52 protein-coding genes and 2 pseudogenes (2 of these 54 cut by a window edge) are annotated in these 56,922 nt (G+C 71.5%); 40 read left to right on the top strand and 14 right to left on the bottom strand.

The features are described 5' to 3' along the window. On the top strand, positions 1-197 hold the 3' end of the coding sequence (gene ndk / locus ACFHWY_RS16740) for a nucleoside-diphosphate kinase (protein ID WP_416581113.1). It extends 229 nt beyond the left edge of the window; 197 of the gene's 426 nt are visible here — the last part of the coding sequence; its start codon lies off the left edge, out of view; its stop codon occupies positions 195-197. Positions 198-200: 3 nt separating this feature from the next. Here ndk and sigJ read toward each other — a convergent pair whose 3' ends face one another. Both sigJ and ACFHWY_RS16730 read right to left on the bottom strand, forming a co-directional pair. Next, on the bottom strand, positions 201-1,079 hold the full coding sequence (gene sigJ / locus ACFHWY_RS16735) for an RNA polymerase sigma factor SigJ (RefSeq protein WP_416581112.1): 879 nt from the start codon (positions 1,077-1,079) through the stop codon (positions 201-203). Next, a complete protein-coding gene (locus ACFHWY_RS16730) occupies positions 1,076-1,507 on the bottom strand; it encodes a carboxymuconolactone decarboxylase family protein (RefSeq protein ID WP_416581126.1) in 432 nt (143 codons plus the stop codon). Before ACFHWY_RS16730 ends, sigJ begins: the two co-directional genes overlap by 4 nt. Positions 1,508-1,695: 188 nt before the next feature. Here ACFHWY_RS16730 and ACFHWY_RS16725 point away from each other — a divergent pair, with 188 nt between their 5' ends. The 3 genes from ACFHWY_RS16725 to ACFHWY_RS16715 all read left to right on the top strand — a co-directional run bounded on the left by ACFHWY_RS16725 (position 1,696) and on the right by ACFHWY_RS16715 (position 7,634). After that, positions 1,696-3,246 (top strand): alkaline phosphatase D family protein, encoded by a 1,551-nt coding sequence (locus tag ACFHWY_RS16725; protein WP_416581111.1) that lies wholly within the window; start codon positions 1,696-1,698, stop codon positions 3,244-3,246. A gap of 355 nt (positions 3,247-3,601) precedes the next feature. Then, entirely contained in the window at positions 3,602-6,775 is a 3,174-nt protein-coding gene (gene ileS / locus ACFHWY_RS16720; protein WP_416581110.1) for an isoleucine--tRNA ligase, read from the top strand. 160 nt (positions 6,776-6,935) lie between these two features. Beyond that, the gene (locus ACFHWY_RS16715) at positions 6,936-7,634 is read left to right on the top strand and encodes a lysophospholipid acyltransferase family protein (protein WP_416581109.1); all 699 of its coding nucleotides are present in this window, start codon (positions 6,936-6,938) and stop codon (positions 7,632-7,634) included. 29 nt (positions 7,635-7,663) lie between these two features. Here the strand turns inward: ACFHWY_RS16715 and ACFHWY_RS16710 are convergent, their stop codons facing one another. Next, a complete protein-coding gene (locus ACFHWY_RS16710) occupies positions 7,664-8,911 on the bottom strand; it encodes a hypothetical protein (RefSeq protein ID WP_416581108.1) in 1,248 nt (415 codons plus the stop codon). Between the two features lie 194 nt (positions 8,912-9,105). Here ACFHWY_RS16710 and ACFHWY_RS16705 point away from each other — a divergent pair, with 194 nt between their 5' ends. From ACFHWY_RS16705 to obgE, 6 genes are all read left to right on the top strand, one after another. Then, positions 9,106-11,091, top strand: coding sequence for a TIGR03960 family B12-binding radical SAM protein (locus ACFHWY_RS16705; protein ID WP_416581107.1), 1,986 nt, complete (start codon positions 9,106-9,108; stop codon positions 11,089-11,091). Between the two features lie 84 nt (positions 11,092-11,175). Then, a complete protein-coding gene (locus ACFHWY_RS16700; RefSeq protein ID WP_416581106.1) occupies positions 11,176-11,910 on the top strand; it encodes a TIGR03936 family radical SAM-associated protein in 735 nt (244 codons plus the stop codon). Between the two features lie 132 nt (positions 11,911-12,042). Next, a complete protein-coding gene (locus ACFHWY_RS16695; protein ID WP_416581105.1) occupies positions 12,043-15,117 on the top strand; it encodes an Rne/Rng family ribonuclease in 3,075 nt (1,024 codons plus the stop codon). Between the two features lie 410 nt (positions 15,118-15,527). After that, positions 15,528-15,842: a 50S ribosomal protein L21 gene (rplU, locus tag ACFHWY_RS16690; RefSeq protein WP_092382026.1), complete on the top strand. Its 315-nt coding sequence runs from the start codon at positions 15,528-15,530 to the stop codon at positions 15,840-15,842. A gap of 11 nt (positions 15,843-15,853) precedes the next feature. Then, positions 15,854-16,108, top strand: a complete 255-nt coding sequence (gene rpmA, locus ACFHWY_RS16685) for a 50S ribosomal protein L27 (protein ID WP_092382025.1) — start codon at positions 15,854-15,856, stop codon at positions 16,106-16,108. Positions 16,109-16,200: 92 nt separating this feature from the next. Further along, a complete protein-coding gene (gene obgE, locus ACFHWY_RS16680; protein ID WP_416581104.1) occupies positions 16,201-17,652 on the top strand; it encodes a GTPase ObgE in 1,452 nt (483 codons plus the stop codon). Positions 17,653-17,728: 76 nt separating this feature from the next. Here the strand turns inward: obgE and ACFHWY_RS16675 are convergent, their stop codons facing one another. After that, on the bottom strand, positions 17,729-18,976 hold the full coding sequence (locus tag ACFHWY_RS16675) for a cytochrome P450 (protein ID WP_416581103.1): 1,248 nt from the start codon (positions 18,974-18,976) through the stop codon (positions 17,729-17,731). Between the two features lie 258 nt (positions 18,977-19,234). On the opposite strand from ACFHWY_RS16675, the gene ACFHWY_RS16670 reads away from it, so the two are divergent. Further along, the gene (locus tag ACFHWY_RS16670) at positions 19,235-19,618 is read left to right on the top strand and encodes a hypothetical protein (RefSeq protein ID WP_416581102.1); all 384 of its coding nucleotides are present in this window, start codon (positions 19,235-19,237) and stop codon (positions 19,616-19,618) included. Between the two features lie 9 nt (positions 19,619-19,627). Here the strand turns inward: ACFHWY_RS16670 and ACFHWY_RS16665 are convergent, their stop codons facing one another. After that, the gene (locus ACFHWY_RS16665; protein WP_092382019.1) at positions 19,628-19,846 is read right to left on the bottom strand and encodes a DUF397 domain-containing protein; all 219 of its coding nucleotides are present in this window, start codon (positions 19,844-19,846) and stop codon (positions 19,628-19,630) included. A 69-nt stretch (positions 19,847-19,915) separates the two neighbouring features. On the opposite strand from ACFHWY_RS16665, the gene pepN reads away from it, so the two are divergent. The 9 genes from pepN (at position 19,916) to ACFHWY_RS16620 (ending at position 30,525) form a co-directional block, all read left to right on the top strand. Beyond that, a complete protein-coding gene (pepN, locus tag ACFHWY_RS16660; protein WP_416581101.1) occupies positions 19,916-22,429 on the top strand; it encodes an aminopeptidase N in 2,514 nt (837 codons plus the stop codon). Between the two features lie 69 nt (positions 22,430-22,498). After that, complete coding sequence (gene nadD / locus ACFHWY_RS16655) at positions 22,499-23,095, top strand: nicotinate-nucleotide adenylyltransferase (RefSeq protein ID WP_416581100.1); 597 nt, start codon at positions 22,499-22,501, stop codon at positions 23,093-23,095. A 110-nt stretch (positions 23,096-23,205) separates the two neighbouring features. Continuing rightward, on the top strand, positions 23,206-23,610 hold the full coding sequence (gene rsfS / locus ACFHWY_RS16650) for a ribosome silencing factor (protein ID WP_416581099.1): 405 nt from the start codon (positions 23,206-23,208) through the stop codon (positions 23,608-23,610). Continuing rightward, positions 23,607-24,272 (top strand): histidine phosphatase family protein, encoded by a 666-nt coding sequence (locus tag ACFHWY_RS16645; protein WP_416581098.1) that lies wholly within the window; start codon positions 23,607-23,609, stop codon positions 24,270-24,272. Before rsfS ends, ACFHWY_RS16645 begins: the two co-directional genes overlap by 4 nt. A gap of 48 nt (positions 24,273-24,320) precedes the next feature. Further along, positions 24,321-25,172: a DegV family protein gene (locus tag ACFHWY_RS16640; RefSeq protein WP_416581097.1), complete on the top strand. Its 852-nt coding sequence runs from the start codon at positions 24,321-24,323 to the stop codon at positions 25,170-25,172. Positions 25,173-25,457: 285 nt separating this feature from the next. Continuing rightward, entirely contained in the window at positions 25,458-26,429 is a 972-nt protein-coding gene (locus ACFHWY_RS16635; RefSeq protein WP_416581096.1) for a helix-hairpin-helix domain-containing protein, read from the top strand. Next, entirely contained in the window at positions 26,429-28,891 is a 2,463-nt protein-coding gene (locus ACFHWY_RS16630) for a ComEC/Rec2 family competence protein (protein ID WP_416581095.1), read from the top strand. Before ACFHWY_RS16635 ends, ACFHWY_RS16630 begins: the two co-directional genes overlap by 1 nt. 129 nt (positions 28,892-29,020) lie before the next feature. Beyond that, positions 29,021-29,998, top strand: a complete 978-nt coding sequence (gene holA / locus ACFHWY_RS16625) for a DNA polymerase III subunit delta (protein WP_416581094.1) — start codon at positions 29,021-29,023, stop codon at positions 29,996-29,998. Further along, complete coding sequence (locus tag ACFHWY_RS16620; protein WP_416581093.1) at positions 29,995-30,525, top strand: hypothetical protein; 531 nt, start codon at positions 29,995-29,997, stop codon at positions 30,523-30,525. Before holA ends, ACFHWY_RS16620 begins: the two co-directional genes overlap by 4 nt. Before the next feature lie 150 nt (positions 30,526-30,675). Here the strand turns inward: ACFHWY_RS16620 and rpsT are convergent, their stop codons facing one another. Both rpsT and ACFHWY_RS16610 read right to left on the bottom strand, forming a co-directional pair. Continuing rightward, the gene (rpsT, locus tag ACFHWY_RS16615; RefSeq protein ID WP_416581092.1) at positions 30,676-30,942 is read right to left on the bottom strand and encodes a 30S ribosomal protein S20; all 267 of its coding nucleotides are present in this window, start codon (positions 30,940-30,942) and stop codon (positions 30,676-30,678) included. Between the two features lie 182 nt (positions 30,943-31,124). Beyond that, entirely contained in the window at positions 31,125-32,111 is a 987-nt protein-coding gene (locus ACFHWY_RS16610; protein ID WP_416581091.1) for a phosphotransferase family protein, read from the bottom strand. An 88-nt stretch (positions 32,112-32,199) separates the two neighbouring features. On the opposite strand from ACFHWY_RS16610, the pseudogene ACFHWY_RS16605 reads away from it, so the two are divergent. From ACFHWY_RS16605 to ACFHWY_RS16590, 4 genes and pseudogenes are all read left to right on the top strand, one after another. Beyond that, a pseudogene (locus ACFHWY_RS16605) lies at positions 32,200-32,732 on the top strand (DUF4240 domain-containing protein). Positions 32,733-32,837: 105 nt separating this feature from the next. Continuing rightward, positions 32,838-34,715, top strand: coding sequence for a translation elongation factor 4 (gene lepA / locus ACFHWY_RS16600; protein WP_416581090.1), 1,878 nt, complete (start codon positions 32,838-32,840; stop codon positions 34,713-34,715). A 67-nt stretch (positions 34,716-34,782) separates the two neighbouring features. Continuing rightward, positions 34,783-34,941 (top strand): annotated as a pseudogene (locus ACFHWY_RS16595) (GlsB/YeaQ/YmgE family stress response membrane protein); the annotation flags it as partial. A 246-nt stretch (positions 34,942-35,187) separates the two neighbouring features. Further along, entirely contained in the window at positions 35,188-35,472 is a 285-nt protein-coding gene (locus ACFHWY_RS16590) for a GlsB/YeaQ/YmgE family stress response membrane protein (protein ID WP_416581089.1), read from the top strand. Positions 35,473-35,637: 165 nt separating this feature from the next. Here ACFHWY_RS16590 and ACFHWY_RS16585 read toward each other — a convergent pair whose 3' ends face one another. The 3 genes from ACFHWY_RS16585 to ACFHWY_RS16575 form a co-directional block, all read right to left on the bottom strand. Then, positions 35,638-36,543 carry a phytanoyl-CoA dioxygenase family protein gene (locus ACFHWY_RS16585; RefSeq protein WP_416581088.1) on the bottom strand — a complete coding sequence of 302 codons (906 nt, stop codon included), beginning with the start codon at positions 36,541-36,543 and terminating at the stop codon, positions 35,638-35,640. A 217-nt stretch (positions 36,544-36,760) separates the two neighbouring features. Continuing rightward, positions 36,761-37,624, bottom strand: a complete 864-nt coding sequence (locus ACFHWY_RS16580) for a hypothetical protein (protein ID WP_416581087.1) — start codon at positions 37,622-37,624, stop codon at positions 36,761-36,763. 117 nt (positions 37,625-37,741) lie between these two features. Beyond that, a complete protein-coding gene (locus tag ACFHWY_RS16575) occupies positions 37,742-38,530 on the bottom strand; it encodes an enoyl-CoA hydratase-related protein (protein ID WP_416581086.1) in 789 nt (262 codons plus the stop codon). 20 nt (positions 38,531-38,550) lie between these two features. On the opposite strand from ACFHWY_RS16575, the gene hemW reads away from it, so the two are divergent. After that, on the top strand, positions 38,551-39,774 hold the full coding sequence (gene hemW, locus ACFHWY_RS16570; RefSeq protein WP_416581085.1) for a radical SAM family heme chaperone HemW: 1,224 nt from the start codon (positions 38,551-38,553) through the stop codon (positions 39,772-39,774). A 32-nt stretch (positions 39,775-39,806) separates the two neighbouring features. Here hemW and ACFHWY_RS16565 read toward each other — a convergent pair whose 3' ends face one another. Beyond that, the gene (locus ACFHWY_RS16565; RefSeq protein WP_416581084.1) at positions 39,807-40,457 is read right to left on the bottom strand and encodes a DUF4870 domain-containing protein; all 651 of its coding nucleotides are present in this window, start codon (positions 40,455-40,457) and stop codon (positions 39,807-39,809) included. Positions 40,458-40,670: 213 nt separating this feature from the next. On the opposite strand from ACFHWY_RS16565, the gene hrcA reads away from it, so the two are divergent. The 3 genes from hrcA (at position 40,671) to ACFHWY_RS16550 (ending at position 43,645) form a co-directional block, all read left to right on the top strand. After that, positions 40,671-41,693, top strand: a complete 1,023-nt coding sequence (hrcA, locus tag ACFHWY_RS16560) for a heat-inducible transcriptional repressor HrcA (RefSeq protein ID WP_416581125.1) — start codon at positions 40,671-40,673, stop codon at positions 41,691-41,693. 73 nt (positions 41,694-41,766) lie between these two features. Continuing rightward, positions 41,767-42,909 (top strand): molecular chaperone DnaJ, encoded by a 1,143-nt coding sequence (gene dnaJ, locus ACFHWY_RS16555; protein WP_416581083.1) that lies wholly within the window; start codon positions 41,767-41,769, stop codon positions 42,907-42,909. A 1-nt stretch (position 42,910) separates the two neighbouring features. Beyond that, positions 42,911-43,645 (top strand): 16S rRNA (uracil(1498)-N(3))-methyltransferase, encoded by a 735-nt coding sequence (locus ACFHWY_RS16550; RefSeq protein ID WP_416581082.1) that lies wholly within the window; start codon positions 42,911-42,913, stop codon positions 43,643-43,645. A gap of 177 nt (positions 43,646-43,822) precedes the next feature. Here ACFHWY_RS16550 and ACFHWY_RS16545 read toward each other — a convergent pair whose 3' ends face one another. Then, entirely contained in the window at positions 43,823-44,584 is a 762-nt protein-coding gene (locus tag ACFHWY_RS16545) for an SDR family NAD(P)-dependent oxidoreductase (RefSeq protein ID WP_416581081.1), read from the bottom strand. 93 nt (positions 44,585-44,677) lie between these two features. Between ACFHWY_RS16545 and ACFHWY_RS16540 the strand changes: the two genes are divergently transcribed. The 8 genes from ACFHWY_RS16540 to ACFHWY_RS16505 all read left to right on the top strand — a co-directional run bounded on the left by ACFHWY_RS16540 (position 44,678) and on the right by ACFHWY_RS16505 (position 51,992). Continuing rightward, complete coding sequence (locus tag ACFHWY_RS16540) at positions 44,678-45,037, top strand: histidine triad nucleotide-binding protein (protein ID WP_416581080.1); 360 nt, start codon at positions 44,678-44,680, stop codon at positions 45,035-45,037. A gap of 80 nt (positions 45,038-45,117) precedes the next feature. Then, a complete protein-coding gene (locus tag ACFHWY_RS16535; protein ID WP_416581124.1) occupies positions 45,118-46,458 on the top strand; it encodes a serine hydrolase domain-containing protein in 1,341 nt (446 codons plus the stop codon). Between the two features lie 184 nt (positions 46,459-46,642). Further along, complete coding sequence (locus tag ACFHWY_RS16530; protein ID WP_416581079.1) at positions 46,643-47,701, top strand: PhoH family protein; 1,059 nt, start codon at positions 46,643-46,645, stop codon at positions 47,699-47,701. 15 nt (positions 47,702-47,716) lie between these two features. Then, on the top strand, positions 47,717-48,190 hold the full coding sequence (ybeY, locus tag ACFHWY_RS16525; protein WP_416581078.1) for an rRNA maturation RNase YbeY: 474 nt from the start codon (positions 47,717-47,719) through the stop codon (positions 48,188-48,190). Next, positions 48,166-49,572: a hemolysin family protein gene (locus tag ACFHWY_RS16520; protein WP_416581123.1), complete on the top strand. Its 1,407-nt coding sequence runs from the start codon at positions 48,166-48,168 to the stop codon at positions 49,570-49,572. Before ybeY ends, ACFHWY_RS16520 begins: the two co-directional genes overlap by 25 nt. Next, on the top strand, positions 49,565-49,942 hold the full coding sequence (locus ACFHWY_RS16515) for a cytidine deaminase (RefSeq protein ID WP_416581077.1): 378 nt from the start codon (positions 49,565-49,567) through the stop codon (positions 49,940-49,942). The genes ACFHWY_RS16520 and ACFHWY_RS16515 overlap by 8 nt, the downstream gene beginning before the upstream one ends. Further along, complete coding sequence (gene era, locus ACFHWY_RS16510) at positions 49,939-50,835, top strand: GTPase Era (protein ID WP_416581076.1); 897 nt, start codon at positions 49,939-49,941, stop codon at positions 50,833-50,835. Before ACFHWY_RS16515 ends, era begins: the two co-directional genes overlap by 4 nt. An 80-nt stretch (positions 50,836-50,915) precedes the next feature. Further along, positions 50,916-51,992, top strand: a complete 1,077-nt coding sequence (locus tag ACFHWY_RS16505; protein ID WP_416581075.1) for an acyltransferase family protein — start codon at positions 50,916-50,918, stop codon at positions 51,990-51,992. Here ACFHWY_RS16505 and ACFHWY_RS16500 read toward each other — a convergent pair. Then, positions 51,979-52,875, bottom strand: a complete 897-nt coding sequence (locus ACFHWY_RS16500) for a DUF4097 family beta strand repeat-containing protein (protein ID WP_416581074.1) — start codon at positions 52,873-52,875, stop codon at positions 51,979-51,981. The genes ACFHWY_RS16505 and ACFHWY_RS16500 overlap by 14 nt on opposite strands. A gap of 124 nt (positions 52,876-52,999) precedes the next feature. Between ACFHWY_RS16500 and recO the strand changes: the two genes are divergently transcribed. The 3 genes from recO to ACFHWY_RS16485 all read left to right on the top strand — a co-directional run bounded on the left by recO (position 53,000) and on the right by ACFHWY_RS16485 (position 54,969). Next, the gene (gene recO, locus ACFHWY_RS16495; RefSeq protein ID WP_416581073.1) at positions 53,000-53,884 is read left to right on the top strand and encodes a DNA repair protein RecO; all 885 of its coding nucleotides are present in this window, start codon (positions 53,000-53,002) and stop codon (positions 53,882-53,884) included. A gap of 41 nt (positions 53,885-53,925) precedes the next feature. After that, positions 53,926-54,702, top strand: coding sequence for an isoprenyl transferase (locus ACFHWY_RS16490; RefSeq protein WP_416581122.1), 777 nt, complete (start codon positions 53,926-53,928; stop codon positions 54,700-54,702). Positions 54,703-54,783: 81 nt separating this feature from the next. Continuing rightward, entirely contained in the window at positions 54,784-54,969 is a 186-nt protein-coding gene (locus tag ACFHWY_RS16485; protein ID WP_416581072.1) for a hypothetical protein, read from the top strand. Positions 54,970-55,053: 84 nt separating this feature from the next. Here ACFHWY_RS16485 and gndA read toward each other — a convergent pair whose 3' ends face one another. Beyond that, positions 55,054-56,499 (bottom strand): NADP-dependent phosphogluconate dehydrogenase, encoded by a 1,446-nt coding sequence (gene gndA, locus ACFHWY_RS16480; protein ID WP_416581071.1) that lies wholly within the window; start codon positions 56,497-56,499, stop codon positions 55,054-55,056. A gap of 383 nt (positions 56,500-56,882) precedes the next feature. Here gndA and ACFHWY_RS16475 point away from each other — a divergent pair, with 383 nt between their 5' ends. Beyond that, positions 56,883-56,922: the 5' portion of a hypothetical protein gene (locus ACFHWY_RS16475; RefSeq protein ID WP_416581070.1), read on the top strand. Its footprint extends 188 nt past the window's final position; only the first 40 of its 228 coding nucleotides appear in the window; its start codon is at positions 56,883-56,885; its stop codon lies off the right edge, out of view.

Here is a 56,922-nt window from a genome sequence, read left to right as displayed (position 1 = left end):
TCGCCCTCGTGCTCTCCGGCGACCAGGCCATCGAGGTGGTGCGCGGCCTGATCGGGGCCACCGACGGGCGCCGGGCCGCCGCCGGCACCATCCGGGGTGATCACTCCCTGTCCAACCGGGAGAACCTGGTGCACGCCTCCGACTCGACCGACAGCGCAAATCGCGAGCTGGGGCTCTGGTTTCCCGGGCTGAGCTGACCCTCAGGTCGCCCAGCACAGCTTGTCCGGGTTGACCACCAGGTAGATGTCGGTGATCCGACCGGCCGAGATGCCGAGCGTGACCGCGTACGCGAACCCGTTGACGGCGAGCACGACGGCCGCCGGCTGACCGTTGAGCTCCGTGCGGTGCACGGACAGTGGCCAGCCCTTGTTCCGGATGCCCAGCAGGAACCGGGCGACCCGGTCGGCGCCGGTCACCGGGTTGCGGGCGGCCCGCACCCGCCCGCCGCCGTCGCTCCAGGCGGTCGCGTCCGCGGCGACAAGTTTGGTCAGCGCGGCCAGGTCGCCCTCGGTGGCGGCGGCGATGAACGCCTCCAGCAGCCGTTCCTGCTCTGCCCGGTCGGCGGTGAACCGGCGCTGGTCGCGGCCGATCCGGTCGGCCGCCCGGTGGTGCAGTTGCCGGCAGTCCGCCGCGGACCGGTCCAGCAACTGCGCGATCTCGGCGTACGGCAGCTCGAAGGCGGTGTGCAGCACGTACACCGCGCGTTCCGGCGGGGTGAGCCGCTCCAACAGGTGCAGCAGCGCGGTGCAGAGCGAGTCGCGTAGCTCGGCGCGTTCCAATGGTCCGAACGGTGACGGCACGGTCGGCACCGGCTCCGGCAGCCACGGACCGACGTACGACTCCCGGGTGGCCCGCCGCGCCCTCAGCCGGTCCATCGACAGGTGGGTGACCACCCGGGACAGGTAGCGGCGCGGCTCGGTGACCTCGGAACGGTCGACCCGTACCCAGCGCAGATACGCCTCCTGGAGAACGTCCTCGGCGTCGTACCGGCTGCCCAGCAGCCGGTAGGCCAGTCCGAGCAGCATCGGCCGATGCGCCTCCAGCGCACCGGCCGCCTCTGCCGCGTCGACCGCGCTCACACGTCCGTCGGCAACTCGTTGCGGAAGGTCACCGCGATCCGGTTCCACACGTTGATTGTGGCGATCGCCAGGACCAGATCGGCGAGGGCCCGCTCCGACCAGACCTTCGCGGCGGCGTCCCAGACCTCGTCGGGCACCCCGTGCTCGCCGAGCCGGGTGACCGCGTCGGTCAGCGCCAGGGCGGTCCGCTCCCGCTCGTCGAAGAACGGCGCCTCCCGCCAAGCCGCGACCGCGAACAGCCGCCGGCTGGACTCGCCCGAGTCCAGCGCGTTCCGGCTGTGCATGTCGACGCAGTACGCGCAACCGTGCAGCATCGACGCGCGCAGCTTCACCAGCTCCAGCACGGGGCGATCCACGTTTGCCCGGACGTACTTCTCCAGGCCCATCACGGCACTGAACGCTTGCGGGGCCACCTCGGCCACGTTGATCCGCTGCACGACAACCTCCTGGTAGATCGGTGTGACACCGACACGACGGGTCAGACTCGCCGCCGCGTGACAGCTCGGGCCTGTGACGCCGGTCATGTGTCGTTCCGGTGGCGGTCACCCGGCTCGCCGGCACTGGTCACATCGGCCCGGTAGACCGAAGTGGTCAATCCGCTCATCCAGGAGGAACGATGGCCGAGATCGATCGACGTACTCTGCTGCGGGCCGGTGCGGTGGTCGCCGCCGGTGTCGCCGGCGGCGTGTTGCCGGGCGGGCCCGGGGCGTTCGCCGCACCGGCCTGGCGGCCCGGCGGACGGCCGGTGCTCACCCATGGCGTGCAGAGCGGTGCCGCCGTGGCGGACTCCGCGGTGGTCTGGACCCGCGCGGACCGCCCGGGTCGGATGTTGCTGGAGGTGAGCCGCCGGCCCGACCTGCGGGGTGCCCGCACGGTACGCGGACCGGTGCTCCACCCCGGCTCGGACTTCACCGGCAAGGTGCGGCTGCGCGGGCTACCCGGCGCCGAGCGACTGCACTACCGGGTACGGGTGGAGAGCCTGGACCGGCCTGGCCTGACCAGTGCGCCGCTGACCGGCTCGCTGACCACCGCACCTGCCACGCGAGGCCGCCGCGACGTGCGGTTCGTCTGGACCGGTGACATCGCCGGGCAGGGTTGGGGCATCGCGCCCGACTTCGGCGGCATGTCGATCTTCCGGGCGATGCGGCAGCGGCGGCCCGACTTCTTTCTGTGCAGCGGCGACACCGTGTACGCCGACAATCCGCTCAACGAGACGGTCGCGCTGCCCGACGGGCGGCTCTGGCGCAACCTGGTCGTCCCGGAGAAGCTCAAGGTCGCCGAGACGCTGGCCGAGTTCCGCGGGCAGTTCGCGTACAACCTGCTCGACGAGCATCTGCGGGCGTTCGTGGCCGAGGTGCCGCAGGTCAACCAGTGGGACGACCACGAGGTGACCAACAACTGGTACCCGGGTGAGGTGTTGACCGACACCCGCTACACCGAGCGGCGGGTCGACGTGCTCGCCGGGCGGGCCCGGCAGGCGTTCGACGAGTGGCTGCCCACCCCGCCGCGCGGGCCGCGGTACCGCCGGTTGGCGTACGGGCCGCTACTGGACCTGTTCGTGCTGGACATGCGGACGTACAAGGACCTCAACGACGGCAACACCTACGCCGATCCGAGCCGGGGGCTGCTCGGCGCGGCGCAGCGGGCCTGGCTGATCCGGGAGCTGACCCGTTCCCGAGCCACCTGGAAGGTGATCGCCGTCGACCTGCCCCTGGGGCTGGTGGTGCCGGACGGCGCGACCGCCCAGGAGGGCGTGGCGCAGGGCGACCCGGGCGCGCCGGCCGGGCGGGAACTGGAGTTCGCACAGGTGCTCGGGGCGGCCCATCGGGCCGGGGTGACCGGGCTCGTCTTCCTCACGGCGGACGTGCACTACACCGCCGCGCACCACTACGACCCGGCGCGGGCGGCAGTCGCCGACTTCACCCCGTTCTGGGAGTTCGTCTCCGGCCCGGCGCACGCGGGCGCGTTCGGCCCGAACGCCCTGGACGGCACCTTCGGCCCGCAGGCGGTCTTCGTGTACGCCCCACCCCGCGCCAACACCAGCCCGGCCGAGGGCTTCCAACACTTCGGCGAGGTCAACATCGACGCCGACACGCAGGCCCTGACCGTCCACCTCCGGAACCGCGACGGCCACTCCCTCTGGACCACCATCCTGCCCGCCCCCTGACGGCCGCCCACCCCAAGCCGTTGATCAGGAAGTTCTCGTCGGAACGGGTGCGTTCTCCGACGCAAACTTCTTGATCACGCTGGGGGCGGAGGAGTGCGGGTGGGGTGGGTATGATTGGTTTCGAACGGCGATGATCCGGCTATCACCGGTGAGCCTCCGGAAGAACGGCCGGGTGACCGGCCCAGTAGAACCGGGCGGGTCCGGCCCGTCACAGCCGGCCAACGAGCGGGCGGTCGATCCTGGCCGTCAAGCGGGGTGGTACCGCGGGTCCGACCCGAGGCGCCGGTGACGGCGTACGGAGCGGGCTCGTCCTCGCAGACCCACGATCAGTGAGCTGCTGAGGAGATCGACCCCGATGGCCTATCCGTTGCACCACCAGACCGCCGCCGGTGTGCCGGCGAGCCCGGACCTGCCCGCGGTGGAGCGCCAGGTCCTGGAGCACTGGACGGCCGACAAGACCTTCGAGGCCAGCGTCGACAGCCGTGCGGCCGGTGCGGACGGCGCCAACGAGTACGTCTTCTACGACGGTCCGCCGTTCGCCAACGGGCTGCCGCACTACGGCCACCTGTTCACCGGGTATGTGAAGGACGTGGTGCCGCGCTACCAGAGCATGCGCGGTCGTCGGGTGGAGCGGCGCTTCGGCTGGGACTGCCACGGCCTGCCCGCCGAGGTGGTGGCCGAGAAGCAGCTCGGCATCACCAGCAAGGCGGAGATCCTCGACCTGGGCGTGGCCCGGTTCAACGAGGCGTGCCGCGCATCGGTGTTGGAGTTCACCCAGGACTGGGAGCGGTACGTCACCCGGCAGGCCCGCTGGGTCGACTTCGCCAACGACTACAAGACCCTCGACCTGGACTACATGGAAAGCGTCATGTGGGCCTTCAAGACCCTGCACGACAAGGGCCTGGTCTACGAGGGCTTCCGGGTGCTGGCCTACTGCTGGCGGTGCGAGACGCCGCTGTCGAACACCGAGACCCGGATGGACGACGTCTACCGCGACCGGCACGACCCAACCCTGACCGCCTGGTTCCAGCTCACCCCTGACGATTCCGCGCCGGAGCTGGTGCGTGGACCGGTCCGGCTCGGGGTCTGGACCACCACGCCGTGGACCCTGCCGTCGAACCTCGCGCTCGCCGTCGGCCCGGACATCGAGTACGCGGTGCTGGCGCGTGACGGCGTCAGACACCTGGTGGGCGCGGCCCGGCTCGGCGCGTACGCCAAGGAGCTGGAGGGGTACGAGCAGGTGGGCACGGTGCACGGCGGCGACCTGGTCGGGCGCCGGTACACGCCGCTGTACGACTTCCTCCTCGAGCACGCCGGTGACAACGCCTACCAGGTGCTCGGCGCGGAGTTCGTGACCACCGAGGACGGCACCGGGATCGTCCACCTGGCCCCGGCCTTCGGCGAGGACGACCAGAACGTCTGCAACGCCGCCGGCATCCCGACCGTCGTCACCGTGGACGACCACACCCGGTTCACCGGCCTGGTCCCGCCGTACCAGGGCGAGCAGGTCTTCGACGTCAACAAGCCGGTGATCCGGGAGTTGAAGGACCGGGGAGTGGTGCTCAAGCAGGACACCTACACCCACTCGTACCCGCACTGCTGGCGCTGCGACACCCCGCTGGTCTACAAGGCCGTGTCGTCGTGGTTCGTGGCGGTGACGAAGTTCAAGGACCGGATGGTCGAGCTGAACCAGCAGATCAACTGGACGCCGGGACACATCAAGGACGGCTCGTTCGGCAAGTGGCTGGCCAACGCCCGGGACTGGTCGATCAGCCGGAACCGGTTCTGGGGCTCGCCCATCCCGGTGTGGCGCTCCGACGACCCGAACCACCCCCGGATCGACGTGTACGGGTCGCTCGCGGAAATTGAGCGGGACTTCGGGGTACGCCTGACCGACCTGCACCGGCCGGCGGTGGACGAGCTGGTCCGGCCCAACCCGGACGACCCGGCCGGACGGTCGATGATGCGCCGGGTGCCGGAGGTGCTGGACTGCTGGTTCGAGTCCGGCTCGATGCCGTTCGCCCAGGTGCACTACCCGTTCGAGAACGCCGACTGGTTCGAGAACCACTACCCGGGCGACTTCATTGTCGAGTACATCGGCCAGACCCGCGGCTGGTTCTACACCATGCACGTGCTGGCCACCGCACTGTTCGACCGGCCGGCGTTCCGCAACTGCCTGAGCCACGGCATCCTGCTCGGCTCCGACGGTCGCAAGATGTCCAAGAGCCTGCGCAACTACCCGGACGTGTACCACGTCTTCGACTCGTACGGCTCGGACGCGATGCGCTGGATGCTGATGTCCTCACCGGTGCTGCGGGGCGGAGACATGCCGGTCATGGAGTCGAGCGTGCGGGACGCCGTCCGGCAGGTGCTGTTGCCGCTGTGGAACGTCTGGTACTTCTTCTCGCTGTACGCCAACGCCGACGGGTACCAGGCCAAGCGGAGGACGGCCGCCGAGCCGGCCGCCGACGGCGGCGCCGCCGGCAACCTGCTCGACCGGTACGTGCTGGCGAAAACCAACGAGCTGGTGTCGACGGTCGGCGCACAAATGGACGCGTACGACATCTCCGGTGCCTGCGCCACCGTCCGCTCCTACCTGGACGCGCTGACCAACTGGTACGTGCGCCGCTCGCGGGACCGGTTCTGGGCCGGGGACGCCGGGGCGTTCGACACCCTGTGGACGGTGCTGGAGACGCTCTGCCGGGTGGTGGCGCCGCTGGCGCCGCTGACCGCCGAGGAGATCTGGCGCGGGCTGACCGGCGAGCGGTCGGTGCACCTGACCGACTGGCCGCAGGCGGAGGAGTTCCCGGCCGACCACGAGCTGGTCGCCGCGATGGACGCCGTTCGGGCGGTCGCCTCGGCGGCGCTGTCACTGCGCAAGGCCAAGGGACTGCGGGTACGGCTGCCGCTGTCGAGGCTGACCGTGGCCACACCGGTGGCCGGGCAACTGCGTCCGTTCGCCGACCTGGTGGCCGACGAGGTCAACGTCAAGCAGGTGGTGTTCACCGGCGAGGTGTCGGCGTACTGCCAGCAGGTGCTCAATGTGGTGCCCCGGGCGCTCGGGCCCCGGATCGGCAAGCAGGTGCAGCAGGTGATCAAGGCGGTCAAGGCGGGGGAGTGGGAGCTGCGCGACGGCGCCCCGGTCGCCGCCGGGATCACCCTCGCCGAGGGTGAGTACGAGCTGCGTCTGATCGTGGCCGATGCCGACCACTCGGCGTCGCTGCCCGGCGGCGAGGGGGTGGTGGTGCTGGACACCACGGTCACCCCCGAGCTGGCCGCGGAGGGGTTGGCCCGCGACGTCGTCCGGGTGGTTCAGCAGGCCCGTCGGGCTGCTGACCTGGACGTCTCCGATCGCATCGTGGTGTCGGTGTCGGCCTCCGAGGAGGTCCGGGCCGCGGTGTCCGGGTACACCGACTTCGTCCGCCGGGAGGTGCTGGCCGACAGCGTCGACTTCGCCGAAGGGCTCGACGGCTTCGCCGGCGAGGTCGGCGAGGGAGAGCCGGTCACGGTCACGGTCCGCCGACTCTGAGAGGTAAGGAGGGGCCCTTCTCAACGCCTGAGGTGGTGAAGGGGCCCTTCACAACTGCGGTCATCCAGCCAGCGGACGCGCCCCACCTCACGCGGACCGCCGTGCGGCGGTCCGCTACCGTGACACCGCCTCTTCCCTCACTCGATCCGCCGGAGGACCAGTGCCGCTGCTCTACACCATCGGCAAGCTCACCGTGGGGCCCACGATGCGGCTGGCGTTCCGGCCGACTGTGGAGGGGCTGGAGCACATACCGGCTAGCGGTGGAGCGATCTTCGCCGGCAACCATCTGTCGGTCGCCGACGAGCTGTTTCTCGGCACGGTGGTGCCCCGGCACCTGGCGTTCTGGGCGAAGTCCGAGTACTTTACCGGCACCAGCATCAAGGGGCGGTTCTCCAAGTTCGTACTCACCGGCCTTGGTGCGATCCCGGTGGAGCGGGCCGGTGGTCGCGCCGCGCTCGCCGCGTTCGACGCCGCCATTCCCGCGCTCAGGGGCGGCGACCTGGTGGTCGTCTACCCGGAGGGCACCCGCTCGCCGGACGGGCGGCTGTACCGGGGGCGTACCGGCGCGGTCCGGCTGGCCATCGCGGCCGGCGTGCCGATCATCCCGGTCGGCATGATCGGCACCGACAGGGTGCAGCCGATCGGCGCCCGGTTGCCGCGTCCCTTCAACGGGAAGATCACCATCAGGTTCGGCAAGCCGCTCGACTTCACCGGCCGGTCGGACGATCGGCTGTCGTTGCGGAAGCTGACCGACGAGATGATGGGCGAGATCCAGAAGCTCACCGGCCAGGAGTACGTCTCCCGCTACGCTCCGCCGCGCGCCCACCCGCCGGTCGCCGGAGAGCCCGACGCCGGCTGAGTCAGCTCCGGGCGGGGAGACTGTGCTGCTCAACCGCCCGTGGTGAGGATCTGCTCCCGGAGGATGCCGAGCAGCCGGGCGCTGTCGTCGACCGAGAGTCCGGTGAAGACGGCGCTGGTGAGACTGCCGTGGTCGACCGATATGCAGACCACCACCCCGATGCCGTCGGCGTGACCGACTGCGCAGCGCTCGTGCCGGCCCCGGACACCGGTCTCGACGACCTTCGTCTCGACCAGGGCGTACTGGTCGGTGAGGCGTTGCATCTCGGCGTCGGCGTCCGCTGCGGGCGTGAAGCGGAATCCTGTACCGCCGACGACGGTCACCCGCTTGCCGTTGCTGGCGGTGTAGATCCCGGCGAAGGTGTCTTCGGCGAGCAGGTGTGCCTGGCGCATCTGGTTTTCCAGTTGCCGGGCGTTCTGTGTGCTGCGTGGATCCTCATGCAGGCGCAGGTCGGCGACGTGTTCCGGCAACGCGGCGTTCGCCGGGTACTGGCTGGCCATCGGCATTCCGTAGTAGGCCGGACAGCCGCAGCAGCAGACCAGGGTGAGCAGCAGCAGCCAGGGCCAGCGGCGGCGCCGGCGCTTGGCGGCCGGGGCGTTGCCCGCCGGCGCTTGCCAGCCGGGCGGCGGTGCGACGGGCCCGCTCTTCTTCTGCCCGAGACCGCGACTCGACGGCGGGGTCGTCGGCCCGGCCGGGTTCGGTGGCGGTGCGGGGTGCGCCTGCGGCGGATGAGCCGGCGGCGCCGGCGACACCGGGGTGGGCCACGGCGTCGGTGTCGGGTACCGGCCCGGCGGTTGCTGGTACGGGGCCGGGGAGACCTGGGGCGCCGGGGAGACCGGCGGCGCAGTTGGTCCGGCGTACGGCCGGGTGGCGGGCGGGACCGGGTAGGACAGCGTCGGTGGCAGGGCCGGAAAATCCGCCGAGGGCAACTCCCACCCGCTGGTGTCGACGCCCGCCCACGGGTCGACGGGGGTCTGGTGTTCCGGTTCCGGTGGTGGTGTCACGGGCGGCGGGGTGGGCTCGGCCGACTCGCCCCAACCGTGTCGGCGCGGCGGTGCCGGTGGGACAGCGGCCGAACCGCTCCAGCGTGGTGGCGCTGCCTGCGGTGCCGCTGGCTCGGGCAGTTCGCGGGTACCGCCGGGGCCCGTGCCGGGTCCGACGGCCGGTGATTCCGGGGCGGGCTCCTGGCCCTGGTTGACCGCCGGCTCACCGTCCCGGTGTGAATCCGGAAGGCTCCCGTCGACCGGCCGGTCTGCTCCCGGCTGCGGCTCCGGCATCGCGGCAATCTCCTCTCACGCCGACCCGAGGCTAGTACCGCTGTGCCACCGCCGACGAATCCGGCTGGCCCGCTCACCGTTCGGAGCCTCGTACGTCGTGGCGGTCGGAAACACCGCAGCAGGTACCGACGAACATCCCGTGCCGGACCGGTGTGGCGTGATGGACGCCGGGCGGGAGCGTACCCTTGGCCATCATGAGCGTCCCGTCCACCACACCGCGTCCCGTCGCGGCCAACTCCGTGTGGCCCCAGCTGGAGCCGTTGCTGCCCCAGGTGACCAAACCCATCCAGTACGTCGGTGGCGAGTTGGGCGCGGTGGTCAAGGAGTGGGACTCCGCGACCGTGCGTTGGGCGCTGATGTACCCGGACGCGTACGAGGTCGGCCTGCCCAACCAGGGCGTCCAGATCCTCTACGAGGTGCTCAACGAGCTGCCTGACGTGCTGGCCGAGCGGACGTACGCGGTCTGGCCTGACCTGGAGGCGCTGATGCGCGCCCAGGGCGTGCCGCAGTTCACCGTCGAGGCCCACCGCCCGGTCCGCGACTTCGATCTTCTCGGCATCTCGTTCGCCACCGAGTTGGGCTACACCAACCTGCTCACCGCGATCGACCTGGCCGGGGTACCGCTGCTGGCGGCCGACCGCACCGACGCCGACCCGGTGATCGTGGCCGGCGGGCACGCCGCGTTCAATCCGGAGCCGATCGCCGACTTCGTCGACGCCGCCGTGCTCGGCGACGGCGAGGAGGCGGTTCTGGAGATCACCACGATCGTCCGGCAGTGGAAGGCCGAGGGGCGCCCCGGCGGCCGCGACGAGCTGTTGCTGCGGTTGGCTCGCACCGAGAGCGTCTACGTGCCGCGCTTCTACGACGTGGACTACCTGCCCGATGGTCGCATCCAGCGGGTCGTGCCGAACCGGGCGGACGTGCCGTTCCGGGTGCACAAGCGCACGACGATGGACCTGGACGCCTGGCCGTACCCGAAGAAGCCGCTGGTGCCGCTGGCCGAGACGGTGCACGAGCGGTACGCGGTGGAGATCTTCCGAGGCTGTACGCGGGGCTGCCGGTTCTGCCAGGCGGGGATGATCACCCGGCCGGTACGCGAGCGCTCCATCACCACGGTGGGGCAGATGGTGCAGCAGGGGCTGGAGTTCTCCGGGTTCCACGAGGTGGGCCTGCTGTCGCTGTCGTCGGCCGATCACTCCGAGATCGGTGACATGTGCTCCGGCCTCGCCGAGCAGTACCAGGGCACCAACGTGTCGCTGTCGCTGCCCTCGACCCGGGTGGACGCGTTCAACATCGACCTGGCTCAGGAACTGTCGCGCAACGGCCGGCGGACCGGCCTGACCTTCGCCCCCGAGGGCGGGTCGGAGCGGATCCGCAAGGTGATCAACAAGATGGTGTCGAAGGAAGACCTGATCCGCACCGTGGTCACCGCCTACACCAACGGCTGGCGGCAGGTGAAGCTCTACTTCATGTGTGGCCTGCCCACCGAGACCGACGCCGACGTCCTGGAGATCGCCGACATGGCGCACGAGGTCATCCGGGCTGGACGGGCGGCTACCGGGTCCAAGGACATCCGGTGCACCGTCTCGATCGGCGGGTTCGTGCCGAAGCCGCACACTCCGTTCCAGTGGGCGTCGATGGAGCGTCCGGAGGTCATCGACCACCGGCTCAAGCTGCTCAAGCAGGCGATCAACGCCGACCGCTCGCTGGGCCGGGCGATCGGATACCGCTATCACGACGGCGAGCCTTCACTGATCGAGGGGCTGCTCTCCCGAGGCGACCGCCGGGTCGGCGCGGTGATCCGTCGGGTCTGGGAGCAGGGCGGCCGGTTCGACGGCTGGAGCGAGCACTTTTCGTACCAGCGCTGGGTGGACGCCGCCACCGAGGTGCTACCCGATTTCGGGGTGGATCTCGACTGGTACACCACCCGCCAGCGCGACGAGCTGGAGGTGCTGCCCTGGGACCATCTGGACTCGGGCCTGGACAAGGACTGGCTCTGGCAGGACTGGCAGGACTCGCTCGGCGAGTACGAGCAGGACGACTGCCGGTGGACGCCGTGCTTCGACTGCGGCGTCTGCCCGACGATGGACACCGAGATCCAGATCGGCCCGACCGGCCGGAAGCTGCTACCGCTGACCCCGGTCAACGGTCTGAAGCTGCCCACCGGCGCCCAGCAGTGACCGCGGCGCGACGGGCTGGGTCCGACACCGAGGAGCGGGACCATCCCTAAGAAACCACAGCCCGAGGGCGGCCAGGCCCCGGTCGTGCAGCGCGTCCGGATCCGGTACGCCAAGCGTGGCCCGTTGCGGTTCACCTCGCACCGCGACTTCGCCCGGGCCCTCGAACGGGCGCTGCGGCGTGCCGGCGTGCCGGTGGCGTTCTCCCAGGGCTTCACCCCACATCCCAAGATCTCCTACGCCAGCGCCGCGCCGACCGGGGTGGCGAGCGAGGCGGAGTACCTGGAGGTCGGCCTGCGCGAGCCGGTCGACGCGGAGCAGTTGCGTGCCGCGCTGGACGCGGCGCTCTCTCCCGGACTCGACGTGCTCGAGGTCGTGGTGGCCGCCGGGGGTGGCCTCGCCGACCGGATCGAGGCGTCCCGCTGGCGGATCGAGTTGTCGCAGGTCGACCCCGACACTCTGGCGACGGCGGTGGCCGCCTTCGCCGCCGTCGAGGAGGTGCTGGTGGAGCGGATGACCAAGCAGGGGCGACGGACCTTCGACGCGCGGGCTGCCGTCATCAGTATCGATGTAATGCCTCGTTCGGCGACGCCTTCCGAAGACCCGGCCCTACCGTGTGCGATACTCGAACTGGTCGTGCGGCAGGTCACCCCGTCCGTGCGACCCGATGACGTCCTTTCCGGCCTCCGCGTGGTGGCCGGCCTGGAGCCGCCGGTGGCCCCGAAGGTGATCCGGCTGGCTCAGGGCCCACTGACCGCGCAGGGTGCGATCGGGGATCCGCTGGACGCGGACCGCGACGGGGCAACCATCGGCGGGCGCTGACCGACGGTCGGCGCTCAGGCAGGCAGACTTCGCCGGTCGCGCACTCCCGTGCGCCCGGGGAAACACCTTTTGCGGCGACCCTGCGTGGCAGCGCTCACCCGCGCCCGGGGATGCCAGAACTGGAGAACGTCCATGCTCGAGAACGAGCCCGAGGGCGGCGAACGGACCGGTGCTGACCCGGCCGCTGAGACCGCCGACTACAGCACCACCGATGCGGCTGGCGGAGTCGGTGGGCCGCCCGGCGACATACCGGACGGCAGCGCGCCGGGGGGGGCTGCCGGCACCGTGAGTGGTGCCGCGGAACTGGGTGGCGCGTCGGAGGCCGAGGCGGCGCCGCGGCGCCGGACGACCCGCCGCCGTGCCAACCCGGTCAGCCGGCCGGAGCAGACCGACGCCCCGGTCGAGGCGTCCAGCGCCGCGGTGGCGGGCAGCGGGGAGGCGCCTCAGGCCGAGGTTCTCGCCCCGGTGTCCGGCGATCTCGATCCCGCCGCGAAGACGCCGCGCCGCCGTCGCAAGGCCACCACCACCCAGAAGAGCATCGAGGAGCCGCTGGCCGTGGCGGCTGCCGAGGTCACCGCCGAGGACGTCGTGCCGCCGGTCAAGGTGACCCGTACCCGCCGTAAGAAGGCCGGACCCGCAGCGGGCGAGGCACCCGTCGACACCCCGGTCGAGCCGGCTGTGCAGGTCCCGGCGGCCGACCCGCCGCCGATCGGGCACCCGGCTGCCGCCACCGACTTCGGCTCCGCCGTGTTGCCCGCCGAAAAGGACACCGCGCCGGAGGACACCGCGCCGAGCGGCATCGACGAGCCGGCGGACCAGGAGGCCGGTGCGCAGCGGCCGCCGGAGACCCGGTCCCGCCGCAGCCGGGCTGCGCTCAGCGCGCCGACGGTGCTGTTCATGGCGCCGGAGGAGATCAACGCGGCCCGCGCTGCCGCCGCTGCCGCCGCGCCGTCGGCCGAGGACGAGCCGGTGGAGGAGCCGGTCGAGCCGACGCGTCGCCGCCGGCGTGGCCGCCGGGAGACCGAGCCTGTGCTGACGGTCGAGGCCGACGAGGAGCAGACCGCCGTGGTGGCCGAGGAGGCCGACGCGGACGAGGACGACGAGGACGACGAGGACACCGCCGCCGGCCGGCGTCGTCGCCGGCGTGGCCGCCGGGGCCGGGGCCGCGGCAAGGGCGGTACCGACGACATCGATGACGCCGAGGACGGCGAGGACGCCGAGGCCAGCGAGGCCGAGGAGGCCGTTCGGGCAGCAGCGGACGAGGCTGAGGAGGGCGACGACGCCGAGGGCGGGGACGGGATGACCCGCCGCCGCCGGCGACGACGGCGCCGGGGCGCCGGCGACACCGACGGTGCCGCCGACGACGGCGTACCGACCGTCGTGAAGATCAGGGAGCCGCGCCGGACGGTCGACGAGGTGCAGGGCGTCTCCGGCTCGACCCGGCTGGAGGCCAAGCGGCAGCGCCGCCGCGACGGCCGGGAGCAGCGCCGGACCCGTCCGCCGATCCTCAGCGAGTCGGAGTTCCTGGCCCGCCGGGAGGCGGTCGACCGGGTGATGGCGGTACGTCAACGCGGTGACCGCACCCAGATCGCCGTACTTGAGGACGGTGTCCTGGTCGAGCACTACGTGACGCGCAACTCGGCGGGCACCATGGCCGGCAACGTCTACCTGGGCAAGGTGCAGAACGTGCTGCCCAGCATGGAGGCGGCGTTCGTCGACATCGGCCGGGGCCGCAACGCGGTCCTGTACGCCGGCGAGGTCAACTGGGACACCTCCGGTCTGGAGGGGCGGGCCCGCTCGATCGAGCAGGCGCTCCGGTCCGGCGACTCGGTGCTGGTGCAGGTCACCAAGGATCCGGTCGGGCACAAGGGTGCCCGACTGACGAGTCACATCGCGCTCTCGGGCCGGCACCTGGTCTACGTGCCCGGCGGCAACGCCTCCGGTATCAGCCGCAAGTTGCCGGACGTCGAGCGCAAGCGGCTGCGCGACGCGCTGAAGAAGCTGGTCCCGGACGGTGCCGGCGTGATCGTCCGGACCGCGGCCGAGGGGGCCAGCGAGGACGAGTTGGCCCGGGACGTCAAACGGCTCCAGGCGCAGTGGGAGGACATCCAGGACAAGGTCGCCGAGGGCGGCGCGCCGGTACTCCTGTACGAGGAGCCGGATCTGGTGATCCGGGTGGTCCGTGACCTGTTCAACGAGGATTTCCGTGACCTGGTGATCGAGGGCGAGGTGGCCTACGACCTGGTGGAGTCCTACCTGTCGCACGTGTCGCCGGACCTGGTCGCGCGGTTGCGCCGGCACGTCGGCACGTCGGATGTCTTCGCCGAGTACCGGATCGACGAGCAGATCCTCAAGGGGCTCGACCGCAAGGTCTTCCTGCCCTCCGGCGGGCATCTGGTGATCGACCGGACCGAGGCGATGACCGTGGTCGACGTCAACACCGGCAAGTACACCGGTGCCGGGGGCAATCTGGAGGAGACGGTCACCCGCAACAACCTGGAGGCGGCCGAGGAGATCGTCCGGCAGTTGCGGCTTCGGGACATTGGCGGCATCGTGGTGATCGACTTCATCGACATGGTGCTGGAGTCGAACCGGGAACTGGTGCTGCGCCGACTGACCGAGTGCCTCGGACGGGATCGCACCAAGCACCAGGTCACCGAGATCACGTCGCTGGGTCTGGTGCAGATGACCCGTAAGCGGATCGGTGCCGGGCTGTTGGAGGCGTTCAGCGAGACCTGTGACTGCTGCAAGGGCCGAGGGCTGGTCATCCACACCGAGCCGGTGCCGGAGCGGCCGCGTTCCGGCGGCAGCAGCGGTGGCAGCGGTGGCGGTGGCGGCGGGGACAAGGTGAAGGCGGTCGCCTCGGCTGGTGTCCCGGCGACCGAGGCGACGAGCGGCTCGGCCCGGCGCCGGGGTCGCAAGAACGCTCCGGCGGAGCGGACCGTGGTGGAGGTCACCGAGACTGACGCCACGAGCACCACCGATGCCGGTCTGCACGACACCATGGGGTATGACCTGTCCCGCTACGAGACGGAGACGCCGGTCGAGCCGGTGGTTGCCGACGGTCCGCACGGCGAGTCGGCCCGGCTGGCCGCCGCGGACGACCCGGACGCGCTCGGCGAGGTCGACGAGGATGACGGCGGCGAGGGTGGCACCGGCCGGCGTCGCTCCCGCCGCAGCGGCGCGCGTCGACGTACCCGACCCTGACCCGGCGGGCAACTGCTCGAAGCAGGCCCCTCGCGGCTGATCACAGCCGGGAGGGGCCTCGCGTGTGGTCGACAGCGGCGAGGCCCGTCGCCTGGCCCACGGGCGGGCGGCGGCGCCCTGACCCTGGTTCTGTATCCGGCCACCAGCCACGAATGCCGGTGCCGGTCGCCCAGAGGAGACAACAATGCGCCGTCCGCTCGCCGTCACCGTCTTCAGCAGCGCCTCGACCGGCTCTGCGCCGCTGACCGGCCGACCCGGTTTGGGGACCGGCCCGGCCATGGCGTACGCTGACCTGCGGCGCACTTTGGTGTGCCGTGTTCTCGCGTGCCCGGGCTGCCGTGCCTCTGCTACCCGGCGAGCCGCCGCGGGAACGACCGTCAGCAGCCTCAACGACAGGGAGTCCGCCTCCGATGTACGCGATCGTCAAAACCGGCGGCAAGCAGTACAAGGTCGCCGAGGGCGACGTGATCGAGGTCGAGAAGCTCGTCGGTGCCCCCGGCGACGCGGTGAAGCTCGCCGCGGTGCTCCTCGTCGACGGTGACGACCTGGTGACCGACGCGACGAAGCTCGCTCAGGTCGAGGTGTCCGGCGAGATCGCCGCGCACACCAAGGGCCCGAAGATCCGGATCCACAAGTTCAAGAACAAGACCGGCTACCACAAGCGCCAGGGTCACCGCCAGCCGCTGACCCAGGTCAAGGTGACCGGCATCTCCAGCGGGAAGTAGGTCGTCCTCAGATGGCTCACAAAAAGGGTGCGTCCAGCTCGCGTAACGGCCGTGACTCCGCGGCGCAGCGACTCGGCGTGAAGCGCTTCGGTGGTCAGGTTGTCAGCGCGGGCGAGATCATCGTCCGGCAGCGCGGCACCAAGTTCCACCCCGGTGACCTGGTCGGCCGCGGTGGCGACGACACGCTTTTCGCGCTGACCGCCGGCGCGGTCCAGTTCGGCACCAAGCGTGGTCGCAAGACTGTCAGCATCGTGCCGCAGCAGTAGTTTCTCTTCGGGCGAAGCGGGCCACGGACCTCGTGTCCTGGCCCGCTTCGCCTTTTGCGCGAGGCTCGACCTCGCTGGAAGGATTGACGCCCGTGGCGACGTTCGTTGACCGGGTCGTCCTGCACCTGCAGGCCGGCGATGGTGGGCACGGCTGTGTCTCCATCCACCGGGAGAAGTTCAAACCGTTCGGCGGGCCGGACGGCGGTAACGGCGGGCACGGCGGCACCGTGTCCCTGGTGGTCGACCCGCAGGTGACCACTCTGCTGGACTTCCACTTCCGGCCGCACGTCAAGGCCGACAACGGCAAGGGCGGCGCAGGGTCCAACCGGGACGGCGCGAACGGCCGGGACCTGGTGCTCAAGGTGCCGGACGGCACGGTCGTGCAGACCGCCGACGGCACCGTGCTGGCCGACATGGTCGGCGCCGGCTCCACCTTCGAGGTGGCCCGGGGCGGGCGCGGTGGGCGGGGCAACGCCTCGCTGGCCAACGCCCGTCGCAAGGCCCCCGGCTTCGCCGAACTGGGCGAGCCGGGTGTACAGCTGGACGTGGTGCTGGAGCTGAAGAGTGTCGCCGACGTCGGCCTGGTGGGCTTTCCGTCGGCCGGGAAGTCCTCGCTGATCTCGGTTGTCTCGGCGGCCAAGCCGAAGATCGCGGACTACCCGTTCACCACCCTGGTGCCGAACCTCGGGGTGGTCCGGGTCGACAACCACACCTACACGGTCGCCGACGTGCCGGGTCTGATCCCGGGGGCCGCCACCGGCAAGGGCCTGGGGCTGGAGTTCCTGCGGCACGTCGAACGCTGCACGGTGCTGGTGCACGTGATCGACACCGCCACCCTGGAGCCGGGCCGGGATCCGCTCGCCGACATCGACACCATCGAGGCGGAGTTGGCCGCGTACGGCGGGCTGGCCGACCGGCCTCGGCTGGTCGCGTTGAACAAGGTCGACGTACCCGACGGCCGTGACCTCGCGGAGATCGTCCGGCCCGACCTCCAGTCGCGCGGTCTGCGGGTGTTCGAGGTATCGGCGGCCACCCGCGAAGGGCTCAAGGAGTTCACGTACGCGCTGGCGGAGCTGGTGGAGCAGGCGCGGGCGGCGACGCCGCCGGCCGAGTCGACCCGGATCGTGATCCGGCCGAAGGCGGTCGACGACGCGGGCTTCACCGTCGAGGCGGCCGACGACGGCTCGTACACCGTGCGGGGTGTCCGCCCGGAGCGATGGGTACGCCAGACGAACTTCGACAACGACGAGGCGGTCGGCTACCTCGCCGACCGGTTGGCCCGTCTAGGCGTGGAGGATCAACTGGCCAAGGCGGGCGCCCAGCCCGGTGACCTGGTTCGCATCGGTGTGCGGGAGTTCGACTGGCAGCCGACGCTCTACGCCGGGGTCGACTTCGTGCCCGGCTCCCGGGGACGTGACGTGCGGCTGGAAGAACAGGTGACCAGGGCTGGCGCGGCAGAGCGGCTGGCGGCCCGCAAGGCCCGCCGGCAGCGGCCGGAGGACGAAATCGCGGCGTCGTCCGACGACGGGGAGGACCCCGAGTAGCTCGACCGCTGCGAGCCGGGACGACGGCCCGAGTGCCGACTGGCCGGTCGGGTCGCGCGCCACTGCCCGGTGCCGTTCAGGCGGTGCGGCGTACGTTGGTGACGACGAAACCACTCGCCGGCAGTGCCGGCATCCGGCTCAGGTCGACTGCGAGGTTCTGCGGAGGTACGTCGTACCGGATCGCCCCGGTCAGCAGGGCCACCGCTCGCTTCATCAACTCTATGGTGATCCACTCTCCGGCGCAGCGGTGGCCGGTGAGGTGCCCGCCGCCACCCTGTGGGATCAGCGTGAACGGGTCATCACGCCAGCGGGTGAAGCGTTCGGGCCGGAACAGCTCCGGTTCGGGCCACAGCGCGCGGTGGTGGTTGGTGCCGTAGAGGTCCAGCAGCACCCGCCGGCCCTGGGGAAACTGGTAGCCCTGCCACTGGAAGGTACGCCGGACCAGGGCAGCGGTGACCGGGAAGAACGGGTAGTAGCGGCGCACCTCCTGCACGAACTGCTCGGTGCTGTCGTGGTCTGCGCGTACCCGCTGTTGCCAGGCAGGATGATCGTGGAGGGCCAACGCGGCGAAGACCACGAACCGACCCACGGCGACGGTCGGGCGGAGCACGTTGAGCAACTCGACCGCCGCGATCCGGCGGGCCAGCGGCCGGCCCGCATCGTCGCGGTGCTCGGCGATCACCCGCAGGGCACCGCCCTCGGGAGCGGCCAGCGAGCCGTCGCGGACCCGCTCGACGAGGTCACCGGCCCAGCGCTCGCCGCGCAGCCGGGCGAGCCGGCCACGCCAGTAGCGCGGCCCCGCCGCCGCAGCGCTGTTGATCATTGCTTGCAGGTCCGTGGCGCGCCGGTCCAGCTCTCCGGCGGCCAACGGCACCCCTGCCCAGTCGCAGACCGCCCTGGTGAGCATCAAGGCGACCTCGGAGTGCAGGGTGACCGCCCCGGCCAGCTCCCAGGCGGGGATACGGGTCCGCCACTCGTCGGTGAAGAGCTGCCCGAGGCGCTGTACCGCGGACGGCGCCATCAGCGACATGAACATCGCCTTGCGGCGCTGGTGGGCGTCGCCGTCGAGGCCCTGCACGCCGCCCCGTCCGGTCAGCGTCCGCTGGCCGCGCAGCGGCATGGCGTCCTCGCGGATGAATCGGTCGACGTCGTAGAAGAGTTCGGCGGCGGCCCGGCCACGCAGACAGATCGTCGGTTCCAGCAGGAGCCGGGTCTGGAAGATGTCGCTGCCGTACCGATCGCACCGGTCGCCGATGAACCGGTAGCCGGACCGCTGGAAGGACAGGGTGCTGTCCGGGCTGCGGTCCGTCGGAATGCTCGTCATCAGGCCCCCTGTCGCGGCCGCCGCCGACCGGCCCATATGTCCCTTACTAGGGTATTCTATCTGGTTTCGGGCGGCCGGGACCTGGCCGGACGAATGACAGGGCGGCGGGTGCCGCTGGCCCCTCCCAGGAGCGGACAGACCTGGTTTCCTGGTTCCAGCGGCATCGACACCGCCCGAGCGGGGCGGTGACTGGAAGCACTCGCGGGCGGCCAGCAGTCGGGCGCGCTCAAGGCTTCGGCGTGCGACGGGGGAGGACGGATGCGGGACAACCGGCCGGTGTACTGGCGGCGGTGGCTGGCCGGGGCGGCCCGAGGTGGCGGACCGCCGCTGGTGGCGCCGCCGTGCCGGCTGCCCCGGCCGGACCGGTACTTCACCGTGCATCTCGGCTTCACGGCCGTCGATATCGTGGCCGCGCGTGAGGTGGCGGTCGGCTACGCCGAGGCATTGAGCCTGCTTCGGTCCGAAGTGGCGATCGGGGCGTCCGCGCTGTCACCGGCCGATGCCTGGCAACAGGCGGAGCGGCTGTTCTGCGGGTCGCTCGGGCCAGACGGGGATCGCTGCTCCGACGTGGCCGGCCATCCCGGTTTCCATCACGCGCCCGGGCCCGGTGGCCTGGGTTGGGGTGACGGTGACCTCGGCTAGGGGCCCGGTTCAGTCCAGGTCGAACTCGCCGTCCTGGGCGCCCGCGACGAAGGCGTCCCACTCGGCCTGGGTGAATACCAGTACCGGGCCGTCCGGCTCGGCGGAGTTGCGCATTCCGATGAGGTCGTCCACGAAGGCGACCTCCACCGCCGCCTCCGAGGTGTCGCCCTCGGCCCGCTGCCAGACTGCCCGGGCGAGGTCGAAATCACCCTTGGGGTGCGCTGTCATGGTCCAGTCCTCCAGATTCCAGGGGAAATGGGGAAGTGGTCTCCTTCCCTTATCGGGCAGGATAAGCGGATGCCGAGCTTGAGCCGTGCAGAGTCGATTGCGCGTGGCGCGTCGATCACCGTCGCGTCCTACCATGTGGACCTCGACCTGACCGGGGGCGGCGAGCGTTTCCACTCACACGTCACGGTCCGGTTCCGGGCCACCGGCACCGAGAGCTTCGCCGAGGTCAAGCCCGCGAAACTGCTGGTGGTACGCCTCAACGGCACCGACCTCGATCCCGCCGTGTTGGACGACAACCGGCTGCCGTTGACCGGGCTGGCCGAGCAGAACACGCTGACCGTCGAGGCGGAGATGGCGTACACGAACACCGGCGAGGGGATGCACCGCTTCGTCGACCCCGCCGACGGGGAGACCTACCTGTACGCGATGTCCTTTCTGGACGATGTGCAGCGCATCTTCGCCGCCTTCGACCAGCCCGACCTGAAGGCGCCGGTCACCCTGTCGGTCACCGCGCCGGAACACTGGACGGTGGCCGCCAACGCCGAGCTGGCCGCCAGTCCGAGCCCGGGCCGCTGGGAGTTCGCCCCCACCCTGCCGATCGCGACGTACTTCTTCACGCTGATCGCCGGGCCCTGGCACGTGCGCCGGGACAGCCACGACGACATCCCCCTGGGTATCTACTGCCGCCGCTCCCTCGCCGAGCACCTGGACACCGACGCGGAGGAAATCCTCACCGTCACCCGACAGTGCCTGGACCGGTTCCACCAGCTGTTCGACGAGCGCTATCCGTTCGGCAAGTACGACCAGGCGTTCGTGCCCGAGTTCAACGCCGGTGCGATGGAGAATCCCGGCCTGGTCACCTTTCGCGACGACTACGTGTTCCGGTCGGCGGTCACCGACAGCCAGCGCGAGTTGCGCGCCACCACCATCGCCCACGAGATGGCGCACATGTGGTTCGGTGACCTGGTCACCATGCGGTGGTGGGACGACCTGTGGCTGAACGAGTCGTTCGCGGAGTACCTCGGCACCCGGGTCACCGCCGAGGCGACCCGGTTCGACCGGGCGTGGACGACCTTCGCGCTGCGCCGCAAGGCCTGGGGCTACGCGGCGGACCAGCGGCCCTCCACCCACCCGGTGGCACCCGAGCGGGTGGCCGACGCCGCCGAGGGGCTGCTCAACTTCGACGGCATCTCCTACGCCAAGGGCGCCAGCGTGTTGCGGCAGTTGGTGGCGTGGCTGGGCGACGAGGCGTTCCTGGCCGGACTCAACGATCACTTCGCCCGGCACCGCCTCGGCAACGCCACCCTCGCCGAGCTGATGGAGAGCCTCTCCGCCCGTAGCGGCCGGGAGTTGGGCGACTGGGCGGCGGCCTGGCTGCGTACCGCGCAGGTCAACACGCTGCGGGCCGAGGTGGCCGTGGACGCCGACGGCCGTTACACCGAGGTCGCCATCGCGCAGACCGCACCCGCGACCCACCCGGTGCTGCGCCCACACCGTGTCGGTGTCGGCCGGTACGCCGTGGACGGCACCGCCGAGCGGTTCGAGATCGACCTCGACCCGAAGATCGACGATGGGCGGACGCTGCTCGCCGGGCTGGCCGGTGAACCGGCGGCGGCGGTCCTGCTGCTCAACGACGGGGATCTGACCTTCGCCAAGGTCCGCCTGGACGCCGCCTCGGCCGACGCCGTGCCGCTGCTGTTGCCGCGTCTGGCCGACCCGCTGGCTCGCGCCCTGCTCTGGGGTGAGGCGTTGGACGCGGCAACCGACGGCGAGCGACCGGTCACCGGACTGGTCAATCTGATCACCGTGGCGTTGCCGGCCGAGCGGGAGGTGATCATCATCGAGGACGTGCTGGCCCTGAGTCGTTCGCTGATCGACCGGTACCTCGACCCACTGGCGCGGCAGGCCGCCCTGGCCCGGGTCGCCGAGGCATGCCGCCGACTGCTCAACGGTGCCGCGCCGAGGGAGTCGTTGCAGCTGGCGGCGGCCCGTGGCCTGATCGCCACCACCACCGACGTCGGCCTGCTCGCCGGCTGGCTCGTCGGCCGGGACGTGCCCGACGGGCTGGCCGTCGACACCGAACTGCGGTGGACGGTGCTCGGCCGGATGGTGGTGCTGGGCGCAGCCGGGGAGGCCGACATCGCGGCGGAGGCGGCCGCCGACCCGAGTGCCGCCGGCGCGGAGCGAGCGGCCCGGAGTCGGGCCGCCCTGCCCGACCCAGCCGCCAAGCAGGCCGCGTGGGAGATCATCGTGTCGAGCACGGAGCTGTCCAACCGGCTGATCGAGGCGACAGCGCAGGGTTTCTGGCAGCCCGAGCAGCTGGAGTTGACCGCCGAGTACGTGGGGCGCTACTTCGTCGACATGCCGGCCGCCGCGCAGCTGCGTACGCCCTGGGTGGCCGAGGAGGTCGCCAAGCTGGCCTTCCCCCGCCACGCCGTGTCCCAACCGACCCGGGAGGCGGCCGCGGCGCTGTTGGCCCGCGACGACGTCACGCGGGGGCTGCGCCGGGTGGTCGTCGACGCCGACGACGACCTGCGGCGGGCCCTGGTGGCGCGGACGGCGGTGGCCGCCACGACCGCCTGAGCGGGACTCACCGGCACGGACGGTGGTGGTCAAGCCCGGCGGCGTTCGCGCCGGGATTAGGATCATGCGGTGGTGGAAGACAACCGGCGGATCGGGATCATGGGCGGCACGTTCGACCCGATTCATCAGGGGCACCTCGTGGCGGCCAGCGAGGTGGCGGACCGCTTCGGGCTCGACGAAGTGATCTTCGTGCCGACGGGACAGCCGTGGCAGAAGGCGAACGTCCCGGTCAGCTCGGCCGAGGACCGCTACCTGATGACCGTGGTCGCCACCGCCTCCAACCCGCGGTTCCAGGTCAGTCGGGTGGACATCGACCGGGACGGACCCACCTATACCGTGGACACACTGCGTGACCTGCGCCTGCGGTACGGCCCGAAGGCGCAGCTGTTCTTCATCACCGGCGCGGACGCTCTGGACCGGATCCTCAGCTGGAAGGACCTCGACGAGATCTTCGAGCTGGCCCACTTCATCGGGGTCACCCGGCCCGGTTTCGAACTGACCGACGCCCACCTGCCGGCCGACACGGTCAGCCTGGTGCAGGTGCCGGCCATGGCGATCTCGTCCAGCGACTGTCGCGAGCGGGTCGCGCGTGGCGAGCCGATCTGGTACCTGGTGCCGGACGGTGTGGTGCAGTACATCGCTAAGCGCCAGCTGTACCGGGAGTGATCTGCCCTGGTAAGGGTGGTTCGGTGCCTGTTTTCGACTGAAACTGACAGCTCGCGATTCCGGGGCGTGTGAGAGGCTGGAAGCATCGCACGGTTGATCGAAGGAGAACGGTGACAGTTTCCGAACGCGCTCACGAGCTGGCGATTGCCGCCGCTCAGGCCGCGGCCGACAAGAAGGCTCAGGACATCGTCATCATCGACGTGGGTGACCAGCTCGCCATCACCGACGCGTTCCTGCTCGCCGCGGCCCCGAACGAGCGTCAGGTGCTGGCCATCGTCGACGCCGTCGAGGAGGCGCTGCTCAACCTGCCGGAGAAGGCGAAGCCGGTACGGCGGGAGGGCGAGCGCGGGGGCCGCTGGGTGCTGCTCGACTACGTCGACATCGTGGTGCACGTCCAGCACGCCGAGGAACGCGAGTTCTACGCCCTCGACCGGCTATGGAAGGACTGCCCGACCATCCCGTTCGTCGACCGGGATCTCGCCCGCGCCGAGGCCGTCGCCGGATCGGGCGAGTGACCAGGCTGATCATCTGGCGGCACGGCAACACCGACTGGAACGCCGCCAGCCGGGTCCAGGGACAGACCGACGTACCGCTCAACGACCTCGGCCGGGAGCAGGCACGGACCGCCGCGCCGCTGCTGGCCGCGTTGCGCCCGGACGCCCTCGTCGCCAGTGACCTGAGCCGCGCGGCGGCGACCGCCGCCGCACTGGCCGCGCTTACCGGCCTGCCGGTGCGCTCCGACACCCGACTGCGGGAACGCCATTTCGGAAGCTGGCAGGGGCTTCTGCTCACCGAGGTGGCCGAGCGGTTTCCCACGGAGTACGCCCGCTGGCGGGCCGGTGACCCCGACCCGGGCGCCGACGTCGAACCGCTGGACGACCTGGGTAGACGGATCGGATCCGCGTTGCAGGAGACCGCCGACGAGGTGAGTGGTGGGACGGTGGTGATCGCCACGCACGGCGGCGCGGCCCGCCAGGGCTGCGGGCAGCTGCTCGGCTGGGAACACGCCGTACTGCGTACCGTCGGGTCGCTGCGTAACTGCCACTGGACCGAGCTACGCCACGACGTCACCCGGGGCTGGCACCTGCGCGCCCACAATGTGGGTCCGATGAACACCTCCGCGACTCCGGCCGGCATCGCCGCGCCCGCCGTGCCGGTCTCCGCCGAACCGGTCTGAGCCGACACGGCCAGGCACCCACCCAGCTCGATCGGCTACGGTGCCGGCATGCCCGTCGCGGTCGTGACCGATTCCACCGCCTACCTGCCCGCCGAGCTGAATCCGAGGCACCGGCTGACCGTGGTACCGCTGACCGTGGTGCTGGGCGGCGTCGAGGGCCTGGAAGGGGTGGAAACCTTCCCTGCGGACGCCACCCGTGCGTTCGACGGCCGGCGGGTCTCGGTGAGCACCTCCCGCGCGTCCCCCGAGCAGTTCGCCCGCACGTACCGCGAACTGCTGGACGGCGGGGCGGAGGGCATCGTCTCGGTCCACCTGTCGGCCGGGCTCTCCGGCACGGTTGAGGCCGCCGCACTGGCCGCCGCCCAACTGGGTGACCGGGTGACCGTGGTGGACAGCCGATCCTGCGGCATGGGTCTCGGCTTCCCGGTGATCGCCGCGGCCCGGGCCGCCGAGGGGGGTGCCGACCTGCCCGGCGTACGTGCCGCGGCCGTCGACGCCGTCGGGCGTACCAGCATCTACTTCTACGTCGACACCCTGGAGTTCCTCCGTCGGGGCGGCCGGATCAACGCGGCCGAGGCCCTGCTCGGCACGGCGCTCTCGGTCAAGCCGATCCTGCACATGCCGGACGGCGGCATCGTGCTGCGCGACAAGGTGCGGACCGCCAGCCGTGGTGTGGCGCGCCTGGCCGATCTGGCGGTCGAGGCGGCCGGCGACGGGCAGGTCGACCTGGCCGTACACCACCTCGCCGCGCCGCAACGGGCCGAGGCCCTGCTCGGCGTCCTGACCGGCCGGCTCGGTGATCGTCTGCGCGACGCGTACCTCTCCGAGGCCGGCGCGGCCGTCGCCGCCCACGTCGGCCCCGGCCTCGCCTGCGTGGTCATCCACCGCGTCACACCATGATCGTCCGCCTCGGGCGACCCGGCACGCCGCCCAGCGAGTCACCGATCCGCTGTCGTGGCGGTGGCGGATCTGCTCCTACCGACGGCTGGCTTTGTCAACGGGGTCACCCTGCCGGTCGACGACCGGCGCGCCGCCCTCGGCCTGAACCCCGAGTCCCACTGACCGGTGCGGCGGCGACGTAGCACCAGGTGGGCATGATCAGGGCATTGTCCACAGTCGGTCGGTTGTGCACAGCGCGGGCCCGCTCGGCACCCGGGACCGGGTCCCGCCGCCTAGCCTCGCGCCGTGCCCAAAGACGAGGAAGCCGCGGTACGGCAACGCCTGTGGCGATTGATGCCCGGCGCGGCGACGGACTGGCCGACCGCGCCACTGCCCCTGCACGTCCGGCCTGACCCGGCAGTGGCCTCGTCGCTTGCCCCCGGCCGGGATCCTGTCTCCGATCCGGTCCGTCCGGCCGATCCGGCCGATCCGGCTGGCCTGGTGGCCCCGATTCCCGCGGTCGGCCCGGTTGGCCTGGTGGGCCCGGCTCGCGCGGCCGACCCGACCGAGATCGGGTCGGCGGAGATCGAGTCGGAGCAGCACGTGGCCGAAACGCCGTCGGTGTCCCGGTTACCCGGCCCGGGGGCGTTCGACCCGGGCCGGCGGGGAGTGCGGGCGCTCGCGGCCGTCGCCGTCCTGGTGGTGCTCGGTGCCGGCATCTGGACCTGGCGGTCCCGACCGCAGGTGGAGCCGGTGGTCGCCGTGACCAGTGCCGCGGTGACACCGGAGCCCACCGGCCTGGTAGGTGACCCGTCGGCTGTGCCAGCCGAGCCGCCGACCGGTGAACTGGTGGTCGCCGTCGCGGGAAAGGTCCGTCGGCCCGGGTTGGTGCGCCTGCCGAGCGGGTCGCGGGTCGCCGACGCCGTAGACGCGGCCGGAGGCGCGTTGCCCGGAGTCGACGTGACGATGCTGAACCCGGCCCGAAAGGTCAACGACGGGGAGCTGATCCTGGTCGGTGTACCGGCACCCCCGCCACCGGCGGGCGCTCCGCCGGTCGCCGCCCCGGGCAGCGATCCCGGCCCGGGCGCACGGGTCAACCTGAACACCGCGACGTCGGCGCAGCTTGAGACGTTGCCCGGGATCGGGCCGGTGCTGGCCCAGCGGATCGTCGGGTACCGCGACCAGCACGGTGGCTTCCGGACCGTCGGTGACCTGCGCCAGGTCAGCGGCATCGGCGACGCGCGATACGAGCAGCTCAAGGATCTGGTGACGGTGTGATGTCCGGAAGGACAGCCACGTCCGGCACGGCGGGGCCGGTCGACGGCGAGGTGCGGGCGGGCCGGGTACGCCTGGCAGTACCGGTGCCGGTTGGGACGACCGCCGACGCGACAGCGCCCGACCTGCGGTTGGCCGGGCTGGCCGTGGCCGCCTGGCTCACCGCTTTGACCGGGCTGCACCTCGACGCCCGGCGGTCGCTGCTGATGGCCGCCGTCGCGGCCGGGCTCGCCGCTCTGGTGGCGCTGCACCTGCTCGGTCTCGTCGGCCGCCCCGGCCGGATCGTCCGGCGGCACGGCTGGATCGTGGTGGCGGTGCTGCTCGGTGTGGTCTGCGGCGGCACGGCCACCTCGTCCCGGCTGGCCGTGCGGGACGCGGCGCCGCTGCGCGCGTTGGTCGAGGAAGGAGCCCAGGTGACCGCCGAGCTGGTCGTCCGGGACGACCCGAGGGCGGTGCGCGGCGGCATCGTCGGCCGCCCGCCGACCCTGCTCGTGCCGGCCAGGTTGGTGAGCGTGACCGGCTCACCGGGGCAGCGGATCGCCGTGCCGGCGCGCGTGCTGGTGCTCGCCAACGATCCGGCCTGGCGGGAGCTGCTGCCCGGACAACGGCTCACCGCCGAGGGACGTCTGGCACAACCGCGCGGCGGTGACCTGACCGGCGCGGTGCTGATGGCCACCGGGGCGCCTGCCGGGCTCGGGCCTCCGTCGGCCCTGCAACGGGCGGCCGGTCGGCTGCGGGCCGGCCTGCAGCAGGCGTGTGCGCCACTGCCTGACGATCCGGGTGGCCTGCTGCCCGGCCTGGTCGTCGGGGACACCAGTCAGCTGCCCGACACCGTGGAGGAAGACTTCCGGGAAACCGGAATGACCCACCTCAATGCCGTATCCGGTTCCAACGTGGCGATCGTCGTCGGGGCGGTGCTGCTGCTCGCCCGCTGGGCCCGTGCCGGTCCGGTGCTGGCCGCAGGGCTTTGCGGGCTGGCCCTGGTGGGCTTCGTCATCCTGGTACGGCCCTCGCCGAGCGTGGTGCGGGCGGCGACCATGGGCGCGATCGGGCTTGCCGCGCTGGCCGCCGGCCGTCCCCGGGCGGCGGTGCCCGCGCTGGCGGCTGCCGTGGCGGTGCTGGTGTTGGTCGACCCCGAGCTGGCCGGGGACGCCGGTTTCGCGCTGTCCGTGCTGGCCACCGGCGGCCTGTTGCTGCTCGCCCCCGGCTGGCGGGACGGTCTGCGCCGACGAGGTGTACCGCCGGGTGTGGCCGAGGCGTTGGCGGTGCCGGCCGCCGCGCAGCTGGCCTGCTCGCCGGTGATCGCCGGCCTGACCGGCACGGTCAGCCTGGTGGCGGTGCCGGCCAACCTCCTCGCGGTGCCGGCGATCGCACCGGCCACGGTCCTCGGGGTGGCAGCGGCGGTCGTGTCACCGGTCTGGCCGGCGGGTGCCGAGGCGGCCGCCTGGATGGCGCACTGGCCGGCGTGGTGGCTGGTACTGATCGCCCGGTACGGTGCCCGGCTGCCGGCGGGTAACCTGCCCTGGCCTGATGGGGCGTCCGGGGCTCTTCTGCTGGCCGGGCTGACCGTGGTGCTGCTGGTCGTCGCCAGGCGACCCGTGGCGCGCCGCCTGGTGGCGGTGTTCACCGTCGCGGTCATGCTCGGCACCGTGCCGGTTCGGGTGATCTCCCCCGGCTGGCCACCGGCCGGTTGGGTCATCGCGGTCTGCGCGGTCGGGCAGGGCGACGCGGTGCTGCTGCCGGTGGCGGCCGGCGCGGCGGTGGTCGTCGACGCCGGTCCGGATCCGGCGGTGGTGGACGCCTGCCTGCGCCGGCTCGGCGTCCGCAGGGTGCCGCTGCTGGTGGTCAGCCACTTCCATGTCGATCACACCGGAGGTGTGGCCGGGGTCTTCCGGGGACGGCGGGTGGACACGGTGCTGACCCCGCAGTGGCCGGAGCCGGCGGCCGGGCGGGACCGGGTGCGCACCACCGCCGCCACGAACGGCACCCCGCTGGTGGCGGCCCCGGCTGGGTGGCGCTACCGGGCCGGTGCGGTCGACCTTGTCGTCGTCGGACCGCCCTACCCGATGCGGGGAACCCGATCGGACCCGAACAACAACTCCCTGGTGCTGCTCGCCAGCGTCGCGGGGGTGCGGATCCTGTTGACCGGTGATGCCGAGACCGAGGAGCAGCGGGCGCTGCGGGAGCACCTGCCGCCGCAGGCGTTGCGGGCCGACGTGCTCAAGGTCGCCCACCATGGCAGCGCGTACCAGGATCCGGGGTTTCTGGACGCGGTCGCGCCCTCGGTCGCGTTGGTCCCGGTCGGCGCGGGCAACACCTACGGCCACCCCAACGGGGCGGTGCTGGCCCGGCTGGCTCGGGGTGGGGCGCGGGTGCTGCGTACCGACGTCGACGGGGACGTGGCGGCGGTGCGGGGGCCGGCTGGGCTCGCGGTGGTGACCGCCGGGCCGACCACGGGTGGCTGACGACCTGAATCGGTGGCAATTTGCGGGGAAAAAAGAATTAAGAGGCAGATGTCTGGATTTGCGTTGAGTGCGGGGCCTGCCGGCACAGTACCGACGAGCGGGCTGGACCAGGCGGCTGAGCGTGCGAATATGGGCGGCGTGACCGCCGCCAGTGCCGCTCCTATTGTGCTCGTCCTCGGCGACGAGGAGCTGCTCGCCACGCGTGCGCTGACCGAAACCGTCACCGCTGCGCGGGCCGCCGACCCCGGCGTCGACGTGCGCGAGTACCAGGCCGGCCAGCTCACCGTCGGCGAGATCGACGAGATGCTCAGCCCGTCGCTGTTCGGTGGGCGCCGGGTGCTGCTGCTCCGGTCCGGTCAGGACGCCCGCAAGGATCTGGTCGCGGCCCTGCTGTCGTACGCGAAGAATCCCGACCCGGACGTGCAGCTGGTCGTGCAGCACCTCGGCGCGGCGAAGGGCAGGGCGTTCGCCGACGGGCTCAGGTCGGCCGGTGCCCAGATCGTGCCGGCCGCCAAGCTCAAGGGGCATCGCGACCGGGTCGCCTTCGTCCGCGACGAGATCCGCCGGGCCGGCGGGCGGTGCGCGGACGCCGCCGCCGAGGCGCTGATCGCCGCGGTCGGCAACGACCTGCGTGAACTCGCCGCGGCCTGCGCCCAGCTGATCGCCGACACCGGCGGCCGGATCGGCGCCGACACCGTCGCCCGCTACTACCGGGGTCGGGTGGAGGTGAGCGGCTTCACGGTTGCCGACGCCACGATGGTTGGCGACCTGCCGGGGGCGCTGGAGGCGCTGCGCTGGGCCCTGCACGTCGGCGTGGACCCGGTGCCGATCGCCGACGCCCTCGCCGACGGGATCCGCACGGTGGCCCGGGTCGCCTCGGCCGGTCGGGGTAACCCATACCAGCTGGCCAGCGCTCTGAGCCTGCCGCCGTGGAAGGTGGAGCGGGCCCAACGGCAGGCCCGTGGCTGGACGCCCGGTGGGCTGGTCGAGGCCATGCGGGCGGCGGCAGAGTGCAACGCGGCGGTCAAGGGCGGCTCGGACGACCGGGCGTACGCGCTGGAGAGGGCCGTCTTCTCGGTGGCTGCGGCGCGGGGTGGCGCCAGGTGAGCGGAGCCCTCCGTGGCTCGTGGGCCACAATCCCGGCCGGTGAACAGCGCTACCGCCCGCTGTACGCCCGGGTGCTCGGGCTGCGTTTCCTCAACCCGGGTGGCGTTCTCTGCTTCATCTTCTTCGAGGGTGCGATCGCGCTGGCGGCCCTGCTCGCGCTGGCCGAACTGGTGACCTGGTGGGCGGTGTTGGTGCTGCCCGCGGCGGTGGCGGTGATGGTCAAGGTCAACGACGTGGTGGCCGCCGTGGTGGTCCGTTCCGCCGCCGCCGTGCCTGAGCAGGAACGCGACCGGTTCCGACGCCAGATGGAACCGGCGGTCGGCCGAGCGAGAGTCGACTGGCTGTGGCACAGCGTGCCCGCCACGGTGATCCTGGCGGAGCCACGACCGGCCGAGCCTTCCGGCGCGGCACAACCGGCGACGCGCGCGGCACCCCCGGGCGGCAGCGGGTGGGATGTCGATGGGCGCGGACGCGACCCGGGGCCGGCGGCAGCGCGGCGACCGGGCACGGCCGAGCCCGGCTCCTGACCGGGCCGACGAACGTGAGGTGACGCGGGTCGACCCGCGTCGACAGAGGACCCGCGTCGACGCGCCTTAAGCGGTGCGGCCAGCGGGGGGGGCGTGCGGAAGCCCCGGAGCGCGCCGCCCCGGGACTTCCGTCAGGTCTGGTTCGCCGGCTCAGGCGGCAAGCGACGCGGCGCGCATGGCGATCGCGGACTTGCGGTTCGCGGCCTGGTTGCCGTGGATCACGCCCTTGCTGGCCGCCTTGTCCAGCTTGCGCGAGGCGTCCTGCATGAGTGCGGTGGCCTTCTCGACGTCACCGGCCTCGGCAGCCTCGTTGAACTTCCGGATGGCGGTCTTCAGCGACGACTTGACCGACTTGTTGCGCAGCCGGCGCTTCTCGTTCTGCCGGTTGCGCTTGATCTGGGACTTGATGTTCGCCACGCGACAGCCTCGTCTTGATAGCTCGGGTTGGTCAGCTTGTGCGCGCGACAAGCATGCATCATCGCTGCGCGAAGAGCCAGGTTACCAGGTCCGTCCAGGCCAGGCCAAAAGGGCGCCATGGGCGTCGGACCGCACGTGTGTGGCCAGCCGTCGACCGCCGGCACCAGGGTCGCCAGCGGCGGTCAGGTCCAGCCCTGGCGACGGGCAAGCCAGCCGAGCGCCTGCACGCCGGTCCACCGCTGGTGGGCGGGCAGGTGGGCCGACGCGGTCGAGGGCGCCGACGCGGCGGCGGTCAGGTGGTAGCCGGCCAGCGCGGCCAGCGTGACATCGAGCGCGTCGGCTGGCGCGTCGGTTGCGGCGGGGTGCGTGTCGAAGATCGAGTCGACGTCCAGCCCGCCCGCGTACCCGGTGATCAGCAGGCCGGCCAGGTCGAACCAGGCCGGCCCGTGACACATCCACGGCCAGTCGCAGAACCAGGCGGTGCCGGAGCGGTCGATCAGCACATTGTCAACGCGCAGGTCGCCGTGGGTCAGGCCGGTGGCGTCGGCGGCGTACCCGGGCAGTAGCGACTCCAGCGCGACCAGGTCGGTCAACCGCCCCCGGACCGGGGCGGGCAGTGGCGGCGCGGGTTCCCGGCCGGCGGCGACCTCTCCCCACCAGAGGATGTCGTCGCGGGCGAGGTCGGCGAGCCGGGGCAGCCCGAGGGAGGTCAGTTCGGCGGGCGGGTCGGCGAGCGCGGCGGCGACGTCGGCGAAACCGATGAGGGTGCTGGTCAGCTCGGCCGGATCCCAGGGCAGCCGAGGGCAGTGCCCGTCGACGGGTTCGAGGCAGAGTGCGTACCAGCCGGCCACCCACAGCGTCCAGCGCAGCCTCGGCACGGGCAGTCCGTCGGGCAGCCGGGTGAGGATGGCCGCCTCCCGGGCGTACCAGTCGACCAGTCGTGGTTGCTCGGCACGGGCCGCGGCCTTGACGAATGCGCTGCCACCGTCGGCGGTGCGCAGCACCGCGGCGAAGCCCCGGGTGAAGCCGGCGCCCGCGACCCGGGCCTGGACCACCGGGGCGCCGAGCCGCGTCGCCACCGCGGCCCGCAGCTGCGCCGGCAGCACGTCCCATCCGGGTCGTCGGGCGGTCGCGTGGTACGGCACGGGCGGCGGGGCCGGATCGCTCACCCGCCCATGCTGCCCGCTCCCGTGTCGCCCTGGCGATGTGCGGCGCGCTTCCGGGTGCCCGGGCCGGCGCCTGCGAGACTGCCAGACCATGAGGACCGAAGACTTCTGGCAGCTGATCGACCGTGCCCGCGGCGGCGGGGGAGTGCCGGACGACATCGCCGCCCGGGCGGTGGCACTGCTCGCCGAGCGTGATCCGCAGGAAATCGTCGGGTACGCCGAGCACCAGCGACGGGTTCTCGCCGCCTCCTACCGGGTCGACCTCTGGGGCGCCGCGTACCTGATCAACGGGGGTGCCTCCGACGACGGCTTCGAGTACTTCCGGGGCTGGCTGATGGCCCAGGGGCGGGAGATCTTCGCCCGCGCGGTGGCCGAGCCGGATTCGCTGGCCGGACTGCCTGTGGTGCGGGCCGCCTCGCTCAGTGGCGAGGAGTTCGAGTGCGGGGACATGCTCAGCGTGGCTTGGGATGCGTACCGCAAGGCGACCGCGAGTGACCTGCCGGCGGCCCGGGGGTCGCCGCTGAGCCGGACTTGAACGAGTTCTGGGACTTCGACGACTCCGACGAGGCGCGACGCCGGCTGCCCCGGCTCGCCGCTCTCTTCGCCGAGCCGCCGCTGGAGTGATCGGGCTGGGTTCGCCCGCACGGTGGTCGTCCCTGGGGGACGTGGGAGCATAGAGGGGGCCGGCGGTGCCGGCCCGCTCACGTCAGCCGACCAGAACGGACCGCTGTGCCACCGACGCTCGATCCCGGCGCGAACGCTCCTGGTGCCACCGACCCGGCGCGGATCAGGAACTTTTGCATCATCGCCCACATCGACCACGGAAAGTCGACCCTGGCCGACCGGATGTTGCAGCTCACCGGCGTGGTCGATCCGCGGCAGATGCGCGCGCAGTACCTCGACCGGATGGACATCGAGCGCGAGCGCGGCATCACCATCAAGAGCCAGGCGGTCCGGATGCCGTGGACCATCGCTGAGGGTGAGCGGGTCGGCGAGCAGGCCGTGCTCAACATGATCGACACTCCGGGCCACGTCGACTTCACCTACGAGGTGTCCCGGTCGTTGGCGGCCTGCGAGGGCGCGGTCCTGCTGGTCGACGCGGCCCAGGGCATCGAGGCGCAGACGTTGGCCAACCTGTATCTGGCGCTCGAGAACGACCTGCACGTCATCCCGGTGCTCAACAAGATCGATCTGCCGGCCGCGCAGCCCGAGAAGTACGCCGAGGAGTTGGCGCACCTGATCGGTGGCGATCCGGCGGACTGCATCAGGGTCTCCGGCAAGACTGGCGAGGGGGTGTCGTACCTGCTCGACGAGATAGTCCGGCAGTTTGTCCCGCCGGTCGGTGACGCGGACGCCCCGGCCCGTGCCATGATTTTCGACTCGGTGTACGACGTCTACCGGGGCGTCGTCACCTACGTCCGGGTGATCGACGGGCGGATCGGCGCCCGGGACCGGATCAAGATGATGTCCACCGCCGCCGTGCACGAACTGCTGGAGATCGGCGTCATCTCTCCGGAGATGGTGAAAGCCAACGCGCTCGGTGTCGGCGAGGTCGGTTACCTGATAACCGGCGTCAAGGACGTCCGCCAATCCCGGGTGGGTGACACGATCACCATCAACTCCCGGCCGGCGAAGGAGGCCCTGGGCGGCTACAAGGACCCGAAGCCGATGGTGTACTCCGGGCTGTACCCGATCGACGGCTCGGACTATCCGAATCTCCGTGAGGCGCTGGACAAGCTCAAGCTCAACGACGCCGCGCTCGACTACGAGCCGGAGACCTCCGGCGCACTCGGCTTCGGCTTCCGCTGCGGCTTCCTCGGCCTGCTGCACCTGGAGATCATTCGGGAGCGGCTGGAGCGTGAGTACAACCTCGACCTGATCTCGACCGCCCCGAACGTGGTCTACCGGGCCATCACCGAGGATGGCGAGGAGATCGTGGTGACCAACCCCAGCGAGTACCCCACCGGCAAGATCGCCGAGGTGTACGAGCCGGTCGTCCGCGCCACCGTGCTCACCCCGAACGACTACGTCGGCGCGGTGATGGAGCTGTGCCAGGGGCGACGCGGCAACCTGCTCGGCATGGACTACCTCTCCGCCGACCGGGTGGAGCTGCGGTACACGCTGCCCCTCGCCGAGATCATCTTCGACTTCTTCGACCAGTTGAAGAGCCGGACCAAGGGGTACGCCTCGCTGGACTACGAGCCCTCCGGCGAGCAGGCGTCCGAACTGGTGAAGGTCGACATCCTGCTGCACGGTGAGCCGGTGGACGCGTTCAGCGCCATCGTGCACAAGGACAAGGCGTACGCCTACGGCACCACGATCGCCGCGAAACTGCGCAGCCTGATCCCGCGCCAGCAGTTCGAGGTGCCGATCCAGGCCGCGATCGGCAGCCGGGTCATCGCCCGGGAGACTATCCGGGCCATCCGCAAGGACGTGCTCGCCAAGTGCTACGGCGGTGACATCAGCCGCAAGCGCAAGCTGCTGGAGAAGCAGAAGGAGGGCAAGAAGCGGATGAAGATGGTGGGCCGGGTGGAGGTTCCGCAGGAGGCCTTCATCGCCGCGCTCTCTTCCGACTCCGCCGACGGCAAGGGCTCCGGAAAGAAGTGACCGGGGTCGGAGGCGGGCGGCGAGCCGGTCCGCGTGACCGATGTGCCATCGACGGACGACATGGCCGGCGCTGCTCGGCACCGTTCTGGCCCGCGCGACGGGCATCGCCACGGTGACCGCCGGCATCGACTGGGCCGAACTCGCCGTGCAGGTTGCGCTGGCCGCGATCGCGGTGGCGCTGGTGGTCGGCGTGGGAAGCCGTCGTCGGGGCGTCACACGCCGGTAGCGGCACCTCCACCCCTTCGGGCGCCCGGCCACCTGGCCGGGTGCCCGTCGGTCTCTTGTGGATAGGCCGGCGAAGACTGCCGCCACCCGTTTCCGGGTTGTCCGGTGCCGGTCGCGATCCCTCCGATCCAATCCACAGTGACGTGTCAGCCGGAAAGCCGGTTTGGGATCTTCGCGGGTCGGGCATTAGGCGGTCACGACAGGAATTCCACAGGATGTGGAACGTCTTTGTGAAGGAGAGCGAGCCATGGAGTTCACCGTCTGGGGCATCATCACCGCGCTGTTCGTCGGCCTGATCATCGGTGCGCTGGGCCGCCTGGTGGTACCGGGCCGGCAGAACATGCCGATCTGGCTGCACATGATCATCGGTGTCGGCGCGGCGCTGCTGGGCACGGTCATCGCCCGCGCGTCCGGTTTCGCCGAGACCGCCGGGCTCGACTGGCGGGAGTTGATGCTCCAGGTGCTGCTGGCTGCCGTCGCGGTCGCGCTGGTCGCCGGTGTGGGCCGAGGTCGCCGGGGTGTCACCCGGTAACAGCTGATCTTCGAAAGGCGCCCGACCACAGAGGTCGGGCGCCTTTCGTGTGCGTACGCGGCGACGGTTCAGCGCCGGTGGCCCTGCGGTCGTTCGGCGCCGTGGCGCGGCGGTCGTTCGGCGCCGTGGCGCGGCGGTCGTTCGGCGCCGTGGCGCGGCGACGATTCAGCGCAGCCAGGGGATGGTGCGGTCGAGCAGGCCACGCTCCTTGAGTTCCTTGCGCAGCGGGATCTCGTCGTCGACGTAGCCGTTCCAGTTGATGCCCCAGTAGTTCGCGGTGTGGGTGCCCTCACCGAGAAGCTGGCGCTGCACCGGCGTGCGGTTGCGGTACCACTCGCCGTCCTTGTCGGGGTGCAGCTCGTCGAGGGGCCGGATCCAGCGGTAGGTGTAGCCGACAAAGAGCATCTTGCGGGTGATGTCCGACAGGTTGGTGGACCGGGAGTGCCACTGGCGGCGGTCGAAGATGAAGGCGTCACCCGGGTTGGCGGTGATCTCCACCGTGCCTTCCGGGTCCGGGTTGTGCACGCTGAGGTCCGCCGGCCGGGGCAGCGAGTTCCGCAGGTGACTGCCGGGGATGACCTTGGTCGCGCCCCGGCCGTTCTCCGACAGGTCGGACAGGACGTAGGCGACTTTCAGCGAGAACATCGGCCGAGGCAGATTCGGGTCCATCGTCTCCGGGTCGGAGTTCTGCCGGTACCCGTCCTGGTGCCAGCCCCAGTACGGCTTCTCCTGCTCGAGCGCCGGCGGGGTGACGTCGAGGTGGTTGTGGTGGGTGTAGATGTTCCATCCGGCCAGACCCCACATGTAGGGGAACGCGACCGGGTGGGTGAGCAGTTCGCCGAAGAGCTCGTCCCGCTCAAGGAAGCCCAGCAGGTGCAGGGTGCCGTCCTTGGTGGTGTTGCCCTTGGCCTTCTCCTCCTCGTAGACCCGGTCGACCGCGGTTTCGAGCGCGGCCCGGTGGTCCTCGGTCAGGACGTTACGCAGCAGGAGAAAGCCCTGCTCATGGAACTCCTTGCGGTCAACGTCACTGATCGGTTCGTATCCGGTCCGGTCGCCGTAGTCGAATGCCACGTCGTGCCCCTCCCCAAGAGGTGAAACCATTTCTGGCGCAGACGGCCGATCGTAACCCCTGGGCGTGAGGCTTCGAGGGGGCCGGGTCGCGATCTCACGGGTGCAGCGACGCAAGGCGGTGACGCGACTACTCAGCGCCACTCGACATCGTGGGGAGGTTGACCTTGTGTGCTTCTATCGGAATTCGCAGTGACTGCGAGTAAGGAGATTGAGCCCGTCACGCGTCCGCGAAGACCTCGGCAACCACCTCGGCGGGCTGCGCTGTCGCGTCACCGACCCGGCTCCACGAACCAGCCCGGTTGGTCCACTCCAGGTCGCCGAAGCGCACCCGCTTGACCCCGTGGTCGTTGGCGTGCGAAACCAGCCAGTGCGCGTAACGCCAGCCCGCCCGCTGATCGGCCGCCGCAACGGTCAGACCGGTCAAACCCGCTGTGGTAGCCGCCGAGGTCAGCCCCCAGTCGAGGTTGAGCCCGCGGGTCAGCGCCACGGCGGCGGCTTCGCCGCGCATCGCCGGATCTCCGCCGAAGGCACAGGCCACCGCGCCGGTGGCGTGACCGAGCAGGGCACGGGTGAGCACCTCCGACTCGTCGGCCCACTTCTCGTACGCCTCCGGGAAGGCCGAACGCTGCACCTTCTGCGCGGCGTCGGTGACCCGCATGCCCTCCCAGCCGCGCACCTTCTTGAGCGCGGCGTAGAACTTGTCGGCCGCGTACCGCGGATCGCGGATCTTGGCCGGGGTGCCCCAGCCCTGGCTCGGCCGCTGCTGGAACAGCCCCACCGAGTCGCGGTCGCCACCGGTCAGGTTACGCAGCCCGGACTCCTGGTAGGCGGTGGCCAACGCCACCACCACGGCCCGGTCGGGCAGCTCGTGCTGGATGCCGATGGCCGCGATCGTCGCCGCGTTGGCCATCTGGTGTGAATCCAGGGCGACCTTCCCGTCGGCCTGCACCGTGCAGCTCCGGCCGGTCAACGGCAGCCGGATTCGCTCGCCGACCTCCCGCATGCCGAGAACGATCCCGAGCGCGGCGATCACCACGAGTACCACGAAACCGGCGACGACTGCCCGAGTACGCACCCACACCTCCCGTACGACGGTCCGCCAAGCGTACGTCCCTCGTTGGCCCGAACGGGTCGTCCGGCAGGTTCGAGCCGCCACGCGACAACCGTGGCAGCTGAGGTTCCGATCCGGGGCAGCCCCTCACCTGCCGAGTTCGGCGACCCAGCGGGGCGCCCGCTTCTCCCGGAACGCGGTGACTCCTTCGACCCCGTCGGCGGACAGAAAGTAGCCGGTGGAGAGGGCGGCCAGCTCCGTCATCTCGGCCCGGTGGTCGATGGCGGCCGGGCGGCGCAGCAACTGCTTCGCGCCGGCCAGGGCCGTCGGAGCGCCGCGCACCAGCGAATCGCAGTATCGCGCCACCGCGGCATCCAGGTCGTCGGCCGGCACCGCGGCGGTCACCAGGCCGATCTCGGCTGCCCGCCGCCCGTCGAAGGAATCGCCGGTCAGGTACAGCTCAGCTGCCGCGCGGGGGTGCAGTCGAGGTAGCACGGTCGCGGAGATCACCGCCGGGATCACCCCGATCCGCACCTCGGTGAAGGCGAACGTGGCCTCGGCGGCGCAGACCGCCAGGTCGGCCGCCGCGATCAGCCCCAGCCCACCGGCCCGGGCGGGGCCGCCGACTCTGGCCAGCACCGGCTTCGGGCACTCCCAGACCGCCGCGAGCACGTCACCCAGCATCCCGGCCGGCACCGTCGCGCTGGCGTACGCCGCCGCGGTCTCCTTCAGGTCCGCCCCGGAGCAGAAGACCGGACCGGTGTGGTCGAGCACGATCACCCGGACCGTGTCGTCGGCGACCGCAGTGGCCAACCCGGCGAGCAGTTCGGTCATCAGCGGCGTGGAGAGCGCGTTGCGGTTGTGTGGGCTGTCCAGGGTGAGGGTGGTCACCCCGCGGGCCGTGGCGACCCGCACGAGCGCGTCGGGAGAGGTCATGTGAGGGCACACTAGTGGCCATGCCCGGCCTCCTTCCAGCAGGCGAACCCGTTCCGGCCGACGGCTCGCTGCCCGCGTCCGCCCGCACCACCGTCGGCGCCCGCGGTCTCGGGGTGTACGTGCACGTGCCCTTCTGCGCCAGCCGCTGCGGCTACTGCGACTTCAACACCTACACTGCCGCCGAACTGGGCGGCGGTGCGAGCCGGGACGGCTACGTCGACACGGTGCTGGCCGAGCTGGCGCTCGCCGCGCGGGTGCTGGGCGACGCACCGCCGCCGCGGGTGCAGACCGTCTTCGTCGGCGGCGGCACCCCCACCCTGCTGCCCGCCGACGACCTGGCCCGGATCCTCGACGCCGTCGACCGGACCTGGGGGCTGACCGGTGACGCGGAGGTGACCACCGAAGCCAACCCGGAGTCGGTGACGCCCGCGTCGTTGAAGGAGCTGCGGGCTGCCGGGTACACCCGGATCTCGCTGGGCATGCAGTCGGCCGCGCCGGGGGTGCTCGCCGTTCTGGACCGCCGACACGGCGCCGGCCGGGCCACCGCCGCGGCGCTGGAGGCCCGCGATGCCGGCTTCGACCACGTCAACCTCGACCTGATCTACGGGACGCCGGGAGAACGGGCCGAGGACTTCGCCGCCTCGCTCGACCAGGTCGTGGCCGCGGGGGTGGACCACGTCAGCGCGTACGCCCTGATCGTGGAGGACGGCACCCGACTGGCCGCGCGGATGCGTCGCGGTGAGCTGCCGTACCCGGACGACGACGTGGCGGCAGACCGCTACCTGGCTGCCGAGGCAGCTCTCGACGCGGCCGGTTTCTCCTGGTACGAGGTGTCCAACTGGGCCCGTACGCCGGCCGCCCGATGCCGGCACAACCTGCTCTACTGGACCGGCGGCGACTGGTGGGGCCTGGGACCGGGGGCGCACAGCCACGTCGGCGGCGTGCGTTGGTGGAATGTGAAGCACCCCACCGCGTACGCGCAGCGCCTCGCCGCCGGCCGCTCACCCGGGCTGGCCCGGGAGATGCTGTCCGGCGACGAGGCGCACATGGAGGACGTCATGCTGCGGCTGCGGCTGGCCGCCGGGCTGCCGCTGGAGGTCCTGGACGACGCCGGTCGGTCGGCCGCGACGCGGGCGGTGGCTCAGGGCCTGCTCGCCGCACCCGCCCACGCAGCCGGCCGCGCCGTGCTCACCCTGCGCGGCCGGCTGCTCGCCGACGCCGTGGTGCGGGACCTGCTGCCCTGACCGGCGGCGCTGCACGAGAGGTCGCTGGTGCGCTAGCGCTTCACAAAGGCGTAGGTCACCGGGTAGCGGTAGAGCGCGCCCTCGTTGGCCTTGACGCCGCCGATGATTCCGAAGATCACCGCCACGATCGCCACGAGGATCGGGACAAAGAACAGGATGCCGCAGGTGATCGTGGCGAGCACCCAACTCAGCACGCCGGCGACGGCCCAGGTGAGCTGGAAGTTCAGCGCGGCCACCGAGTGTGCCCGGACGACGGGGGACTGCTGCCCGCGAGTCATCATCGCGATCAGCGGCGCCACCCAGCCGAGCAGGCCGCCACCGACGACCACACCGAGTGGTCCGCCGAAGTGGGCGATCAGCGCCCAGGTCTTGTCCTCATTGCTGGGGTAGCCGCCGCCGGGTGCGCCGTGGCCGCCGGTCGGGTAGCCGACACCGGGCGCCCCACCGGGTGGGGGATAACCACCGGGCGGGGGGTAGCCACCCGGCGGGGGGTACCCGGCCGCAGGCGGCTGGTCGCTTCCGGGTGGCGGGTAACCGCCGGGCGGGGTATAGCCGCCGGGCGGGGTATAGCCGCCGGGCGGGGTATAGCCGCCGGGCGGGGGATAGCCGGCTTGGCCGGACGACCCGGACAGCGGGGTCGTGGGTTCGTCGCCGGAGTCTGGGGGACGAGGTGGTTCAGTCATGGAGGTCACGGTAGGTGCCATGGGCAACGGTGCACCATAGCGACACCGGCGAGTGTCGACCCGCCGATCGGTTCGAGGTGCGAGAGAGCCACCTTTTGATCATCGCGTCGACGGGTCCCCCGACGTAGACTGGCACTCGCTACAGTCGAGTGCCAGAGTATGTCTCCGGCGGCGGTGGCGCCGAAGGTCGAGCTGCGACAGGAGGTGGGCAGGATGGGTCTCGACGACCGCAAGCTCGCCGTGCTCCGCGCGATCGTCGAGGACTACGTCGCCACCCAGGAGCCGGTCGGCAGCAGGGCGCTGGTCGAGCGGCACCAGCTCGGTGTCTCACCGGCCACCGTCCGCAACGACATGGCTGTGCTGGAGGAGGAGGGGTACATCCGCCAGCCGCACACCAGTGCCGGCCGGGTGCCCACCGACCGTGGCTACCGGCTCTTCGTCGACCGACTCAGCCGGGTCAAACCGCTGAGCCCCGCCGAGCGCCGGGCGATCGAGCGCTTCCTGGCCGGTGCCGTCGACCTCGACGACGTGGTGCACCGCACTGTGCGGCTGCTGGCGCAGCTGACCCGGCAGGTCGCCGTCGTGCAGTACCCGAGCCTGGCCCGATCCCGGGTGCGCCACCTCGAACTGGTGCCGATCTCCACCACCCGGCTGACGTTGGTGATGATCGCCGATACGGGTCGGGTCGAGCAGCGGCTGGTCGAGCTGCCGACGCCGCTGCTTGCCGACGCCGTCATCGACCTGCGCCGGCTGGCCAACGAGAAACTGGTCGGCGTGCGCCTGTCCGACACCCCGCCGCTGGTGCAGGCGCTCATCGACGAGTCTCCGCCGCCCCTGCGTCCGGCCATGACGACCCTGTCAACCGTGCTGCTGGAGACCTTGGTCGAACGACACGAGGAGCGGCTGGCGCTGGCTGGCACCGCCAACCTCACCCGAGGTGGCCTGCTCGACTTCCAGGGCTCGTTGCGTCCCGTGCTCGAAGCGCTCGAGGAGGAAGTCGTCCTACTCAAGCTCATCGGCGAGGTCGAGGCGAGCACGCTGCGGGTGCGGATCGGCGATGAGAACGAGATCGACAACCTTCGGGCGGCATCCGTGGTCAGCACCGGATACGGCCCGGGCGCGACCATCGTCGGGGGGATGGGCGTGTTGGGGCCGACCCGGATGGACTACCCCGGAACCATCGCCACGGTGCGGGCCGTGGCACGCTACGTGGGCGAGCTGCTGGCCCAGAACTGACCAGTCAGGGCCGACGGCCGGCTGTCGCCGCCGACCGGCGCAACGCGAGACGAACACGAGGACACGGAACGCAGTGGCCAGGGACTACTACGGCATTCTCGGTGTGAGCAAGGGTGCCTCCGACGACGAGATCAAGCGCGCCTACCGCAAGTTGGCGCGGCAGTACCACCCTGACGTGAATCCGGATCCGGAGGCACAGGAGAAGTTCAAAGACATCAACGCCGCCTACGAGGTCCTCTCGGACGATCGGAAACGGCAGATCGTCGACCTCGGTGGCGATCCGCTCGCGCCCGGCGGCGGCGCCGGTGGTCCGGGCGGGCCCGGCGGCGCCGGCCCGTTCGTCGGCTTCCAAGACATCATGGACGCGTTCTTTGGCGGCGCCACCGGCGCCGGGCGAGGCCCGCGGCCGCGTACCCGGCCGGGCGCCGACGCGATCCTGCGCCTGGAGCTTGACCTGCATGAGACCGCCTTCGGCGTCGAGGCGCCGATCACGGTCGACACGGCGGTGCTCTGCACCACCTGCGCCGGCGCCGGCACCGCCGCCGGCACCCACCTGGCCACCTGCGAGGCGTGCGGTGGCCGGGGTGAGGTGCAGTCGGTGCAGCGCACCTTCCTCGGCCAGGTGGTCTCCGCCCGGCCGTGCACGGTCTGTCAGGGTCACGGCACCACCATCCCGCAGCCCTGCCCGACGTGTGCCGGTGACGGTCGGGTCCGCAACCGACGCTCGCTGACCGTCAAGATCCCCGCCGGGGTCGAGGACGGGATGCGGATCCGCCTCGCTCAGCAGGGCGAGGTCGGCCCGGGTGGCGGTACCGCCGGGGACCTCTACGTGGAGATCCACGAGCGGCCGCACGACGTCTTCTCCCGCAAGGGTGACGACCTGCACTGCCGGGTCACCGTCCCGATGACCGCCGCCGCGCTCGGCACCCGGTTGACCATCAAGGCGCTCGACAGTGAGGAGCCGGTCGACGTCAAGTCGGGCACCCAGCCTGGCAGCACGCTGCGCCTGCGGGCCCGTGGCGTACCGCACCTGCGCGGCGCCGGCCGGGGAGACCTCTACGTTCACCTGGACGTGCGGACCCCCACCAAGCTCGACGCCGACCAGGAGCGGATGCTCCGTGATTTCGCCAAGACCCGGGGCGAGGAGGTCGCCGAGCTGACCAAGCAGGGCGGCTTCTTCTCCCGGATGCGCGACGCCTTCAACGGCCACGGCTGAGGTGTCCGCCCCGCTGTTCCTGGTCGACTCGCTGCCCGCGGCCCACTCGATGGTGCTCGACGGCCCGGAGGGCCACCACGCTGCCACCGTGCAACGGTTGCGGGTGGGTGAGGAACTGCTGCTCGCCGACGGGCACGGCGGCACCGCCACCGCCGTGGTCACCGCCGTCGACCGGGGCACCCTCGAGCTGGACGTGGTCGTCCGGGGACACGTCGACGCGGCGGACCCCCGGCTGGTGGTGGTCCAGGGCATCGCCAAGGGCGACCGGGGTGAGCTGGCGGTGCAGGCGATGACCGAGGTGGGCGTGGACGAGATCGTCCCCTGGGCGGCGAGCCGCTCGGTCGTGCAGTGGCGCGGTGACCGGGGCGTACGGGCCAGGGGTAAGTGGCTGGCGACCGCCCGCGAGGCGGCGAAACAGGCCCGCCGGCCGTGGCTGCCGGTGGTGGCGGGCGCACCGGACGAGGCGACCGCGTCGGTGGCGCGCCGGATCGCCGGTGCCGCCGCCGGGTACGTCCTGCACGAGGAGGCGTCGGATCGGCTGACCACCGTCGAGCTGCCCGAACGCGGCGAGATCGTGCTGGTGGTGGGCCCTGAGGGCGGCATCACCGCAGCCGAGTTGTCGGCCTTCGAGGCGGCCGGTGCCCGACCGGTCCGCCTCGGCCCCGCGGTGCTGCGCACCTCCACCGCCGGTGTCGCGGCCCTGGCGCTCCTGGCAACCCGCCTGCAGCGCTGGTGACCTACTCACCCTGACCCGGCGTGTCGCGCCGGCCGGAGGTCTCGCCTCGTGGCTTTGCTCTGCTGCAACCGAGGCCACACCGGGTTGCCGGCGACACCGTTGTGTCCGGTAGGCCGCGGGATGTCGTGTCGCGGTGGGAGCGTGGCGGGCGCGCGGGGGCGGCTGGTCCGGCGTTTGTCAGGTGCGCAGGTAGGACGCTCCGTTCAAGTCGATGATGGTGCCGGAGGCCCACTCCGCCTCGGTGCTGGCGAGCCAGTGCACGGCCGCGGCGATCTCCTCGGGCCGGGCTACCCGGTCGAACGGGCTCTGCGCCCGGGTGGCCGCGCCGCGCGGTGACTTCAGGTGTTCATTCGTCATGTCCGTCTCCACGAAGCCGGGCGCGACGGTGGCCACCGCGATGCCGTACGGCGCCAGCGCCACCGCCAGCGACTGGGCCATCGCGTTGAGACCGGCCTTGCTGGCCCCGTACGCCGGATTGGCCGGCTCGCCGCGGAACGCGCCGCGCGACGAGACGTTGACGATGCGGCCACCTCGCGCCCGCATGTGCTGGGCGGCGCACCAGGCGGCGTTGGCCGCCCCGAACAGGTTCGTGTCCAGCACCTCGCGCCAGCGCTGGCGCCACTGTTCGTAGCTGCTGTCGAAGACCGGGTGCGGCGGGTCGGCCGGCCCGAACACCCCCGCGTTGTTGACCAGCACGTCGAGTCCGCCGAGCCGGTCGGCGGCCTCGTCGACCATCGTCCGGACGGCGTCGGGGTCGGCCAGGTCTGCGCGGACCACCACGTGGCCGTCGCCCGGCAGTTCCGTCCGAAGCTGTTCGGCCAGCTCCGTCGAGTCGCGGTGGTGGATGGCCAGCCGGTCGCCGCCGGCCGCGAAGGCCCGGACCACCGCCCGCCCGATGCCGCGCGAACCGCCCGTTACCAGTACCGCCCGTACCGTCATGCCGGCCATCCTGCCGCACCCGCCGTCGCTGTTGATGAGGGGCCCTTCCTATACCGGAGACGTCGGTAAGGGGCCCTTCCTTACACTGCCCGGATGGGAAGTGACTGCCTGTTCTGCCGGATCGTCGCCGGGGAGATCCCGGCCACCGTGGTCCGCGAGACCCCCGCCACCCTCGCCTTCCGTGACATCGACCCGAAAGCGCCGGTGCACCTGCTGGTCATCCCCAAGGAGCACTACGCCGACGTGGCCACTCTGGCCCAGGGCGATCCGGAGCTGGCCGGCGAGGTGCTGGCCACGGCCGCCGCCGTGGCCGAGGACGAGGGCCTGCTCGGCGACGGGTTCCGGCTGATGTTCAACACCGGGGCGTACGGCGGTCAGGAGGTGTTCCACGCGCACGCGCACGTGCTGGGTGGTGCCCCGCTCGGACCGATGTTGGCGCGGAGCCTCGGGTGACCGCTGCCGCCGGAGGTACCGCGACCGCCGGCACGACCAGGGCTGACGGAACCGCTGGGGCGGCCGCTCACCTGGAGCGGATGACCCGGCAGGTGCAGGTGCGGGCACGGGTGCCGGGTCTCGCGGCGGCGGTGTACCGGGCCGACCGGCCGCCGTGGATTTGTACGGTCGGCGGCACCGGCAACGACACGGCGCTGGAGGAGCAGACCCGGTTCCGGATCGGCTCGGTGACCAAAACGTTCACTGCGCTGCTGACCATGCAGTGCCGTGACGACGGCCTGCTCGACCTCGACGATCCGCTGGACCGGCACCTCGACCTGCCGGCGCACGGCGAGCTGACCGTCCGCCGGCTGCTGTCGCACACCGCCGGCCTGCAACGGGAACCATACGGTGACGTCTGGGACACGCTGCGCGCGCCGGACGCCGAACAGTTGGTCGCCGAGCTGGCCCGGGCCGAGCGGGTGTTGCCACCGGGCCGCCGCTACCACTACTCGAACCTGGCGATGGCGCTGCTCGGCCGGCTGGTTGGGCAGGTGCGCGGCGCTTCCTGGGCGGAGGTGTTGACCGAGAAGGTGCTGACTCCGCTCGGGTTGACCGCCACCACGGTCAGCCCGGGCCCACGGGCCGCCACCGGGTTCCTGGTCGACGCCTACTCCGACGAGGCGCACCCGGAGCCGCCCACCGACTTCGGGGCGGTCGGCCCCGCCGCGCAGCTGTGGAGCACGGCGGCCGACATGGCCCGCTGGGCCGCTTTCCTGGCCGATCCGGCGGCGCTGGACGCGGCGGGCCGGGTGCTCGCCGCGAGCACGTTGGAGGAGATGCGCTGGCCGGTGACGGTCACCGACGAGTCCGTGTGGACCTCCGGCTTCGGGCTCGGACTCATCCTGGTGCCGCAGGGGGATCGGGTGGTGCACGTCGGGCACGACGGTGCGATGCCCGGCTTCCTCGCCGGGGTGTACGGGCGGCGGGGCGGCGAGGGTACGCCCGCCGCGCTGGGCGCGGCCGTGCTGGGCTCCTCGGGGACCGCGACGCAGCTGCTGGAGCTGCCGCACCGACTGCTCGCGGCGGTGGTCGAGCACGACCCGGCCGACATCGACCCCTGGCTGCCCGGTGATCCGGCACCGGGGCACGTCCGCGGGTTGCTCGGCCGGTGGTGGGGGGAGGGCTTCGAGTACGTCTTCTCCTGGCACGACGGCACCCTGCGCGCTCGGGGCGCCGGTGACCCGGCGGGGAGGCCGCCGGCGGTCTTCGCGTCGGTGGCGGATCGGCCGGACGTGTTCCGCAGCGTCTCCGGGCGGGAGGTCGGTGAACTGCTCCGGCTGACCCGCGACGCCGACGGCGTGGTGGTCCGGATGCACTGGGCGACCTACCGGTTCACCCGGCACCAGGAAACGTTCGACCGTCACGACTTCCGTGCCTGACCTGTCGTCACTCCCTCGCGGGTCCGCCCGTTTCGTCCGGTGATGGGGTGCTGCCGGACCGGCGGAAATGGGCGGCGTGCTCGCGCCGTCGACCCGATACGATGGGAGGCGACGTCCGCCGCCGTGGCACCAGGCCCGGCACCGAGATCGAGAGCAGGTGGCGCAGGGCCCCTCGGCCCGACCTATGACCGGCACCCCACCTCCCGGCCCGTCCCGGGTGCAGACCAGGATCACGGTCTCCGACTCGAAGATCATGGTCAACCTGCTTGGCGCGGGTGACGAGATCCTGCGACTGGTCGAGCGTTCGGTGAACAGCGACGTGCACGTGCGGGGCAACGAGATCACCATCACCGGTGACCCCGCCGACAACGCCCTCGCCGAGCGACTCTTCAGCGAGCTGCTCGAACTCATCGAGAAAGGCGAGACCCTGACCACAGACGCGGTCCGGCGTACTGTCGGCATGCTTGAGCAGGGCGGCACCGAGCGGCCCGCGGAGGTCCTGACGCTCAACATCCTCTCCCGACGCGGGCGCACCATCCGTCCCAAGACGCTCGGACAGAAGCGCTACGTCGACGCGATCGACGCGCACACCATTGTCTTCGGCATCGGCCCGGCCGGCACCGGCAAGACCTACCTGGCCATGGCCAAGGCGGTACAGGCGCTACAGGGCAAGCAGATCAACCGGATCATCCTCACCCGGCCGGCGGTCGAGGCGGGGGAGCGGCTGGGCTTCCTGCCCGGCACACTCAACGAGAAGATCGACCCCTACCTGCGCCCGCTCTACGACGCGCTGCACGACATGCTCGACCCGGAGACGATCCCGAAGCTGATGGCGGCGGGCACGATCGAGGTCGCCCCCCTGGCCTACATGAGGGGCAGGACGCTCAATGACGCGTTCATCATCCTCGACGAGGCGCAGAACACCACGCCCGAGCAGATGAAGATGTTCCTCACCCGGCTCGGGTTCGGCTCCAAGATCGTGGTCACCGGCGACGTCACCCAGGTCGACTTGCCCGGAGGGACGACCAGTGGACTGCGGGTTGTGCAGGAGATTCTGAAGGGCGTCGAGGACGTGCACTTCGCGCAGTTGTCCAGCGCCGACGTGGTGCGCCACCGGCTGGTCGGGGAGATCGTCGACGCGTACGCCAGGTGGGACGCCGAGTGGGAGAGCCAGCAGGCGCAGGGCGTGCACGCGGTGACCGGGCGCAGTGCCCAGGGTAACCGCGCCACCCGGCGCCGCTAGACCGAGGGAAGACAGTTGTCCATCGAGATCGCCAACGAGTCGGGTGTCGGTGTCGACACCGACGCCGTGCTCGCCGTCGCCCGGCACGCGCTCGACGAGATGGGGGTCAATCCCCTCGCCGAGCTCTCCGTGCTGCTGGTCGACGTCGACTACATGACCGAGCTGAATCACCGCTGGATGGGCGGCGACGGCCCGACCGACGTGCTCGCCTTCCCCATGGACGAGGGCAGCGTCGATCACGGGCCAGGTGAGAACGCCGCCGTCGGGGGCGAACCTGCACTGCTCGGCGACATCGTGCTCTGCCCGGAAATAGCGGCGAAGCAGGCCGCGACCGCCGGGCACAGCCCCCCCGAAGAGCTGCACCTGCTCACCGTGCACGGCGTCCTGCACCTGCTCGGTTACGACCACGCGGAGCCGGAGGAGGAGCGGGAGATGTTCGGGCTCCAGGCCCGGCTGCTGGCCAGCTGGCGGTCGACCCGCTCCCGGTGATGGACACTTCACTGGCCGTGTCCGCCGCCGGCCTTCCCGACCTGCAACTACTCGTCTTCGCCGCCGGGTTGGTGGTGCTCGCCGGCCTGATCGCGATGACCGAGGCCGCCCTGGCCGCGGTCTCCCCGGCCCGGGCCGCCGAGCTGGCCCGCGACGGCGCGCGGGGCGCGCGTACCCTCCAGACGGTCGCCGGTGACGTGGTGCGTCACCTCAATCTGCTGTTGCTGCTCCGCCTGCTCGCCGAACTCACCGCCACCACCCTGGTGGCGCTGGTCGCGGTGGACACCTTCGGGGCGGGGTGGCGGGCGGCGCTGGTCACCGCCGGGGCGATGACCGTGGTCAGCTTCGTGGTGGTCGGCGTCGGTCCGCGTACCCTCGGCCGGCAGCACGCGTACGCCGTTGGGCGGGCCGCCGCGCCGCTGGTCCGCTGGCTGGGCCGGGTGCTCAACCCGCTCGCGTCGCTGTTGATCCTGATCGGCAACGCGGTCACCCCGGGCCGTGGTTTCCGGGAGGGGCCGTTCGCGACCCAGGTCGAGCTGCGTGAGCTGGTCGACCTCGCCGAGCAGCGGGGCGTGGTGGAGCATGGCGAACGGCAGATGATCCAGTCGGTGTTCGCTCTCGGCGACACCATCGCCCGCGAGGTGATGGTGCCGCGTACCGAGATGGTGTGGATCGAGTCGGGCAAGAACCTGACCCAGGGGCTCGCCCTGTTCCTGCGTTCCGGGTTCTCCCGGATCCCGGTGATCGGCGAGAGCGTCGACGACGTGCTCGGCGTGCTCTACCTCAAGGACCTGGTCCGGCGTACCCAGGGCGGCGCGGCGGAGGACCACCAGCTCCCGGTGGCCGAGTTGATGCGACCGGCCACCTTCGTGCCGGAGTCCAAGCCCGTCGACGACCTGCTGTCGGAGATGCAGGCGGCCCGCAACCACCTGGTCATCGTGGTCGACGAGTACGGCGGTACCGGCGGGCTGGTCACCATCGAGGACATCCTCGAGGAGATCGTCGGGGAGATCACCGACGAGTACGACGTCGAGCGCCCGCCGATCGAGCAGTTGCCCGACGGCGGGGTCCGGGTCACCGCCCGGTTGCCGGTGGAGGATCTCGGCGAGATCTTCGACACCGAGCTGCCACACGACGAGGTGGAGACGGTGGGCGGCCTGCTCGCGCAGTCCCTCGGGCGGGTGCCCATTCCGGGGGCGCAGGTCGAGGTGGCCGGGTTGCGGCTGGTCGCCGAGGGCACAACCGGCCGACGTAACCGCATCGACACCGTGCTGGTGCGCCGGGTGGAACCGACCGACGCGCGAGACGGCCCCGGCGGCCCGCCGGCCGCCTCCCGTTCTGATACCGACCGATCCGAGGAGAGGCAGCCCGCAGATGCCTGAGTCGTCCGCCGTACCAGCCGTCGAGTCCACCGGCTCCGAGTTGAGCGCCGAGGACGGCAAGTTGGTCATCCTCGCCCGGGGTGCGCGGGGGCGGGTGGGTGCCGTGGAGGGTGCCGCGGTCCGGGACCAGGACGGCCGCACCTACGCGGCGGCCAGCGTGTCGCTGCCCTCGCTGACGATCACCGCGCTCCAGCTGGCGGTGGCCTCGGCGGCTGCGGCCGGCGCGACCCGGTTGGAGGCCGCGGTGGTGGTGACCGAGGCGTCCACACTGGATGGTGCCGGCTATGCCGCCGTGCGTGATCTGGCCGTGGACGCGCCGGTGCACGTCGCCGCGCCGGACGGCTCGGTGCTCGGATCGGTGACGGCATGAGCGAGCGTGACGCCGGGCCGTACCGAGCCGGGTTCGCCTGTTTCGTCGGCCGACCAAACGCCGGCAAGTCCACCTTGACCAACGCGATCGTCGGGCAGAAGATCGCGATCACCTCGAACAAGCCGCAGACCACCCGGCACATCATCCGGGCGGTGCTGCACCGGCCGGACTCGCAGCTGGTTCTGGTCGACACGCCGGGCCTGCACCGTCCCCGTACGCTGCTCGGCGAGCGACTCAACGACCTGGTCCGGCAGACCTGGAGTGAGGTCGACGTGATCGGCCTCTGCATTCCTGCCGACGAGGCGGTCGGCCGTGGCGACCGGTTCATCACCGGAGAGTTGGCCGAACTGAAGGCGACTGTGTTCGCGGTGGTCACAAAGACCGACCTGGTGGACCGGAAGCGGCTGGCTGAGCAACTGGTGGCGGTCAGCGAGCTGGGGGAGTTCGCGGAGGTGGTCCCGGTCAGCGCCGTCTCCGGTCACCAGGTGGACACCCTGGTGGGGGTGATGACGCGCTACCTTCCCGAGTCTCCCCAGCTGTACCCGGACGACATGCTCACCGACGACCCGGAGCAGGTGTTGGTCGCGGAGCTGATCCGGGAGGCCGCGCTGGAGGGTGTCCGGGACGAGTTGCCGCACTCCATCGCCGTGGTGGTGGAGGAGATGATCCCCGAGGGGCAGCTCATGAAGATCTACGCCGACGTCTATGTGGAACGGTCCAGCCAGAAGGGGATCGTGATCGGGCACCGGGGCAGCCGGCTCAAGGCTGTCGGCACCGCCGCGCGGCGGCAGATCGAGGAGTTGCTGGGCGCCAGGGTCTACCTCGACCTGCACGTGCGGGTCGCCCAGGACTGGCAGCGGGACCCGAAGCAGTTGCGCAAGCTCGGGTTCTGAGCCGTCAAGTCGTTTCGATGACGGGCACCGGAGGGTAAGGGCAACACGCCGCAATGCCCCCGAACCCCAGATACAGGCTGATGCGAAACAGATACCTGGACCTGCTGCGCTTCCTGGCGATCGTGCGGGTCGTCGTCTACCACGTCACCGGCTGGGCCTCGCTGACGTTGCTCTTCCCGGCGATGTCGGTGATGTTCGCCCTAGCCGGGTCGCTGATGGCGGCGTCGCTGCTCCGGTCCGGGCCACAGGCGGTCGGTCGGCGGCTGCTGCCGTCGCTCTGGGTGGTAGCCCTGATCTTCGTGCCGGCGATGCTGCTCAACGGGCTGCCGTTGACCCCTAGGGTGCTGCTCTGGCTCTTCCCGGTGGCCGACCCGCCGGCGAACTACTGGGGTGCGCTGGCGCTGAGCCCGATCTGGTACCTGCGTGACTATCTCTGGTTCGTGCTCGCCTCCCCGATCGCGGTCTGGCTGTTCCGGCGCTTCCCGGTGCCGACCCTGCTCGCCCCGTACCTTCTGCTGCTGGCGATCGAGATGGACGTCTATCCCAACGCGCCGGTCGTGCTGCGCGAGTTCGGCCTCTACTTCGGTGCCTGGCTGCTGGGTTTCGCCCACCAGAGCGGGATGCTACGTCGGCTGGCCAACCGGGTTCTCGTACCGACTGTGCTCGTGCTGGCCGTGGTCGGCGGCGCCTGGATCCTGGCGAATCCCGGTCCGCGTGGCTTCGACCTGAACGACAACCCGCTCGGCAACGCCCTCTGGTCGGCCGCCTACATCCTGGTGGTCCTCGGTCGGGCCCCGGCGACCGCACGGTGGGTCGACCGCAACGCGCTGTTCGGCCGGGCCGTCACGGTGTTCAACCGGCGGGCGGTGACGGTCTACCTGTGGCACATGACGTTCGTGGTCGCGCTCACCCCGTTGGTGGACGTGGTCGGCTGGTCGCACCAGGATCCGCTGGGACTGGCGATCCGGGTGGCCCTGGTCTTTTTGCTGGTTGGCCTGGTGACCGCGTTGGTCGGCTGGGTCGAGGATGTGGCGGCGGGACGTCCGCCGGAACTGGTACCCGGCGGACGAAGCACTGCCGGCCCGCCGGTCGACGCCGGCCCGCAGCGCCGCGAGGAGGCGGTGCCGGGCCAGGGCTCCCCGATCAGCGCGAGGTGACGGTGATGTTGCCGCTGCCGGTGCGGACATCGAGGACGTCAGTGGCGGACGGGTCGTGCGCCACGTCCAGCACGACGTCGCCGGAACCTGCCTTGGACTGGACCTGGTACGCACCCGCCGGCACGGTCAGCTCGACATCGCCGCTGGACGCGTGCACCCGCGCGGAAGCCGGTCGGTCCAGTTCGACGGTGACGTTGCCGGACCTGGCCTCGGCGTCCACCTGGCCGCCGAGCCGGGTGCCCGTCACATTCCCGGAGGACGCCCGCATCACCACGGGCGAGGCGACGTCGTGCACCTCGATGTTGCCCGAGCCGGTCTCCACTCGGACCGGTCCGGTGGCCTCGGCCACCCGCACGTTGCCGGAACCGACCTTGAGTTCCACCGCGCTGACGCGGCTCAGGTCGATGTTTCCGGAGCCGGTCTCGCCCCGGAAGCTGACCCCCTCGCCAGCAGTCACCTCGAAGGAGATGCTGCACCGATGGCCGCACGAGGTGTCCAGCACCAGTTCGGTGTCCTTGATCTCGTACGTCGTACCCGGCTCGGTGCCCTGGTAACGCACCACCCGCTTGATGCGTACGCCGTCCACGTTGCCGTCTGCACGGACCAGCACGTCTCCGGCGCCGGGCAGGACCCGGATCGCGGTGATCCGTGTGGACTCGGTGGTGTCGAAGTCCAACCGGCGGAACGAGAGGTTGTCGCACCCAACGAGGACGATGAGGGCGGTGGTCGCGGCGACCGCCATGCCGGTCCGGCGTGCGGTGCTCCCGCGCCTGCCGGGCCGACGCGCGGTGCTCGGCCGGTGTGTGGTGGTGTGCCGGTGTGTGGTGGTGTGCCGGTGTGTGGTGCTGGGCCGGTGTGTGGTCGTGGTCCGGTCAAGAGCCATGCTGAGACGCTACGACCGGTGCGGGCGGGCGCGCATCCGGGTTCGCCGGCACGACGACCCCGAGCGGACCCTGAATTCCGACCGGGGTCGGACCTCATTTCCGGCCGGGAGGGAGAATGGGGCGGTGGCCGGATACCGCCGACAGCTCTACCGCGACGACGCGGTGGTGCTGCGTGTGCAGAAACTCGGCGAGTCGGACCGGATCATCACCCTGCTCACCCGGCGGCACGGCCGACTACGCGCCGTCGCCCGGGGGGTGCGCCGGACCACCTCGAAGTTCGGTGCCCGGCTGGAACCGTTCGGCCACGTCGACCTGCAGCTCGCCGGTGACCCCAAGGGGGAGTTGGGTAGTTCGCTGCACAGCGTCAGCCAGGTCGAGGGAATTGACCTCTACGGCAAGCGGTTCCTCGGCGACTACCCCCGCTACACCGCGGCGAGCGCGATCGCCGAGACCGCCGAGCGCCTCACCCCGGTGGAGCGTGAGCCGTCGTTGCGGCTGTTCCAGCTCACCCTGGGGGCACTGCGGGCCCTCGCCGAGGGCAGCCACGCCACGACGCTGGTCCTCGACGCGTACCTGCTGCGTGGCATGTCCCTGGCGGGCTGGGCCCCGGCCCTGACCGCCTGCGCGGTCTGCGGCACGCCGGGCCGGCACCGGGCCTTCTCGGTACCGGCCGGCGGCGCGGTGTGCCCGGACTGCCGCCCACCCGGCGCCGCCCATCCGGCCCCCGCCACCGTCGACCTGATGTCGGCGCTGGCCCTGGGTGACTGGCGGGTCGCCGACGCCACCGAGTCCGCGGTTCGTCGGGAATGCAGCGGACTGGTCGCGGCGCACCTGCAGTGGCACCTGGAGCGCGCGCTACGCTCGCTGCCGCTGGTCGACCGGGGCGGCGTGCCGGCGGCACCCGGCACCCTCCAGGGCCCTGACGACCCGACCGGTGTGGCCGCACCGCCGCGGGCCGCCGGCGTAGGGCCACCCGACCGGGATTCGCAGGACGTGAGCAGGGAGTGAACCGAGTGATTCGTACCACCAGGGCCGGCCGGCGTGCGCCGGTGCCGCCGACACCGCACCCGTCGGGAGCCCGACCGCCGGTGTTGCCGTCGGGGGCGGCGCCCCGGCACGTAGCCGTGGTGATGGACGGCAACGGCCGGTGGGCCAAGGATCGCGGGCTGCCCCGCACCAGGGGACACGAGGCGGGAGAATTCTCTCTCTTCGACACCATCGAGGGCGCTGTAGAGCTGGGCATCCCCTACCTGTCGGCGTACGCCTTCTCCACCGAGAACTGGCGGCGCTCGCCCGACGAGGTGCGGTTCCTGATGGGCTTCAACCGCGATGTCATCCGGCGTCGCCGGGACCAACTGGTCGACCTCGGTGTGCGGGTGGTGTGGTCCGGCCGGGCCGGCCGACTGTGGAAGAGCGTCATCACCGAGTTGCAGACCGCCGAGGAGATGTCCCGCGGCAACTCGACGCTGACCCTGCAGTTCTGCGTCAACTACGGCGGCCAGGCCGAGATCGCCGACGCCACCGCGGCCATCGCCCGGGACGTGGCCGCCGGACGGCTCGACCCGGCGAAGATCACCGAGAAGACGATCGGGCGGTACCTCTACCACCCCGAGGTGCCCGAGGTGGACCTGTTCCTTCGGCCTTCGGGCGAGCAGCGGACGTCGAACTTCCTGCTCTGGCAGAGCGCGTACGCCGAGCTGGTCTTCTTGGACACGCTCTGGCCCGACTTCGACCGTCGCCACCTGTGGTACGCCTGCGAGTTGTACGCCCAGCGCGACCGCCGGTTCGGTGGCGCACTGCCCAATCCGGTGGCGCCGGCCACCTGAGTATCCGGCCACCCGAGCGCTTAGCTGTCGGCCACGCTGGGTATCACCGCTGGCAGCAGCCACTGACGGAGGTGAACCCATATGCTTCGCAAGCGCATCGGGCGGTGGGCGGTGATGGCCATCGCGGTGCCGGTCGCCGCCGCCGGAGCCCGGAAGCTGAGCCACACACTGGAGGCCCGACGTGGCCCCAACCGGGCCACCCGCCTGCTTGACAAGGGCGCCGACCTGATCCGCCCACAGCAGGCCAAACGCCGCCGCTTCTTCTGACGGGACCGGCCGCGCACGGCCCGGACAGCGGCATCTCGCGGTATCCCAGGTGGCGGATACCGCGAGATGCCGCTGTCCGGGCTGTCACGAATCGACCTCGGCGCGGTCGGGGGTGGCCCAGAGGGTGTGGTAGGAGCCGTCCCGGTCGACGCGGCGGTAGGTGTGCGCGCCGAAGTTGTCGCGTAGGCCCTGGATCAGCGCGGCCGGCAGTCGCTGGGCGCGCAGCGCGTCGAAGTACGCCAGCGACGAGGCGAACGCGGGCGCCGGCACTCCGGCGCGGGCCGCGTCGGCCACCACCCGGCGCCAGCTCGGCACGCCGTCGCGGACGGTGTCGGCGAACCACGGCGCCACCAGCAGGGTGGGCAGCTCCGGCTGCTCGCCGTACGCCTGCTTGATCCGGTCGAGGAAACGGGCCCGGATGATGCAGCCGCCCCGCCAGATGGTGGCGGTGCCGCCCAGGTCGACGTTCCAGTCGTACTCGGCACTGCCGGCCCGGATCTGGTCGAAGCCCTGTGCGTAGGCGACGATCTTCGAGGCCAGTAGGGCGCGCCGGACGTCCTCGATGAAGGTCTCGCGGTCACTGACCTGCCACTTGTCCCCGGCATCGGGGAACGCCCGGACTGCTGCCGCACGCTGGCCGGCGTGACCGGAGAGCGAGCGGGCGAAGGTCGCCTCGGCGATGCCCGTGATCGGGATGCCCAGGTCGAGGGCGATCTGGACGGTCCACCGGCCGGTGCCCTTCTGCTCGGCCTGGTCCTGCACCACGTCCACGAACGCCTCACCGGTGGCGGCGTCGGTGTGTGCCAGCACATCGGCGGTGATCTCGATAAGGAAGGACTCCAGTTCGCCGGAGTTCCACTCCCGGAAAATCTGCGCGATCTCCGAAGGCGTGGCGCCCAGCCCGGCCCGCAGCAGATCGTACGCCTCGGCGATGAGCTGCATGTCGGCGTACTCGATGCCGTTGTGCACCATCTTGACGAAGTGTCCGGCGCCGTCCGGCCCGACGTGCTGGCAGCAGGGCACCCCGTCGACGCGGGCGGCGATCTTCTCGAAGATCGGACCGAGCTTGCGGTACGACTCGGCGGAGCCGCCCGGCATGATGCTCGGCCCCCACAGTGCGCCCTCCTCGCCGCCGGAGACGCCGGTACCGACGAAATGCAGGCCCTGCGCCCGCAGCGCCTCCTCGCGGCGGCGGGTGTCGGCGAAGTGCGCGTTACCGCAGTCGATGATGATGTCGCCCTCTTCGAGTAGGGGTATTAGCTCGTCGATCACCGCGTCGGTGGGGCCGCCTGCCTTCACCATGATGATCACCGCGCGGGGACGCTCCAGCGCGGCGACGAAGTCCGCGAGGGACTCCGCCGGGACGAAGGTGCCCTCGTCGCCGTGCTCGGCCACCAGCGACCGGGTCCGCTCCGGCGAGCGGTTGTGCACCGCCACGGTGAATCCGTTGCGGGCCAGGTTGCGGGCCAGGTTCCGACCCATCACCGCCAGCCCGGTCACACCGATCTGTGCCGTCGCCCGATCCGCCATCCTCGTCGCCACCTTCCGCCTTCGACCTGTAGTGCTGCGACGGTATCGCGGTCCCGCTCGATCGTGCGTCGACCCCCACCGCTGGTCATCAGGTGGTCGCATTGCGCAGGCGGGAAATACCGGGTGCGGCCACCGCTGGGTGCGGCTAGCCTATCGTCATGCGCTACTGACGCCCCCCTTTCGAGCCGGGTCCGCCGCCGCCGTGCCGCGACCCGTGTGCTCCCGGGCGTCCGCGTTTCACCGCGCACCGCAACCGTCGGTGGTGTCCTCCGTGGTCGGTCCCGGGCAGCAGTCCCATTCCGTTCGGCCGCCGTCGCCGGCGGTCACGAGACACCGCGGATCGGCCGGCTCCCGTCGGTCGCCGCAGAGCCAAGGAGGCACGGATGCCCGCCAAGCGCAACTCCCGCAAGCCCCGTCCGGCCC

The sequence above is a fragment of the Micromonospora sp. LOL_024 genome, from assembly GCF_048060415.1.
GTDB lineage: Bacteria > Actinomycetota > Actinomycetes > Mycobacteriales > Micromonosporaceae > Micromonospora.
The sequence above is the reverse complement of the archived record's forward strand: the minus strand, read 5'-3'. Positions and strand labels throughout refer to the sequence as shown.

Coding starts and splice junctions, on each gene's coding strand:
- ACFHWY_RS16725 (WP_416581111.1), top strand. CDS start 1,696: ATGGCCGAGATCGATCGACGTACTCTGCTGCGGGCCGGTGCGGTGGTC.
- ileS (WP_416581110.1), top strand. CDS start 3,602: ATGGCCTATCCGTTGCACCACCAGACCGCCGCCGGTGTGCCGGCGAGC.
- ACFHWY_RS16710 (WP_416581108.1), bottom strand. CDS start 8,911: ATGCCGGAGCCGCAGCCGGGAGCAGACCGGCCGGTCGACGGGAGCCTT.
- ACFHWY_RS16705 (WP_416581107.1), top strand. CDS start 9,106: ATGAGCGTCCCGTCCACCACACCGCGTCCCGTCGCGGCCAACTCCGTG.
- ACFHWY_RS16695 (WP_416581105.1), top strand. CDS start 12,043: ATGCTCGAGAACGAGCCCGAGGGCGGCGAACGGACCGGTGCTGACCCG.
- rplU (WP_092382026.1), top strand. CDS start 15,528: ATGTACGCGATCGTCAAAACCGGCGGCAAGCAGTACAAGGTCGCCGAG.
- rpmA (WP_092382025.1), top strand. CDS start 15,854: ATGGCTCACAAAAAGGGTGCGTCCAGCTCGCGTAACGGCCGTGACTCC.
- ACFHWY_RS16675 (WP_416581103.1), bottom strand. CDS start 18,976: ATGACGAGCATTCCGACGGACCGCAGCCCGGACAGCACCCTGTCCTTC.
- ACFHWY_RS16670 (WP_416581102.1), top strand. CDS start 19,235: ATGCGGGACAACCGGCCGGTGTACTGGCGGCGGTGGCTGGCCGGGGCG.
- ACFHWY_RS16665 (WP_092382019.1), bottom strand. CDS start 19,846: ATGACAGCGCACCCCAAGGGTGATTTCGACCTCGCCCGGGCAGTCTGG.
- pepN (WP_416581101.1), top strand. CDS start 19,916: ATGCCGAGCTTGAGCCGTGCAGAGTCGATTGCGCGTGGCGCGTCGATC.
- ACFHWY_RS16640 (WP_416581097.1), top strand. CDS start 24,321: ATGCCCGTCGCGGTCGTGACCGATTCCACCGCCTACCTGCCCGCCGAG.
- ACFHWY_RS16630 (WP_416581095.1), top strand. CDS start 26,429: ATGTCCGGAAGGACAGCCACGTCCGGCACGGCGGGGCCGGTCGACGGC.
- holA (WP_416581094.1), top strand. CDS start 29,021: ATGGGCGGCGTGACCGCCGCCAGTGCCGCTCCTATTGTGCTCGTCCTC.
- ACFHWY_RS16590 (WP_416581089.1), top strand. CDS start 35,188: ATGGAGTTCACCGTCTGGGGCATCATCACCGCGCTGTTCGTCGGCCTG.
- ACFHWY_RS16575 (WP_416581086.1), bottom strand. CDS start 38,530: ATGACCTCTCCCGACGCGCTCGTGCGGGTCGCCACGGCCCGCGGGGTG.
- hemW (WP_416581085.1), top strand. CDS start 38,551: ATGCCCGGCCTCCTTCCAGCAGGCGAACCCGTTCCGGCCGACGGCTCG.
- ACFHWY_RS16565 (WP_416581084.1), bottom strand. CDS start 40,457: ATGACTGAACCACCTCGTCCCCCAGACTCCGGCGACGAACCCACGACC.
- hrcA (WP_416581125.1), top strand. CDS start 40,671: ATGGGTCTCGACGACCGCAAGCTCGCCGTGCTCCGCGCGATCGTCGAG.
- ACFHWY_RS16545 (WP_416581081.1), bottom strand. CDS start 44,584: ATGACGGTACGGGCGGTACTGGTAACGGGCGGTTCGCGCGGCATCGGG.
- ACFHWY_RS16540 (WP_416581080.1), top strand. CDS start 44,678: ATGGGAAGTGACTGCCTGTTCTGCCGGATCGTCGCCGGGGAGATCCCG.
- ACFHWY_RS16535 (WP_416581124.1), top strand. CDS start 45,118: ATGACCCGGCAGGTGCAGGTGCGGGCACGGGTGCCGGGTCTCGCGGCG.
- ACFHWY_RS16530 (WP_416581079.1), top strand. CDS start 46,643: ATGACCGGCACCCCACCTCCCGGCCCGTCCCGGGTGCAGACCAGGATC.
- ACFHWY_RS16515 (WP_416581077.1), top strand. CDS start 49,565: ATGCCTGAGTCGTCCGCCGTACCAGCCGTCGAGTCCACCGGCTCCGAG.
- era (WP_416581076.1), top strand. CDS start 49,939: ATGAGCGAGCGTGACGCCGGGCCGTACCGAGCCGGGTTCGCCTGTTTC.
- ACFHWY_RS16505 (WP_416581075.1), top strand. CDS start 50,916: ATGCGAAACAGATACCTGGACCTGCTGCGCTTCCTGGCGATCGTGCGG.
- ACFHWY_RS16500 (WP_416581074.1), bottom strand. CDS start 52,875: ATGGCTCTTGACCGGACCACGACCACACACCGGCCCAGCACCACACAC.
- ACFHWY_RS16485 (WP_416581072.1), top strand. CDS start 54,784: ATGCTTCGCAAGCGCATCGGGCGGTGGGCGGTGATGGCCATCGCGGTG.
- gndA (WP_416581071.1), bottom strand. CDS start 56,499: ATGGCGGATCGGGCGACGGCACAGATCGGTGTGACCGGGCTGGCGGTG.